We start from the raw sequence: 57671 nt of genomic DNA on the forward strand, positions 1-57671 counted from the left end.
AATTCCGGTGCCAGGCCGACCACCGAGCCGATGTTGATGATTGCGCCTTCGCCAGCGTTTGCCAGGCGCGGGGCGATGGCGCTGGCGAGTCGAACCAGCGCGGTGGTGTTGAGCGCAACGAGGTGCGCGACGCTGTCGGTGGTCTGTTCGATGAAACTGCCGGACTGGGCGGCGCCGGCGTTGTTGATCAGGATGCCGATGCTGTCGTCATCGCGCAGGCGGGCCTCGACCTTGTGCAGATCGCCGGTTTGGGTGAGGTCGGCCTGGAGCACATCGACGCTGACGTTGTGTTCATTGCGCAGTTCGCTTGCCAGCGCTTCCAGCCGCGCGTTGTCGCGGGCGACCAGCACCAGATCGTGGCCGCGTTGAGCGAAGCGCCTGGCATAGACCGCGCCAATGCCGGTGGAGGCGCCAGTAATGAGGACGGTTTTGCGAGTGGTCATGGTGTCGGTCTCTTGAAGGGTCGGGAGTGTGCAATCACTTCATTTGCGGTGCTGCTCAGCGAACGTCGGGCAGTCAGTTTCGTACCGCTTGTTTCTAGGATGATGACCGAAATCTAAACTGTCAACGAATTTGATTATGCTCGGCATCTATGTATGATGAGGGCTTGATTCGAGCGGCCACGAGGTATACGCAAATGAGAGTGACCAAGGCCCAGGCACAGGCAAACCGCGAGCACATCGTCGAGACGGCGTCCGTGTTGTTCCGCGAGCGCGGCTTTGACGGAATAGGCGTGGCGGACCTGATGGCTGCTGCGGGTTTTACCCATGGCGGCTTCTACAAACATTTCGGTTCTAAGGCCGACCTGATGGCTGAGGCTTCCGCGAACAGCCTGTCGCAGTCGCTGGCCAGCACCGGCGAGCTTGATGTAGCCGGATTTTTTGCGATGTATCTATCCAGGGAACACCGCGATGCACGGGGTCACGGTTGCACGATGGCGGCCTTGTGCGGGGATGCGGCGCGTCAGTCAGACGAGTTGAAGGCGACTTTCGCCAGCGGCGTCGAAAGCACCCTGGCTTCGCTTGAAAAAAAGCTTGAGACACAAGAGGAGGGGGGCCGGGCGAAGATGCTTGGCCTGCTCGCCCAGGCTATCGGCGCGATCATGCTCTCGCGCGCGTGCCCGGACGATGCTCCGCTGGCTGGCGAAATACTCGAGGTCTGCCGAGCACAGATCCTCGCGTCCCTGCCAGCATCGGAGCCATGAAAAACCAGCGGTAGCGCAGCACGTGCTACCGCTGTCCGGGTCAGAAAATGAACTTGAACAGGGCAATGACCACGATCAGGCCGATGAGGAAAATGATCCCGACGGTACCACCAAGAAATTTCAACATGAGGACGCTCTCTTCAGATGGGCTTAGTGTTCTAGACCCCTGGCGAGCGCGCGCGGTTCGTTAAATTTTCGAATGATCGGCCGCAGGCTTTCAGTGAACCGCCAGGGACCTCGGGACGGAAACGTATTCGAACTTCGACACGGTCTTGATCCAGTACCGCCGATACTCGGTCTTGTCCGGCGCCAGCGGTTTATGGCTTGACCAACGGTTTTCCGCCTTCAGGCTGGCGCGATAAGCCTCCCATTCTTTCTGCTCGGCCACTTCCCTGGCTTTGTTCCTGTCATCGAACCAACCCAGCACGTACGCATCGCTCTGGTCCGTGCCGCTCGCTATCAGCAGATATATGTCTGTCATCACCGGTTCCCGCCGCAATCCAGCCACCCAGTCACTGGGCTCTTGTGAGGGTTATCGGCCGTGGTTGCGGTTTTTGAAGCGGCTTGATAAACGGCCCTGGGTTCGACGCGCCACTGCTCAGGCACCCTCCGTCTGCGCAAGATAAGTCATCAGCCATTCGCGGAAGCGATTGACACTTTGCCGGTTCGGCGCGCGCCCCAAGGGTTCCAGCAGGCAAAACTGCGCATCGGTGCGCAAGAGGCTAGCGGTCGGGCGGACAAGGTTGCCGGTCTGCAAGTGGTCGCCGAGCAACCTCGACCAGGCCAGGGCCACACCTTGCCCGGCCAGCGCCGACTGGATCAGCATCGAGTAGCTGTTTATGTTGATCCGCCGACGAGGCTCTGGCGCCTGGTGGCCCAGGCGTCGGAACCATTCCTTCCAGCCGATCCAGTCCCGATGCTGATCCTCCAGCCATAACCAGGTGCAGGCGCCGAGCTGGTCGAGCCTGCCGGCCTCGGGGTGCTGCGCCAGGTACGCGGGGCTGCATACCGGGAAAATCTCTTCGCTGAACAGCGCGGTGACCTTCATGTTGTTGGGCGGCTTGCTGCAGTAATACAACGCCAGATCGCAATCGAGTCGGGAAAAGTCCTCGACCTGGTCGGTGGCGATGATACGCAGGTCGATTTCTTCGTGCTGGCGCTGAAACTCCGAAACAAGCGGGAGCAGCCACAGGGATGCCATCGCCGTACTGGTGACCACGGTGACTTGCTGCGCGCCTTGCCAATGCCGAACGCCAGCCGTGGCGCGGGCGATCTGCTGCAACGTATCGCGAATGCTTTCGTGGTACTGGCTGCCTGTAGAAGTGAGGTTGATTTCACGGGTCGTGCGGATGAACAGTGCCGTGCCCAGATAATCTTCGAGCAGGCGTATCTGGCGGCTGATGGCGCCCTGGGTGACGTTCAGTTCACGAGCGGCCACGGTGAAACTCAGGTGGCGAGCAGCGGCCTCGAACGCCACCAGGCTGTTGAGCGGCGGCAACGGTTGCAGTTTCATCGGGCTGGGTCACTGTCTTGTTTGGGGTCAGGCGCAGGGTGATTGTGCAGAAGCCTGCGCGCAGTGACTAGCGGATCAGGCGTGACCGCTAGAGATCGATGATCAGATTGGAGGTCGGCTTGCTGCAGCAGAGCAAGCGCAGGCCTTTGTCGATCTCCCGTTGGCGGATGCCGCCGTTGTGGTTCATGTCCACCGTGCCTTCCAGCAGGGCGGTCTTGCAGGTGCCACAGATGCCCTGGCTGCACGAGGAGGGCACGATCGCCCCGGCTTTTTTTGCCGCGCTCAGCACGGTCTGGTTGCCGGGCATGCTGAAGGTCTTGCCCGAACGCGACAGTGTGACGGTGAACATGTGTTGCTGGTCGAGTGAAGAAGCCTGCTCGATCAACGGTTCCTCATTCAGTACCGCGATATCGAAGCTTTCCTGATGATAGTGGCGAAAATCGAACGCCGCTTCCCTGAGCAGCGCCTTGACCGCTTCCATGTAGCCCTGGGGCCCACAGGTGAAAATTTCCCGCTGGTGGTAGTCCGGCACTTGCTGGCTCAACAGAGGCAGATCGAGCCGGCCGATCGGCTGCTGCCACTGGCTGGCAGCGCCGAGCCCTTCGCAAATGCCGATGACCCGCAGGCCGGGCATATCGGCCTGCATTAGCGTCAGTTCGTCATGGAAAATGATATCCGCCGGCGTACGGGCGCTGTGCAGGAACACGATGTCGAGATTGGCCGCCATGTCACAGGCGGCGCGGGTCATCGACATCAAGGGCGTCACGCCGGAACCGGCCGATAGGTACAGCAGTTTTGTCGCCGGATGACCCACCGGTGTGAAACTGCCCGCCGGGCCGGATGCCCTGAGGTTGTCTCCCGGTTCGAGATGGTCATGCAGCCAGTTCGAGACCACGCCACCCGGCACGCGCTTGACCGTAATCGAAAAGGTGAACGGGCGCGTGGGGGAGGACGACAGCGTGTAGCAGCGCGCGATGGTTTGCCCACCGATGACCGGCGACAGCGTGATGAATTGCCCCGGTTCGAAGCTCAACGCACTGAAGTCCGCGCATTGAAAGACGAATGTCTTCACATCATGGGTTTCCTGGCGCACGGCGCAACATGACAAGGTTTTCTGCTCGCCGCTGTGCCATTGCGAGCCATAAGCGGTCCAGGTCGTCGGGTCGGTAAAACGTTGGGGGCGCGTCAGCTTTTCGTAGGTCGTCATGTTCATCCCTCACACGCCATGGGCGGCCAGACGCGCCGCGTACCAGCGAGAAAACTGGTCGACATAGGTTTCGGTAAACGCCGAGAACGGTCCGGGCGAATAGGCCGGGTCCTGGGTGCCGCTGTGGGTGATGCCGACCAGGTTGGCGTCTTGAAGATTGGTTGCCGCCCAGACTTCGATCAGTCTGTCCACCTGGTAGTCCACGCCCTCGATGGCATCGGCGTGCACCAGCCATTTGGTCCGCACCAGGGTTTTATCGGGCGCCAGCGGGATGATGTAGGAGACCACCGCATGGTCGCTCATGATGTGGCTCCATGAGTTGTGGGTCCACAAGTGCATGTCGCCCAGATCGCGTCGGGTGAGGTCGCCAAACAAGCGCGTGCAGGCGACGCGGGTATCGAGGGTCTGGGATTCGCCGTTGCCGGCGATGGCCAGGCGCTGGGTGCGGAACTGAGTCACCGCGTCCTCGCCCAGGTGCTCGACGGCCTCACAGAGGTAGCCTTGGTTTTCCCAGTCTTGCCTGGTATCGGCGTTGCGCTGGTGGTATTCCTTGAGTGCCAGGAGCGAGTCCTCGCCCAGGCCGTCGGTGCAGAAGCCGAAGTCTTCCGGCAGGAACGACGCGGTCAATTCGGGGTGAGTGGCGGCGCAGTGATAACACTCGCGATTGTTCTCGATCACCAGTTTCCAATTGCCGTTTTCGATGATTTCCGACTCGTAGGCAATCTTCGAACGGACAAGGTCATATTGAGCGAAGCGCGGGGTCATGACCTGGTCGAGGTACAGGATGTCTTCTGGCGGCTCGTCACTCAGGCAGACGAATACGTGAGTGCCAACCACCCGGGTATGGACAGGGATCAGGCTCTTGCACCCCGGGTCGAAATCCTTGCCCATGTGCGCGGCATGTTTCAGGCTGCCGTCCAGGTCGTACGTCCATTGGTGGTAGGGACAGACCAGCATGCCCACCGTCGATTTGCCGGCCTGTTTCAAGCGCGCCCCACGGTGCCGGCAGACATTGCGGAACGCCTGCACATGCTCGTCATCATCGCGGACCAGGATGATCGAGGATTTGCCGATATCGATCGTCGAAACATCGCCGGGTTCGGCAACGTCGCTGGTGACCCCCACCAGAATCCAGTGTCTGGTGAAAAACACATCGACGTCGGTTTCAAAAACATCCTCGCGGCCGAACAGACCGCCGGGCATGCCATGACCCGGGGTGCGGTCGGCAAGCAATTCACGATGGGTTTTCAGGGTTGGGTTCATCGTCGATCTCACTCAAGGCCAATGATCGGTGGTTGGCGGACAAGCAGTGCTGCAGGGAAAACGGGTTTCGTCTGTTCAGGCCACCGCAGGCTCTGACAATGGCTCGGATAAAACCGGGCGCGACAGGTCATGCCCGAGCAGTGCGCGGTACAGTTCCGTATCGCCCAGTACACCGACGACGGTCTGGTCTTTATCGAGCACGATCAATGGGTGTCCTGTTTCGTAGCGGATACGCAGCGCCTCGCGCATGCCGGTATCCGCCGGCACCGAGGTGACCAGGCGGCGCAAGGGCGCGGTGGCCTCGTTGCGGTTCCAGCGTTGCAGCGGTTGGGCCGCAGCGCCGCGGCGCACGCTGGCCAATTCTTTCGATGCGTTCAGCGCAACCCAGAGGTTCTGCACCGTATCCAGGCAATATTCGCCTTGTGCGGATATGCACTGGTCCAACGGGGTCATCAGGCTTCCCGCACAGAGCACATTCAGTGGGTTGGTGTGGGCGACGAAGTTGCGCACGTAGTCATCGGCCGGCTTCAGCACGATCTCCTCGGGTTTGCTGTACTGGATGATCTTGCCGTCTTTCATGATGGCGATCCGTGTTCCCAGCTTGAGGGCTTCGTCCAGGTCATGGCTGACGAAGACGATGGTCTTGTGCAACTTGCGCTGCAGGTCGAGCAGTTCGTCCTGCAGGCCTTGGCGAATCAGCGGATCGAGGGCCGAGAAGGGTTCGTCCATCAGCAGGATATCGGCGTCCATCGCCAGGGCGCGGGCCAGGCCGACACGCTGCTGCATGCCGCCGGACAACTCGTCGGGCTTCTTGTTGCGCCATTGGGTCAAGCCCACCAATTCAAGCTTTTCATCGACCAGCTTGCGCCGCTCCTTCTCGGGGCGGCCTTGCATTTCGAGGCCGAAACCGATGTTCTCGCGCACGGTCAGCCAGGGCATCAGGGCGAATTTCTGGAACACCATGGCGATGCGTCGGGTGCGCATCATTTTCAGCTCGGCCGGGGTGCAGGCGGCGATGTCGATCTGTCGGCCCTCGTGCTCGACGAACAATTTGCCGCGACTCACCGTGTTCAAGCCGTTGATGCAGCGCAACAGGCTCGACTTGCCGGAGCCGGACAGGCCCATCAGCACGCAGATTTCACCTTTGTTGATGTCGAGATTGGCCTTCTCCACGCCGACGATCAGGCCGGTCCGCTGCAGAATCTCCGGGCGCGAAAAACCCTGGTCGAGCAGCTCCAGCGCCGGTTTCGGGCGGTTGGCGAAGATGACGTCGACGTCTTCAAAACGAATGATGCTCATGCGTCACCTCTTTTCACGGTTTCGCGCTGCTTGCAGATGCGGTCGAGGATGATCGCCAACAACACGATCGCCAGGCCTGCTTCGAAACCCATGGCGATATCGGCGGTGTTCAGCGCGTTGACCACGGGTTTGCCCAGGCCATCCGCGCCGACCAGCGCGGCGATGACCACCATCGACAGCGACAACATGATGCATTGGGTGATGCCGGCGGCAATGCTCGGCATCGCGTGGGGCAGTTCGATGCGTGCCAGCAACTGGCGGCGCGAGCAGCCGAAGGCTTTGCCGGCGTCCATCAGTTCTTGAGGCACATCGCGCACGCCCAGGTAGGTCAGGCGGATTGGCGCGGCAATGGCGAAGACCACCGTGGAAATCAATCCCGGAACCACGCCGAGGCCGAACAGCGTCAAGGTCGGGATCAGGTAGACGAAAGTGGGAACGGTCTGCATCAGGTCGAGCACCGGTCGCAGGGTTGCGTAGAACCAGGGACGATGCGCCGCGACGATGCCCAGCGGCACGCCGATGATGACGCACACCAGCGTGGCGAATGTCACCTGGGCCAGGGTTTCCATGGTTTCCTGCCAGTAGCCCAGGTTGAAGATCAACAGGAACGACAGGCCGACGAAAAGCGTCAGGCTCACCTTGCGTTGAATGTAATAAGCGAAGAGGGCCAGCAGCCCGATCAAGGCCGGCGGGTTGAACCAGAGCAGGGCGCTGGTAAAGACCGCAATGACCTCGGAAAGCGACAGCGAAATGGCGTCGAAGACATCGGCGCCATGTTGGGTCAGCCATTCGACGTATCGGGCGATGTGCTCACCCAGCGGGAGTTTTTCTTGTGCAGTCCACATAAGGCGGCTCGTTTTTGTTCTGGTTTGCCTGGAGCAGATACTCATCCGGGCGTGCGGTGCTGACAAACCATTTAAAGTCAGCGGCTCATGAGTTTTTGTCATCAATCCTGCTGGGATTCGGAAGCACAAGTCGAGTCGCGTTGAGCAACTGTACTCAGGTGTACATTCGGCGGGCATCCGAGTACATTCGCGTTACGTATGTTCAACAAGGTGGATGCAAGATGCCCCAGGTAGGGAAGGCGCGCGGCAAGGCCCAGGACGCCGGCTGGCGAGGGTCGCCCGAAGGCTGGCTGGAAGCGGCCTACGAGGCCTTGAAAGAGTCCGGTATCGATGCGGTCAGGGTCATGCCGCTGGCCAAGCGTTTGGGATTGTCACGCACCAGCTTCTATTGGTTCTTCGAGGATCGTGAGCAGTTGCTGGCCGCCTTGCTGTCGCGCTGGCGGGAGACCAACACCGGTGGCTTGATCCGGCAAAGCGAGAGCTACGCCGAGAGCATTTCCGAAGCGATCCTGAATGTTTTCGAATGCTGGCTCAACCCTCAATTGTTCGATTCGCAATTTGAATTCGCCGTGCGCAGCTGGGCGCTCCAGTCCGCTGAAGTGGCGCAGGAAGTCGCCATCGTCGACGAGCAGCGAATGGGTGCCCTGGCGAGCATGTTCAAGCGCTTTGGTTACGACAGCCAGGGCGCCGACGCACGGGCCCGGACGATTTACCTGACCCAGATTGGCTACATCACCATGAACACCAGCGAGCTGATCACCGTGCGTTTCCAGCGCATCCCGCATTACGTGAGCATTTTCACCGGTAAAGTACCCAAGCAGCGCGAGCTGGATCGTTTCTACGGTAAATTCGGTTATGCCGAAAAAGAGCCGGGGATCTTTGTGCCGTTGACGGAAACCTTTGAAGAGACGGCCGGGAAATGAACGCGCCGACGCTGGGCATCATTGGCGGAACGGGCTGGCTGGGCGGGGCGATTGCCAAGGCTGTGTTGGCGCAGGCGCTGTTGCCGGCGGGTCACCTGGTTATTTCCAATCGCTCGGGTGTCCATCCTTTGGCGCAACAAGGCGTTTGTCTGGTCACGGACAACCAGGCGCTGGTGGACCGCAGCGACGTGATCATCATTGCGGTGCGCCCTGAGCAGTTCGCCGGCCTGAGCCTCAACGCTTCTGGCAAGACAGTCATTTCATTGATGGCCGGGATCACCGCGCAGGCCATTGCCATTCGGACCTCGGCTTCGACGGTGCTGCGGGCGATGCCTAATGCGGCGGTGGAGATCGGGCAGTCGTTTACACCTTGGTATTGCGCGGGTGTGGTGGATGCGGCGACTAAAGGCCTGGTTCAGCGCTTGTTCGAATGCGTGGGCACGGCTGCCGAGGTCGAGGAGGAAGATTTCATTGATTACCTCTCCGCGCTTTCCGGCACCGGCCCGGCCTTTCCCGCCTTGCTCATGACAGCCCTGGCCAATCAGGCGATGGAGGCCGGCATCCCCGCCGAGATTGCACAGCTTGCGGCGAAGAATGTCGTGGTCAACAGCAGCCAGTTACTGGCCAGCCATGACGCCCGGCAGATGATCGACGCCCTGGTCGCCTACCGCGGCGTGACCGCCGCCGCCCTCCAGGCGATGACCGAGGGACATTTCGAGGAGCAGGTGGGGAAGGCATTGCAAGCCGGCGCCACGGTCGCCCGCCAGGGCCTGCAAGCCTGATTCACTGATCAGACCTGTGGGAGACCTGTGGGAGCGAGCTTGCTCGCGAAAGCGTCAGCCAGTCCAACATCCCTTTCACTGGACCACCGCCTTCGCGAGCAGGCTCGCTCCCACATTCTAATCTTCGAAAGGCACAGGGCATGTGCAACCCACAATCCCTTGTGGGAGCGAGCCTGCTCGCGAAAGCGTCAGTCAGTCCAACATCCCTGTCACTGAACCACCGCCTTCGCGAGCAGGCTCGCTCCCACATTCTAATCTTCGACAGGCATAGGGCATGTACAACCCAGAATCCCTTGTGGGAGCGAGCCTGCTCGCGAAAGCGTCAGCCAGTCCAACATCCCTGTCACTGAACCACCGCCTTCGCGAGCAGGCTCGCTCCCACATTCTAATCTTCGAAAGGCACAGGGCATGTACAACCCACAATCCCTTGTGGGAGCGAGCCTGCTCGCGAAAGCGTCAGCCAGTCCAACATCCCTTTCACTGGACCACCGCCTTCGCGAGCAGGCTCGCTCCCACATTCTAATCTTCGACAGGCATAGGGCATGTACAACCCAGAATCCCTTGTGGGAGCGAGCCTGCTCGCGAAAGCGTCAGCCAGTCCAACATCCCTTTCACTGAACCACCGCCTTCGCGAGCAGGCTCGCTCCCACATTCTAATCTTCGACAGGCATAGGGCATGTACAACCCACAATCCCTTGTGGGAGCGAGCCTGCTCGCGAAAGCGTCAGCCAGTCCAACATCCCTGTCACTGAACCACCGCCTTCGCGAGCAGGCTCGCTCCCACATTTGGATCTTTATCAATCACAAGATTACTGTGCAACACAGAACCCTGTGGGAGCGAGCCTGCTCGCGAAAGCGTCCGTCATCCAGCATCCTTGTCACTGAACCACCGCTATCGCCAGCAAGCTCGCTCCCACATTTGGATCTTTATCAATCACAAGATTGCCGTGCAACACAGAACCCTGTGGGAGCGAGCTTGCTCGCGATGGCGTCCGCCAGTCCAGCATCCTTGTCACTGAACCACCGCTATCGCGAGCAGGCTCGCTCCCACATTTGGATTTTCATTTATCGACGCAATTGCTGTGTCCTTCTCCGGTCGCGCTTCAGATGTCCTTGACCAACCGCAGCGCATCGTAGATGGCCGCATGGGTATTGCGCGCCGACACCGCATCGCCGATCCGGAACAGCTGGAAACGGCCTCCGGGGTTGGTCACGATATTCTGGGTTTTCCCGGCGATCAGGTTGTGCTGCTCGACCGCGCCGTTGTTGCTCGAATGCGGCCGCAACTCAAAGTACAAATCGTCCAGGGGCAGGGTGCCGTGGTTGACCACCACCTGATCGACTTCGCGCTGCTTGTGCACCTGGCCGTAGTCGCTGCCAAAGTGCGCAACCAGTTGACCGTCGCGTTTTTCCACGGAATCGACCCGATAGGTGACGGTGAAGGTAACGTTCAGGTCTTGCAAGCTGCGCATGTAAGGCACGAGGTTCATCGCCATCACTTCCGGTGCGAACGACCGGTCGGGCGTGACGATTTCCAGTTTCGCGCCGCTGCTGGCGATGATCTCGGCCGCCTGTAGCGCCGCGTGGTCGCCGGCGTCGTCGAATATCAGCACGTTCTGGCCGGGCTTGATATCGCCGGAAATGATGTCCCAGGTCGACACCACCAGCTCATTGCCTTGCTTGAGCACCTCGGTGTGGGGCAGACCGCCCGTGGCGACAATCACCACGTCCGGTTCTTCGGCCATCACCGTCTCGGCTTCGGCCCAGGTGTTGAACTGGAACTTCACGCCCAGCCGTTCACATTGCGCCATGCGCCAGTCGATGATGCTGATCATCTCGCGGCGGCGCTCGCTCTGCGCGGTCAAGCGGATCTGCCCACCTGGCTGGTCGGCCACTTCGAACACGGTGACTGCATGGCCGCGCTCGCCGGCCACCCGTGCCGCCTCCAGGCCCGCCGGGCCGGTGCCGATCACCACCACCTTGCGCTTGAGCGGCGCCTTGGGAATTTCGTGGGGCATGGTCGTTTCGCGCCCGGTGGCGGCGTTGTGGATGCAATACGCGGCGCCGCCCTGATAGATGCGGTCCAGGCAATAGTTGGCGCCAACGCAGGGGCGGATCTCTTCTTCACGTTTTTCGATGATCTTGCGGACGATATGCGGGTCGGTCATGTGCGCGCGGGTCATGCCGATCATGTCCACCTTGCCCGAGGCGATGGCGTGTCGCGCCGTGGCGACGTCCGGGATCTTCGCCGCATGAAAGGTCGGGAAACCGGTGGCGGAGCGGATCTCGCCAGCAAAATCCAGGTGCGGCGAGTTGCGCATGCCCTGGATCGGGATCACGTCGGTGAGGCCGGCATCGGTATCGATGTGCCCGCGCACGACGTTGAGGAAATCTACCAGCCCGCTGTCCTTGAGCATGTGGGAAATCTGCAGGCCATCGCTGGCGCCAAAGCCGCCGGGCAGGTCTTCGTCGCCGGTGTAGCGCACCCCCAGCAGGAAGTCCTCACCGCAGCGCTGGCGGATGCCGCGCAACACATCGAAGGTGAAGCGCATGCGGTTTTCCAGCGAACCACCGTAGGGGCCGTCGAGATCGTTGGTCAGTGGCGACCAGAATTGATCCATGAGGTGCCCGTAGGCCTGCAGTTCCAAACCGTCGAGACCGGCGGCTTTCATGCGTTCGGCGGCGTCCACGTAATCCTTGACGATCCGGTCGATGTCCCAGTCTTCCATCTTTTTCGGGAAGGCCCGGTGGGACGCTTCGCGGCGATGGGACGGCGAGACGACCGGTAGCCAGTCAGCCTTGTCCCAACGCGTGCGCCGCCCCAGGTGGGTCAGTTGAATCATCACCGCGGCGCCGTGTTCGTGGCATTCGTCGGTCAGGTCCTTCATCCATTTGACCACCTCGTCCTTGTACGCCAGCACGTTGTTGAACACCGGCGGGCTGTCCCGTGAAACCGCAGCGGAGCCCGCGGTCATGGTCAACGCAACGCCGGCCTTCGCCCGTTCGACGTGATAGGCGCGGTACAAATCCTTCGGCATGCCATCCACGGGATACGCGGGCTCGTGGGAGGTGGTCATGATTCGATTCTTGAGGGTCAGATGCTTGATCTTGTAGGGCTGCAGCAGAGGATCGCTGGACATGGTGTTGCTCCGGGAACAGAACATCAGGCTTGGTTTTGACATAACGGTATGTGCAATGTTCATGTGTGTCAACGATTGAGACACAGGTGTACATTTTTCTTGCGCGGGGGAATAACCAGGATTACCATCCAGTCGAAACAGGGGTGATCCGGCGTCTGCGCGCCGGTCATCGCGCATCGATCCAAGTGCAAGGGGGCTGTGCAAAGACCATGAAAGTGCTCGTTGCGATAAAGCGCGCCATCGACCCGAATGTGAAAGTCCGGGTGAAGGCTGACGGTTCAGACGTTGAGCTCAACGGCGTGAAAATGGCCTTGAATCCGTTCTGCGAGATCGCGGTGGAAGAGGCGATTCGCCTCAAGGAAAAAGGGCTGGCAACCGAAGTGGTGGTGGTCTCGGTGGGCACTTCGGCCGCCCAGGAGCAACTGCGCACGGCGTTGGCACTCGGTGCGGACCGCGCACTTCTGGTCGAGACCAGCGCGATTCTCGAGCCGCTCAACGTCGCCAAGTACCTGAGCAAAGTGATTGATCAGGAACAACCGCAACTGATCCTGTTCGGCAAGCAGGCGATCGACCAGGAAAACAATCAGGTCGGGCAAATGGTCGCGCAGTTGATCGGCAGCGGTCAGGCCACTTACGCCTCGGCAGTCAATCATGTCGACGGGCAATGGCTCGTCGAGCGTGAGGTCGATGGGGGCAGCCAGGTGGTCGCGCTCTCGACGCCGGCCGTGGTGACCTGCGATCTGCGCCTGAATCAACCGCGCTATGCCTCGTTGCCGAACATCATGAAAGCCAAGAAAAAGCCCTTGGAAACCATTGCCGCCGACAGCTTGGGCGCGAGCGTGAAGCAACACGCTCGATTGCTCGGTGTTGTCCCTCCACCGGTACGCAAAGCAGGCATCACGGTCGCTTCGGTGACCGAGTTGGTGGATAAACTGAAAACCGTTGCGGGGGTGATTTGATGCGCACATTGGTGATCGCCGAACACAGTGCCGGTCAGCTGACGGCAGGCACCAGGAGTGCCGTGATCGCCGCCGTGGCGTTGGGGGCTGAAACGGATCTGCTGGTGATGGGCGGGACGGACGCCCCGGCCGTGGCGCAACAGGCAGCGTCGACCCAGGGCCTGGACCGGGTGCTGCTCGCACAGGCGGCGGTGTTCGAAAATGCCCTGGCTGAAAACGTCCAGCCGCTGATCACTTCGCTGGCGGCCGAGGGGTATACACACGTCGTTGCCGATGCCAGCAGCATGGGCCGCAATCTGCTGCCACGGGTCGCGGCGAGCCTGGATGTGGGCATGCTTTCGGACGTTACCCACATCGTCTCGGCGGACACTTTCCAGCGGCCCATTTATGCCGGCAATGCCATCGCCACGCTGCAGTCACTGGATCCGATCAAGTTGCTCACCGTGCGCGCTTCGGCATTCGCCCCAGCGTTATCCCATGACAAACCCTGCGAAGTGGTTGCAGTGGACGGCGGACAAAGCGCCAGCAACGTGCGTCTGGTGAGCGAACAACTGACGGCCAGCGAACGGCCCGACCTGTCGAGCGCCCGCGTCGTCGTTTCCGGTGGCCGCGGGATGCAGAGCAAAGAGAACTTCGCCCTGATCGAGCGGGTGGCCGACAAGCTCGGCGGTGCCGTGGGGGCCTCCCGCGCTGCTGTTGATTCGGGGTTCGCGCCCAACGATCTGCAGATCGGGCAGACGGGCAAGATCGTCGCGCCGGAGCTTTATATAGCCGCAGGCATCAGTGGCGCCATTCAACATCTGGCGGGCATGAGCGGTTCAAAGGTCATCGTCGCGATCAACCAGGACGCCGAGGCACCGATTGCCCAAGTGGCGGATTATCTGTTGGTGGCGGATTTGTTCGAGGCGCTGCCGGCACTCGAAAGGGCATTGTGAATTCAAGACGTAAAACGACGAACCCGTGGCGAGGGAGCTTGCTCCCGCTCGGCTGCGCAGCAGCCGCAAAACCTGGGGCCGCTGCGCGACCCAGCGGGAGCAAGCTCCCTCGCCACGGGTTTATCGACAACCTTGAAAGAATCAGCCCGCCAACGGGCGGAGGAGGGTAAGCCACACTCAATAGCGGTGATTTCATAATTAGAACTTGCCCATGGCCGTGCGCGGTCGCGATGGGAAATGAATGCTTCTGCTGCCCTGCCAATAACTATTAATACAGTCTGCGGAGATGCACATGATGACGTTACCCCGTAAAACTTTTATCGGTTGGTTTGCCGGCCTTGCATTGGCCTGCGGCAGCCTGATCGCTCAAGCCGAGGAACCCGCGCCCATTCGTATCGGCTGGGTGAACTGGTCGGATACGGAAATCGCCGTGAAGCTGGCGAACACCGCGTTGCAGGATCATCTCAAGCAACCGGTCAAGTTGGTGCTGGCCGATATTGGCATCCAGTTCCAGGCGCTGGCTAACGGCAACATCGACCTGATCCCGATGGTCTGGCTGCCGAGCACCCACAAGTCCTTCTATGACAAGTACAAGGACAAGCTCGAAGACCTCGGCGTACTGTATGAAGGCCGGATCGGCATGGCGGTGCCCACCTCGATTCCTACCAGTGAGATTGCCAGTGTCGAAGACCTCAACAAACCTGAAGTGAGAGAAAAACTTGGCGGCAAGATCCTCACTTCGGAAGTGGGCAATGGTCAGTACAAGCTGACGGAAAAAGCTATCAAGGAATACAAGCTCGACGGCTACAAGATGGTTGCGTCTTCAGAGTCCGGCATGCTGAGTGAACTGGATCGCAACATCAAGCGGGACAAGTGGTCGTTGGTCAACGCCTGGAGCCCTCATTGGATGTTCGCCAAATGGCCGCTGCGTTACCTGGATGATCCGAAGCAGATATTCGGTGGCGCCGAGCAGATCCACGCGATTGCCCGCAAAGGTTTCAGCGCCGAACATCCGGACGTGGCGCGCTTCTTCGCCAACTTCAAGATCCCGAAAGCGGACCTTGAGAAGTTGATGGCGGATGCCCGCGAAAGCACTGCGGACAAGGTGGTTGCCGAGTACTACGCGGCGAACAAACCGCGCTTCGAAGCGATGTTCGGCAGCCAGACTGCTTCCGCTACGCCAGCCCCGTAATCACCGCTGTCCCTCGATGGTTTTATTGCCGTCCGGTGCCCTTCGTCAGGGCACCGGATTTATTGTTTTCAAGGATAAATAGTCTGTAAGCGCTGCTACGGCCTGACAACTTTAAAGACACTCCGTTTTCGTTATTGCGCTCTTAGGATTCTAATGAGCGGCATTGTTTGGTTTGACCAATGATTATTTGTCATGAGTGCAAAAAGAAATATGGTTTGTCTGTAACTGTCCGGTTCTCGACAATGACTTAAGCGCAAGTACCAAGAGGAGTTGCGTTCCACGGGTACTTGGCTTCCCGCCATTATTCAAAGTGTTCTGTTGAGGACCGATCGATGAATCAGATGACCGACGCCAGGCTGAATAGCAAACAAATAACGTTCGAAGAAATTCCGCTCATAGATATTGCCGCTCTGGTCGATGGTAGTGATCCCCGGAAAGTCGCACGCGAAATAGGTGTGGTTTGCGAAGAGGTCGGGTTTTTCTACGTTGGCAACCACGGTGTGCCCAGAGCCCTGACCGATGCCATGCATGTTCAAGCGAAAGGCTTTTTCGCCAGGCCTTTTGACGAAAAGAATAAACTCAATGTGGTTAATTCGGGCCCTACGCTCCGCGGCTATATCCCCATGTACGCGGAGAACGTCGATCCGGAAAATACCCGTGATTTCAAGGAGTGCTTTGACTACGGTGCGCACTATGACGAAGTGTCGCCTTTCTTCGGAGCCAACCTGATGCCGGCTGAGCCTGCCGCGTTTTCCGATGTTTGCGAGGCCTATCACGATGCAATGCTGGCGCTCGCACGCAAGCTTATCAGCGCCATTGCGTTGAGCCTCGATCTGCCAGCGGATTACTTTGAAAAGTTGCAACGCAAACCGATCACCATCCAGCGCTTGCTGCGCTACCCCTCGCAAAGTGGCGAAGTGTCACAAAAGGAAATAGGGATCGGAGCACACACGGACTATGGTGTCCTGACGATCCTGTTCCAGGACCGGGTCGGCGGCTTGCAAGTGCGCAATCGCGCGGGTGAATGGGTAAGCGCTCCTCCGCTGGAAGATACGTTCATCGTCAACATCGGGGACCTGGTCCAAACCCTGACGAATGATCGCTACACCTCGACCATGCACCGGGTCATCAATACCAGTGGTGTCGAACGGTACTCCTTCCCATTCTTCATTGACCTGGACTTCGACGCGACAGTAGCGACCGTTGCGACCTGTGTCAGCGCCGGCAACCCGGCCAAATATGCGCCTTACACCTGTGGCCAACATAAGTACCGTCGTTTTGTTGCCAGCTATACCCACCTGAAGCCTATCGAGGCCTGACATCGGAGGACCTGCCTCCTCGTCAGCAGGCGCTATATCTCGTAGCGACTTTCCTTCGAAGGAGGAAAGCCAAAGAGCGTGCTATAGCACTTGCTGAAGTGAGGGGTAGAGACAAACCCGCAGGCAATGGCGACATCCGTGACGCTCAGCCTGGAGTTCTGTAGCAGGCGCCGCGCCTCGGTCAGCCGTAGTTCCAGATAGTAGCGCTGGGGAGACATATTGATCTGCCTGCGAAACAGGCGCTGAATCTGGCGCTTGGACAGCTGAACGCATTGAGCGAGCAAGTCCAGGCTCAAAGGTTCTTCAAGGTTGCATTCCATCAATGCAATGACTTCCCGCAGGCACGCACTGACCTTGCGGTCCAGGACCTTGGCCGAGGTACGAAACCGAGACTCATGGTCCAACAGGTCAAACACCGCGTCCGCGAGTTTCGGGTCGAGGGCCGCGTACAGCCATTTCATCATGATCTGAAAGGCGCCGGCAGGGTTTGACGCGGTGAATCGGTCCCTGTCGAACACCACTGTATCCAGCGTCACCGTGGTTTTCGGTGAACACTCCGACAAGGCCATTCGTTGTTCGGCATGAATAGCGCATCGGTAACCATCCAGCAGTCCTGCCTTGCCCAGGTACCAGGCGCCGTTCCATAACCCGCCGAGCGCAATGGGCAGGTTCGCCAGTTTGGTCAGCAGCGTTACCAGCCCGTGGGGGAGTACCCTCGGCGTGCGCAGGCCGCCGCAGACAATCATCAAGTCCAGCGCCGCGATCCTGATATCGGTCAACGGTGTGTCGGGCCTGATGGGGATTGCCAGGTCGCTGATCACTTCAGAGTCGTTGCGACTGAAAGTATGGATTTTTATCGACCCTGGCTGAATCAGATTGGCGGTGACGAGCACGTCCAGGCATTGGGTAAAACAGGTCAGGGAGAAGTTATCGAGCAACAGGAAGCCCACGCTCGATGTTTTCTGGGGCTCGATCATCGCGTTCATGAGTTGTGCTTCGTATCCAGCAGGAAACTGTCATCGAAAGGGTAGTGGGTGAGTAACTCATAACCGGCCTCGGTCACCAGCAATTGGTTCTCCAGCTTGATGCCATCCTGTCCGCCCACCTCACCGACATACGCCTCGACGCACAGGGCCATGCCCGGCTGCAGTTCGCCCTCGTATCCGTAGGACTCCAGGTCCTCCGGATAACGAATGCTCGGGTACTCGTCACACAGCCCGACGCCGTGATAAAGCACGCCATACCGTTGAGCCCGGCACGGTTCGGGCAACCGGTGCGCCTTGGCGGTCAGCTCGGTGAAGCGTACGCCTGGCTTGATCAACTCGGTGTTATGGACGATATGGTCATGGGCGATCCGGTACAGCCGCTTCTGTTCGGGCGTGGGCTCCAGGCCCCCGCAGATCCAGCTGCGGGACATGTCCACGCACATGCCGTAGGTGCCGATCAGGTCCGTGTCGAATGACAGCAGGTCGCCGTCGTTCAACACGCGTGGGCCGGACTCCTGGAACCAGGGGTTGGTGCGAGGACCGGAACTGAGGATGCGCGTCTCGATCCATTCGCCACCGCGGCGGATATTGCCGGAATGCAGCGCGGCCCAGACATCGTTTTCGGTCGCGCCAGCGCGCATTGCCTGGTGCATTTCGGCCACTGACGCTTCGCATGAAGCCACCGCACAGCGCATTGCCTTGATTTCATCCGGGCCCTTGATCATGCGCGCGAATTCGGTCACTTCCTGGCCGCTGCAAATTTCGATCGCCAAGGCATCCAGGGCGCGCACGCCGGCGACTTCTATTCGATCGACCGCAAGCCGTCGGTTGACTCCGGCGTGTTGGCGCAGCAACTCGTCAATTTGCGCGGCGAAATGCCTGGCGTGTCGATCCGTGTGTTCGCCGGTCTCGAAAAAGAAAAAAGATGCCCCGCTGCGTAACTCCGTCACCAGCGGCAAGTGGGCCGACAAGTGATCACAGCCATGGAAGTCCCACAGAACCATATGCCCACTGACGGCGACGAAGCACGCCCGTGCGGGGTTATGAGTCGTCCACAGTTGCATGTTGGTGGTATCGGTCGCGTAGCGGATATTCAGCGGATCGAACAACAGGATGCCACCCAGGTCACGGACGACCAGTTGATCGACTATCCGTTGCAATCGGTACTTGCGCAGGGTGGGCAAATGGGGCGGCTCCAGACCCAGCCGCTCCCACTCCGCAAACGCCAGCGGCGTAGGGCCTATCTCGACGCGGTTGTTGTCATCGACGGAGCCGTCTTTTTTCAGTGCAACTGCACGCTGCCTCGCCGGGTCGATGCGCCGGGCATTGGCTGGAATCGAAAAAGGTGAAGGGGGCATGAGGGGGGCCAGTGTTCAGTCTGCTAGAGGTATTCAGCTGTGCCGGCCTCTTCGCGAGCAAGCTCGCTCCCACATTTCTCGGGCGTACACACGAACCTGTGGGAGCGAGCTTGCTCGCGATGAGGCCAGTACAGTCGCCAAAAAGTCGCGACCCTTATTAAAAGCATCCAGCTTACGAAGCATCGATCCAGATGGTTTTCAGCTCGGTGTACTGATCGTGTGCCCAGACGGATTTGTCGCGACCCCCAAAACCGGACTCCTTGTAGCCGCCGAACGGCGTGGAGGCGTCGCCTTCACCGAAACAGTTGACCGTGACCACGCCCGCCCGAATTTCCCGCGACAGCCGCAAAGCGTTACGCAGGCTACCGGTATAGGCAGATGCCGCCAGGCCGTAGACCGTGTCGTTGGCCAGCGCAATGGCTTCGTCGATCGTGCTGAAGCTGGTGACGCTCAGGACCGGGCCGAAGATCTCCTCGATGAACAGGCGACTTTCCCGTTCAACACCGTCGATGATCGTCGGCTGCACGTACACACCGGACTCGGTCTCGCCACCTTGCAGCACATTGAGTTTCTGCTCGGCCGCATACTCCAGATACGAACGCACCTTCTCGAAATGCGTTTTGCTGATCATGGCCCCGAGGCGATTTTGCGGATCCAGCGGGTCACCCATTTTCCAATCGCGCAGGTGCTTGCCGATCAGTTGCAGCAACTCTTCCTTGACCTCTTCATGGACGATCAGCCGCGACGACGCCGAGCAGTTCTCGCCCATGTTCCAGAAAGCGCCGGCGGTCACATACTGGGCAACCTGATCGAGGTCTTCGCAGTCATTCATCACCACGGCGGGGTTCTTGCCCCCCAGTTCCAACACCACGCGCTTGAGGTTCGACTCGGACGCGTACTTGAGGAACAACCGGCCTGTGTCGGTAGAACCGGTGAAGCTGACCATCGCCACATCCATGTGCCGGCCGATTGCCTCGCCAGCCTCGCGGCCACCGCCAGGGGTAATGTTGAATACGCCGGCCGGAACACCAGCCTCATGGGCCAGCTCGGCGACACGCAGCGCGGTCAGGGTGGTTTCCTTGGCGGGCTTGACCACGATGGAACAGCCGGCGGCCAGGGACGGACCAATCTTCCAGGCCAGCATCAACAAGGGGAAGTTCCAAGGCAGGACCAGGCCGACCACGCCGATTGCTTCGCGCACCACCATGGTTACGGCACCGTGGCCGGTCGGCGCGGTACTGTCGTACACCTTGTCGATCAACTCGGCATGCCAGCGCAAGGTATGGATGGTGTCTGGCACATCGACGTTCTGGCATTCGCTGACCGGCTTGCCACTGTCCAGGCTTTCCAGCACCGCGAGCTCATGGGCATTGTCTTCCAGCAACTGGGCGAAACGCAGGAGCACCTGCTTGCGTGCGCCGGGAGACAGCTTGTGCCAGCGGCCATCCTCGAACGCCTGCTTGGCGGCAGCCACGGCAACGTCGACGTCACGGGTATCGCAAGCCGCTACCTCTGCAAGCTGTTCACCCGTGGCAGGGTTCGTCGTGATGAAGGTCTTTCCACAGAGCGCATCGCGGAACTCGCCGTTGATGAAGGCCTGGGTAGGAAACTGCAACTTGGCGGCGATGGCCGCGTACTGTTCCTTGGTCAGTAAATCAGCCATCTCATGCACCTCCAGTGATTTGCGCGATGTTGCGCTTGAGCTCGGTGACGACACTTTGCAACGCCTGTTTCTCATCAACGTCCAGGCCATGCAGGGGGGCACGCAGGCCACCGGTGCTCAAGCCGTTCAGTTCACAGCCGTACTTGATGGACTGGACAAATTTTCCACCTTCCAGGAAATCCATCAGCGGCATCATTGCGGCCATGATTCGGCGACCTTTGTCGAAGTTCTTCTCGACCACGCAGGCCTCGTACAGCGCGACGTGTTCACGGGGAATGAAGTTGGAACCGGCACACACCCAACTGCGGGCGCCCCAGGCGAAAAATTCCAGGGCCTGATCGTCCCAGCCGCAGGACAGCGCGATGTGCGGATACTTGCAGGCCAGACGGTGCATCTGCGCCATGTCGCCGGAGCTTTCCTTGATGGCGACGATGTTTTTCACATCGCGGACTTCATCAAAGAACTCCGTGCCCATGCTCACGCTCATGCGGCCTGGATAGTTGTAAAGCATGATGGGGAGATTGGCGGCGCGGTCCACTGCCTTGACGTGCAGCGCGATTTCCTTTTGCGTTGGCAATGCATAGGGCGGTGAACCCACCAGCAGCGCATCGGCCTTGATCGCCTTCGCCGCTTCGGCGTAGGCGACCGAGTCTTCGGTGCGGATGGCGCCGGTCCCCACGATCAGCGGCAGGCGACCGCGCAGCACGTCCTTGGCCTGGGCAGCCAGGTCGAAACGCTCCTGGGCGGTGTGGGCATAATATTCGCCGGTCGAGCCGCCGATAATGATGCCGTGTACCTTGGCGTCGACCAGATACTCCAGGACTTCGGCGAAGGCTGTCTTATCGATACTGCCGTCTGAGGTCAGGGGCGTAACGGCCGGTGTGTAAATGCCTTCAAACTTCATTGATATCGCTCCAGTTAATGTCACTGTTCAACCAAGGGAGGCCGCTTGCCGAGAATCGAGCGAGCGGATCTGAACTTCTTCAAGTGTATCGGGGCGGTCAACTTTCTTTACCGGCACGGTATTGCCCCCAGCGCAAACTTATATTGACGCCCGCTGAAACCAGCGGGGCGGGTGGATTAGGGCAGGGGCCGGGTGATTTCAAGACGAAATCAATAAGTTCGGAGTGTTCGCCGGCCAGCCAGTCAGCCAATAGTTTGCCGGTCGCTGTCCCGCGGGTAACACCCAGGCCATTGCAGCAAAGTGCCCCATAGACATGGGGTGAAAGTTCACCGAAATAACCCATGTGGTTACGCGAAAGCGCCAGTGCGCCGCCCCAGGTATATTCGAAGTTCATTTCAGGCAACATGGGAAAGCGTTGCTCGAAAGAGGCCTGATGCCTGGCGACAAAACGTTTCAAGTATTTTGCATCGCTGCGGCCGTCGGGGTTGAAGCTGAAACTGTTACGGATCAAAAGGCGGTTGTCCGGAGTACGACGTACCGTGGTACCGAATGGGTCCGCAGGAATCACCCCCCAATAAGGCCGGCCGCCCAGGCGAGCTTGCTCTTGCTCGGTCATGGGACGGGTCAGGCTGGCATAGGTGAACACCGGTAGCATTCGCCCTTTCAGGAAGCCGAAACTCATGCCAAAGGCATTATTGGTCAGGATCAGTTTGTCGGCGGTGATTGAGCCCCCGGCGTGCTTGAGCACCGTCCTGGTGCCGTACTCGACATGAGTGATCGCGGTGTTTTCGTAGAGTGTCACGTTGCTGGGAAGGCTGTCGGCCAGACCTTTGACCAGCGCCGACGGCTGAAGCAAGGAAGTCCCTGGCGTAAATAAGGCCTTGCGGTAGAAATGCGTGCCGATATGTTCGGGTAGTTCGCCAGCCTCGATCATCTGGTAGGGTTGATCGAGCTTATCGAGTCCGCGACGGTAGGCTTCCAGGACAGCGATGCCCCGTGGTTCAACGGCCGCCTGATATTTGCCGCAATGCTTCATCTGGCAATTGATGTTGTGGCGTTCAACCAATTCTTTTAGATAGCTCAGGCCGCTCAAATTAAGTTTAAGGGTTGTTTTGGCAGTGGCGATATCACCGATGTAATCTTCTGCGGCGATGTCATGCGGCAAGTCGATAGCGAATCCGGCATTGCGACCGGAAGTGCCAAAGCCGATTTCCTGAGCGTCGATCAACACGATGTGATCGTCGGGGAAATGAGTCGCGAGCTGCCGGGCGGCGGCGAGCCCGGTAAAACCGGCACCGACAATCACCCAACGTGCGCTATCGTGACCTTGATGGGCGGGCTTGACCTGGCGCCCCCTGCTCAAGTGATACCACCCGCAAGATTGATCATCGGCAGGTAACGAAGAGACTTTCAACATTTCAAGATCCTGTTCATTCAACCAATCCGACGCCTGTCTTGCAAAAGGTTGCTTGGCAATTTCACGGCGACTGAGTATTTAACGGGCGTAACGGTCAAGACTTTGCAGTTTCAATTAACGACAGGGTAGGGCATCAAATTTATTCTGAGGATTGCTTGATATCCAGCAACATTAAATCAAGAAAAAAGACAACCCTCCGTTATCAGTAATCGAAACGGGAGCTTTCAATTGGATTTCATAAACTAGATGTTGCGTAGAACCGAGCGCCATTAAAAGGCGGGGGGCAGTCATCGACTCGCCCCGCCTCTTGTTCGTATCAATTGCTGGCTTGTGTCGCTGCCGCGCGAGCAGTTTGTAACCAGGCATCAAACTGCTGCCGATGGGCGGCTACCCACTCCTTGGCGTGGCGGCGAATATCCGCAGGCTTTTTCTCGCCCTGCTGCATCTTCAAGTTCTGGGCACTCTCGTCAGCGGTAGTAATCTGCATCACCGAAAGGAACTTCAAGGCTGCCGGATTTTTGTCGGCGAACTCTTTATTCAACACGGCCTCGACCTTATCCACTGCGAAGCCGAGATTCTTGCCCTTGTACATCGTGTCAACGTTATTGTTGCCATCAGGCAGGTCGGTTTTCGGTACTTCCAGCCAGACCACATCTCTGTCTTCGACCAGAACGGTGGCGATCCACTGTGGGACCCAGGTGAAGTAGAGAATCGGCTGTCCTTCCTTATAACGGGTAATGGTGTCAGCCATCAGCGCGAAATAGGAACCCTGGTTGACCGTGACCGTTTTTTCCAGGTCATAGGCCTTCATGTGATGGGCAATGATCAGCTCGCAGCCCCAGCCAGGATTACAGCCCGTCATGTCTGCCTTGCCGTCGCCGTTGGTGTCGAACAGCTTGGCGATTTCCGGTTTCTTCAAGTCGGTGATGTACTTGATGTTGTGCGCTTCAGCGGTCTTTTTGTCGATCAGATAACCTTGAAGTACACCGGGCATGATGTCGCCCGCCTTGACCATGGCTTTATCACCCCCGGCCTGCTGGAAGAATTTATCGTGCAACTTGTCCCACAAGTGCACGGTAAAGTCCGCATCACCGTTACCCAAGGCCATCATCATGACGCCGTATTCGGTCTCCTTGGGCTCCTGCACCTTGTAACCCAGCTCTCGCAACCCTTCCATGGCCACTTCGCCACGGAAGCGCTCTTCAGCGATGGACGGGAAGATGGGGGTGACCTTCACACCGTCGCCCGGTTGGTTCGCCGAGGCGTTTGCGCACAGGGACATGGCCGCAATGGCGAGGGCTGTAGCGCAATTGAGAATGCTGCGGGAGAGCTTGAATTCAGACATTGTCGCGTACCTTTTTTTGGGTTTTTTCTTCAAGTGCGGCAGATCGAAAGTGGGATTCAGGCGGTCTTGCTCCGCCCCGCCGGCTGTCTTGCGCCGAACAGGCGTAGCAGCAGACCTGCGGGACCGGTGTGATACCAGCGCAGGCTCGGGTCGGCGCCGGTGCGCGCGCCCATGGCTTGGGTCAGGCGGTCAAGGAAAATGGCGAGCAGTACCAGGCCCGTCCCGCCGACCGTGGCCAGGCCCATGTCCAGGCGACCGATGCCGCGCAGGACCATCTGTCCAAGGCCGCCCACCGAGATCATCGAGGCGATGACCACCATCGACAGCGAGAGCATCAGGGTCTGATTGAGTCCCGCCATGATGGTTGGCGTCGCCAGTGGCAGCTGGACACGGGTGAGCATCTGCCGCGGTGTGCAACCAAACGCGCGGGCCGCTTCTATCTTGTCCTCCGGTACCTGGCGGATGCCCAGGTTCGTCAGGCGCACCAGAGGAGGGAGGGCGAAGACAATCGTCACAAGGATGCCCGGCACGTTGCCGATGCCGAACAGCATGACGACCGGCACCAGGTAAACGAACGCCGGCAGTGTCTGCATGGCATCGAGGATGGGCCGCAGGACCTTTTCCAGGTTGTCGCTGCGGGCACAGAGAATACCCAGTGGAATACCTAGCAGCGCGCAAAAGAACACCGAGGTCAGTACCAGCGCCAGGGTCGTCATCGACTCGGACCAGACGCCGATCAAACCCAGCAGTGTGAGTGTCACAAAGCACAGCAACGCCATGCGTTTGCCAGCGAGTTGCCATCCGAGCAATGAAGACAGGATGATGCCGATGCTCGGTGGAATGCTCTGCAGAATGAACTCAACGCCGTTAAGTACTTGGTCAATCGGCCAGCGGATGGCGCGAAATACATCGCGAAAGTTGTGCACCAGAAAATTCAGGGTGCTTTCCACCCAATCGCCGAGTGGAATGGTGGCGACTTGGAACGGGTCGAGAAAACTGAACTCGGACATCAGGGCTTACCTCTTCACGGTTGTATCAATGGCGGCTCAGCGTTTGCAGCAACTCGCTCTTTGACAGGGTCCCGGTGAGCGCGCCCGAGCGGTCCAGTACAGGGACCGGATACGGCAGGTTGGCCGCAATTTCCAATACTTCGTGCAGGGGCGTATCGGTAAATACCGGCTGGTGTTGGTGCTGGGTGTGATGTGTGCTGCCACCCGCGCCACTGGTATCGATGTCGACGACCCCGAGCAGTTGCCCTCGTTCATCGACCAGGTAACCAAACGGAAGACCGGCCTTGAACTGCGGTGCTTGACCATTCACTTTACGAACCCATTCCGGATCAAGCCTGGCCACGTCGCCTGCCTTGAGTATCCGTGAGCTGTCGAATCCTTTGAAAAAGGTGCGTACATAGTCATTGGCGGGTTGGCTGATCAGCTCTTGAGGCGTGCCGATCTGTACCACCTGGCCGCCCTCCATGATCGCGATGCGGTGGCCGATGCGAACGGCTTCCTCGATGTCGTGGGAGATAAAAATGATGGTCCGCTTCTGTTCGGCTTGCAGGCGAATGAGCTCCCCCTGCATCTCGCTGCGGATAAGCGGGTCCAGGGCGGAAAAGGCCTCGTCCATCAGCAGGATGGTCGGGTCGTTGGCCAGCGCACGGGCCAGGCCTACGCGTTGCTGCATGCCGCCGGAAAGTTGATGCGGATAACTGTGCTCCTGTCCCGCAAGACCGACCTGGCTGAGGGCTTCCCTGGCGCGGCTATGCCGTTCTTTTTCACCGATGCCGGAAATTTCCAGGCCGAAGGCGGTGTTCTCCAGGACACTCATGTGAGGCATCAGGGCGAAGGATTGGAACACCATGCCCATCTCTTTACGGCGAACATCAAGCAGGGCTTTATCAGCCAGCCCGGTGATTTCCCGACCGTTCAGATAAATGCTGCCGGAGGTGGGCTCGATAAGGCGGTTGAACAGACGCACCATCGTCGACTTGCCAGAACCCGAGAGCCCCATGATCACAAAGATTTCGCCACGCTTGACGGCGAAGCTGGCGTCGAAAACACCAATAACCTGGCCTGTTTTCTCAAACACATCTTTTTTGCAGGCGCCAGCGGCAAGCATCTTCATCGCCGCGTCGGGTTGTGCGCCGAATATCTTGAAAACGTTCTTAACAGAAATGATTTCGTCTGAACTAGTCATCGCGTCCCTCCTTTGCGTGTAACGCTACAAGCGCACGAAATCGAATTGAGTTCGAGCGTTGGTAATTTAGGCGGGCAGGAATAAATGATTGAATGGCGCATGACATTGACCTTGTTTTTATTGTTTGCCCTTGGGCTCGGGCTTTTTTTCAATCTATGGGTATCCTTGTGTTAAATCCAACAACATTTACCGGGCTTTATCGATAACCTAACGTTATCGAGGCCTGTCGAAACGACCGCCTTGGCGTAATCACGACGCTTTGTATGGCCCGGGCCAGGCTATTGAGTTACGCTCCGGCGCTTTCGCGGATGCTAGGAGTGCGAGGGCTTGCCATGCTCAGCAGACACGTTGACCCCGATACATTACTGCTTAGAATGCCTTCCCTCAGGGCTGTCAGAGCGTTTGTCGCCGCCGCCAAATATGAAAGCTTCACTCGGGCGGCGGAGGCACTTTGTGTATCGCAAGCAGCGATCAGTCGGCAGATCCGAGAGCTTGAGGACTCCTTGGGCGCTCAATTGTTCATGCGTGCCGGGCGGACTGTAGAGCTGACCGCCGAGGGGAAGATTTTTTTTGAGGCGGCGCAACTGTCCTTCGTTAATATCGCACAGGCGGCTGAAAGGATTCGTACCACGCCGACGCAGAAGCACATTCTGACTGTTTGTTGCTCACCGGCATTCTCCGCATTATGGCTGTCGGAACATCTTCCAGAGTTTCGTGCAACGAACCCGGATATCGAGTTCAATCTGATCACTACCCAGAACTTTGTGAATATGGAGCCTGGCGTAGAGCCGGACATCATTATCTCGAAGATCCGCAAAGTCGGGGACGGGTACAAGAGTTATCAGTTGTGCCACGACATTATCTATCCTGTTTGCTCTCCCGTGTTTCTGGAGGCGCACCCCGAACTGACTTCGCTTGAAGGCGTGCGCGATTCTTCGCTGCTCAATCTGAGTCCCTATGGCCGGTCGGGGGTGGCTGAGCATGTTGACTGGGGGGTATGGCTGGCGTTTCTGAACGTTGATATTGATGAGCGTCCTGGTGACTGCCCGCCTATTTTTCATGCCAATGATTACAACCTGATCATGAATATGGTCTTGACCCATCAGGGCGTAGCACTGGGCTGGAACCAGCTGGTCGGGGCCATGGTCGAGAGAGGGCAGCTCGTTCGTCCCGTCGAGCAGCAGGTGACGCTTCGAAACAGTCTTCATTATGTTGCCTGTAATGAAAGGACTGAATATGAAGATGCCTGTCGGAGAGTGCGAGACTGGATCCTCTCGAAGTTTTCCAGATTGGCTGTATAACTTTCTCCCGACGTAGGCTCCTCTTGGCCGGTAGCGAAATCCAAACAAGGTAGTGTCTGGATTCGCCCGGTCATAACGCCAAGTTATCAGTTGAACAACGAAAATGTAGTTTTGCCGAGCGGATTGGCTATCGTACCCTTCGGGCTAAACATGGCTGATACATGTGTATCCAGCGGCTGCGCTGAACAATCGTTCGCGCAGGATCCGTTGGCCATGACACTGCTTTCTGGGCGTACTTGCCATTAACCGTCAGGTTGATGTGTAGAGGATAATAATGAATATCAGAACATCCGTGATCGACCTGATTCAAAAGCGCAAGGCGCGCCACGCGATTCCTCGCGAACTGTACATTGAACCTGAGGTTTTTCGGCAGGATCTTGAGCAGATCTGGCACAAGGACTGGATTTTTGCCGGGCATACCTTTGAGCTTGAAAAACCCGGGCAATACCTGACGTTGCAGATCGGCGACTATCCCGTCTTGGTCGTCAGGGACAAAAGTGGTCAGGTCCGGGCTTTTCACAACGCCTGTCGTCACCGTGGCTCCAAAGTTTGCGAGCACGCCCAGGGCAAAGTTGCAAAACTGGTCTGTCCTTATCATAAGTGGACTTTCGAACTGGACGGCAGTCTTTTGTTTGCCGGTAACATGGGCGCCGACTTCGACAGGTCGCAATACAATTTGAAGCCTGTCCATTGTGAAGTTGTTCACACCTACATTTATGTCTGTGTCGCTGACAAGGCGCCGGAATTCGAGAGTTTCAGAAATGCTGTAAGTCCATTTATAGCCCCGCATTTCCTGGATAACTGCAAGGTCGCTTTCGAGTCCAACCTCATTGAAAAGGGTAACTGGAAACTTGTCTTTGAAAATAATCGCGAGTGCTTCCACTGCGACGGTACCCATCCGGAATTGATGAACTCCTTCGTCGAGAACCTTTCGGTGGCCGGGGTGGGCGGCGAAGATGATCCCGAACTGAGCGCACACTGGAATCGCTGCGAGACCGCGGGTATGCCGAGCAAGCTGGTCATGGATCCCAATGGCCGGTTTCGTATGACACGCATCCCACTTTCGGCAGGCGCCGTGAGTTACACAATGGACGGTAAACCTGCTGTGGCGGGACGCCTGGATAAAAGCGGCGAGCCGGATATTGGCGCCTTGCTGTATTTCAACTACCCATCTACCTGGAACCACTTCCTTGGTGATCATGCGTTGAGCTTCCGCGTCCTCCCGATCGGACCGGACGAAACGCTTGTCACGACCAAATGGCTGGTGCCCAATACCGCCGTTGAAGGTGTTGACTACGAGATTGATCGGTTGACCAAGGTCTGGCTTGCCACCAACGATCAGGACCGTCGTTTGGTGGAAGGTACGCAGGCCGGCATTACCTCACCGAGCTACGAGCCGGGACCCTTTTCGGACATCGCGGAAAACGGTGTATGCCAGTTTGACGATTGGTACTGCGAAACCATGCTTCAGCGGCTCCAGGCCCATATTCCGCTCAAGTCGGTGGGCTGATTCCCCGTCATGAGTGCGTTCGATCAGAGAAGAACAAGAAGAGGCTCGAGTTAATGTCCGCATTCGCTTTTTCCGGCCTCAACCTGGCCGTGACCACGCCTTTCGATGCCCAAGGCAAGATCGACTATCCACGCTTCGAAACGTTGCTTGAGCGCTATCTCGTGGCCGGCGTGGAGGGCTTTGTCCTGAGTTCGGGGACCGGCATGCATGTCTACCTTAGCCAGGAAGAGTCCAGGCAACTGGCTGCCTTCGGCACCAGCGTCATCAAGGGTCGTGCTCGCGTCATTGTGCAAACCTCTGCCTTGCTGGTGGACGAAGTAGTGCAGCGCACCCGCCACGCCGCCGGGTGTGGCGCCGATGGCGTCATGGTACTGCCGCCGTTCTTCGAAGGCCCAACCGACGAACAGTGCATCGTTGACTTCTACTCCACAGTGTCCGAAGCCGGGTTGCCGATCATTGGCTACAACGTGCCTCAGGCGGTGGGTGTGGAAGTCACTCCGTCGCTGTTTCGCCAGTTGAGTGAGATTCCGAACTTCGTGTCGGTCAAGGACAGCAGTGGTGACCTTGCCGCCCAAGCCGCGCTGATCCGCACGGGCCTGCCGACGATGAATGGCGCCGATGCATTGGTGCCCTACGCGCTCTTCGCCGGGGCCGCAGGCCTGATCTGGGGTGGCGCGAACATGGCCCCGCGCGCTTGCGTCGCCGTGGTAGAGGCCGCCATGAGGCACGACTGGATCAGTGCCCGGGAGATCTGGCGGTCAATAGAGCCGGTGATGTCGTTGATCTGGCAGGGTGACTATGTGCAGTCGGTCTACGCCGCTGCCAAGATCACCGGCTACGGAGCGGGAAACCCGCGTCGGCCGTTGGCGCGTTTGGCTGCTGGTAAACTCGACGCGCTCAAGGTTGCCCTTGAACCGTTGATCGCGCTTGAATCTGACCTCGCCTGAGGATGGGGCGCGGGCTTACGAGCATGCCGGGCGAATGATGTCGTCTCCCTCGAAATGGAATGATCCATGAGCAACCAGTCGGACAGCGCGGCACCTGCTTACGATGTGCCCAGGCCTCAGCTCGGTATCATCCTGTGCCTTCTCTCGATGCTGGTGTTCGCCAGCCAGGACGGGATTACCAAGGTACTGGTCAAGGATCTCCCGATTGCGCAGCTGGTGATGGTGCGCTATTGGGCCTTCCTGGTTTTCGCTGTCGGCTATGGCGTTTTCCAGGGAAACCTGCGCACCGCTTGTCGAAGCCGCCACCCCTGCCTGCAGATCATTCGCGCCCTGATCGGCGTGGGTGAAATCGCCTTGTTCGGACTGGGGCTGCGCTACCTTGGGCTGGCGGAAATGCACGCGCTGTATGCAGTCTTCCCGCTGATGACGCTGGCCTTGGCTGGAGCGTTCCTGGGCGAGTTCATCGGGGTTCGTCGATGGATAGCCGCCGCCATCGGTTTTACGGGGACACTGGTTATCCTTCGCCCCGGCACCGGTGTCTTCGAGCTGGCGGCGCTGGTCCCGCTGTTGTCTGCCCTGGGTTTTGCGATTTTCAGCGTGTTGACCCGGCGCATCAGCCAGCATGATTCATTCGCTACGAACCTGCTTTACATGGGATTCTTCGGCGCAGTAGCCATCACCTTGTGGGGGCTTCCAGGTTGGGTTTCGCCGAGCCCGATGCAATGGGCCCTGATCGCGGTGCTTTCCACTACCGGGGTTGTGGCCCAGCTGTTATTGCTTCAGGCGCTGAAGTACGCAACGGCAGCCACGCTCCAACCGTTCAACTACACCTTGCTGGTGTTCGCCACGCTGATTGGCCTGCTGGTATTCGGTGAGCTGCCCGACACCTGGACCGTGGTGGGAGCATGTCTGGTGATTGCGGGTGGGATGTATGCGATCAAGGCGAAAGGGTAGCCACCGGGCAGGTACCCAGCGGCTGTGACACCGCCTTCGCGAGCAAGCTCGCTCCCACATTTTTGATCTTCAGCGGACACAAAACCCAGGTACCCGCAGAACCCCTTGTGGGAGCGAGCCTGCTCGCGAAGAGGCCAGCACAGTCAACACATCTATCGCCTGTCAGACCGCCATCGCGAGCAAGCTCGCTCCCACATTTTTGATCTTCAGCGGACACAAAACCCAGGTAACCGCAGACCCCCTGTGGGAGCGAGCCTGCTCGCGAAGAGGCCGGCACAGTCAACACATCTATCGCCTGTCAGACCGCCATCGCGAGCAAGCTCGCTCCCACATTTTTGATCTTCAGCGGACTCAAAACCCAGGTAACCGCAGACCCGTTGTGGGAGCGAGCCTGCTCGCGAAGAGGCCGGCACAGTCAACACATCTATCGATCGTCAGACCGCCATCGCGAGCAGGCTCGCTCCCACATTTTTGATCTTCACGGGCACAAAGTTCAGGTACCCGCAGAACCCCTTGTGGGAGCGAGCCTGCTCGCGAAGAGGCCAGCAAAGTCAACACATCTATCGACTGTCAGACCGCCATCGCGAGCAGGCTCGCTCCCACATTTTTGATCTTCAGCGGACACAAAACCCAGGTAACCGCAGAACCCCTTGTGGGAGCGAGCTTGCTCGCGAAGAGGCCAGCACAGTCAACACATCTATCGCCTGTCAGACCGCCATCGCGAGCAGGCTCGCTCCCACATTTTTGATCTTCAGCGGGCACAAAACCCAGGTAACCGCAGACCCCCTGTGGGAGCGAGCCTGCTCGCGAAGAGGCCGGCACAGCCAACACATCTATCGCCTGTCAGACCGCCTTCGCGAGCAGGCTCGCTCCCACATTGTTGATCTTCAGCGGACACAAAACCCAGGTAACCGCAGGCCCCTTGTGGGAGCGAGCCTGCTCGCGAAGAGGCCAGCACAGTCAGCACATCTATCGACTGTCAGACCGCCTTCGCGAGCAGGCTCGCTCCCACATTTTTGTTCTTCAGCGGACACAAAACCCAGGTAACCGCAGAACCCCTGTGGGAGCGAGCTTGCTCGCGAAGAGGCCAGCACAGTCAGCACATCTATCGACTGTCAGACCGCCTTCGCGAGCAGGCTCGCTCCCACATTTTGATCTTCAGCGGGCACAAAACCCAAGTAATCGCAGCCCCCTTTGTGGGAGCGAGCCTGCTCGCGAAGAGGCCAGCACAGTCAACACATCTATCGCCTGTCAGACCGCCTTCGCGAGCAGGCTCGCTCCCACATTTTGATCTTCAGCGGGCACAAAACCCAAGTAATCGCAGCCCCCTTTGTGGGAGCGAGCCTGCTCGCGAAGAGGCCAGCACAGTCAACACATCTATCGCCTGTCAGACCGCCTTCGCGAGCAGGCTCGCTCCCACATTGTTGATCTTCAGCGGACACAAAACCCAGGTAACCGCAGGCCCCTTGTGGGAGCGAGCCTGCTCGCGAAGAGGCCAGCACAATCAACACATCCATCGACTGTCAGACCGCTTTCGCGAGCAGGCTCGCTCCCACATTTTGATCTTCAGTGGACGTTAGCCCGATTAGAACCTGAAGCGTCCCACCAATCCCTTGAGCTGCCCGGAAATATCGGTCAGCCGTCCCGAACCGGTCTGCGCCGTATGGGCGAATTCCTCGACCAGTTGCGCATCGGAATGGATCTGCGCGATGTGGCGGTTGATGTCTTCCGCAACTTGGTGCTGTTGCTCCGCGGCGGTGGCGATCTGCGTGTTCTGGTCGCGGATCGAGTCCACCGAGGTGCGGATCTTGTCGAAGCTGTCGCGAGCCTGCTGGATGCGCTCGACGCTGGTGTGCGACACCTGCAGGCTGTTCTGCATCTGTTGCGTCACTTCCTGGGTGCGCCGCGCGAGGTTGCCGAGCAGACTGTCGATCTCGCCGGTGGAATCGGCGGTGCGCCGCGCCAGGGCGCGCACCTCGTCGGCCACCACGGCAAAGCCGCGGCCCTGATCGCCCGCGCGCGCCGCTTCGATGGCCGCATTGAGCGCCAGCAGGTTGGTCTGTTCAGCGATCGAACGGATGGTGTCGAGGATGGTGTTGATGTTCTTGCTGTCCTGCTCCAGCGCCTGCATGGTCTGGGTCGACTGCTGCAATTCCTCACTCAGCTTTAGCACGCTGCCGGTGGCTTCGCCGATGTGGTGCTGGCCGTCATGTACATCGCGATAGCCGGTGTCCGCGCTGACGGCGGCCTGGCTGCAGGAGCGGGCCACCTCGTTGGCGGTGGCGACCATTTCGTTGAACGCGGTGCTCACCAGCTCCACGGCCTGGCGCTGGCGCCCGGCGGCATCGTTCATGTTCTGGGCCACGTTGCTGGTATCGGCCGCGGCAGTTTGCAGGTCGGAAGAAGCGCTGCCGATGCGTTGCATCAGTTGCGCGATCATGGCCAGGAACTGGTTGAACCAACCCGCCAGGGTGGCCGTTTCGTCCTTGCCCTGCACCGACAGTTTGCGGGTGAGGTCGCCTTCACCTTCGGCGATTTCCTGCAGGCCATTGGCAACACCACGAATCGGCCGCACGATCACGCTGGCGAAGCTGGCGCCGACAATGGCGAAGACCACGGCCAGCGCGGCGGCGATGGCGGCGATCAACCAGGTCAGGCTCGAAGCCTCGGCCATCACTTCGTCGCGCTTGATCAGGCCGATGAAGCGCCAGCCCAGGCTTTTGGAGGTGACGATGTTGGCCATGTAGGGCACGCCATCGATCTCGATCTGGGTGGCGCCATCGCTGCTCTTGGCCAGCGCGGCGTAATTGGGGCCGAGGTCGGCCAGCGGCTTGAAGTTGTGCTTGGCCTCGGCGGGGTCGACCAGCACGTTGCCGCTGGCCTCCACCAGCATCAGGTAGCCGCTGTCGCCCAGCTTGATGTTCTTGACCAGTTCGGTCAGCTGTTTGAGCGACACATCGAGGCCGACCACGCCGACCAGCTTGCCGCTGGCATCGGCGACGGTGTGCACGATGCCGATCAACGACACGTCGTCCGGCGCCCAGTAATAGGCATCGGTTTTCACGGTGGTGCCAGGCGCTGCAATAGCCGCCTTGTACCAGGGGCGTACGCGCGGGTCGTAGTTGGAAATCTTCGGATCATCCGGCCAGCTGGCATAGCCACCATCCGCCAGGCCCAGGGACAGGTAGGCGGTGGTTGGATGGCTCTTGGCGAACTGGTCGAAAATCGCCAGCAGCTGTTTGTTGTTCTCGGTCAGCGGGATCTGCGCGGCGTCAGCACCCGAGTAGTTCTTCAGGTCCTTGGCCGCGACGATACGCGGATCCTTGGCGAAGAACTCGACGTTCTGCATGATGCCGTCGAAGAACTGCTTCATGCCGTTGTCGATCTGGCGGATCTCGCGGCCGCTGCTGTCCAGGAAGTTGGCTTGTGCCGCATCGCGCAGGTTCAATACAACGAGCACCGCCACCAGGATAACCGGGAGGCAGGCAATGGTCGCGAACGCCCATGTCAGCTTCTGTTTGATATTCATGACTTCTCCCGCAGGTATTTATCGGTGTTGGAAACGGCGGAAACAGTAGCGGTGAGCGTTGCGAACTCTTGGGGGAAAAGCGCCCATGCCTACTCTGAGGCTATCGACCAATGTCGTATTCCCTTGAGGTCGCCACTGGTCGGACGTCGCTAACGCTGACAGTGATGTCGCGCAGGCGATGGTTGCCTTTGCGGTTAATCGGGAAGATGGCTTGGCTCGGGCAATCCGCCCGGGTCCGGTCCAGATCGCCTTCCTGTCTCACGAGGCCCCATGCCCAGCGCATTCGAAAGCGTACTCAAGAACAAGAACATGGCCTATCGCCCCCAAGGGGCTGCGCCTGAGGGACAAGCGCCGGTGCGCGTCGCGTTTGTGCTGATGGACAACTTTTCCATGATGTCCTTTACCGGCGCGGTGGACGCGCTGGTCACCGCCAACCTGATGAGCGACATGCCGCTTTATGAAGTGCTGACGGTGGGCGCTTCGGGCGGGCAGGTGACGAGTGACCTGGGCATCGTGATTTCCACCGATATCGAGCTGGCGCAATTGCCCGATAACCTCGACGTGCTGATTGTCGCCGGAGGCTTTCGTGTGAAGTTGCAAGGCACGCCGTTATTGCGGCGCAAGCTGCGCGCCCATGCGACGTCCGGGGCGATAGTGGGGGGGTTGTGGAACGGCGTTTTTTTTGTGGCAGAGGCGAACCTGCTCGATGGTTTCGAATGCGCGGTCCATCCGGAAAGTCGGGCGACGATGGCCGAAATGTTCCCCCATGTGAAAGTCACCAGCCGCGCCTATGTCGTGGACCGCGAGCGAGTCAGCTGCGCGGGCGCCAATAGCTCGCTGCGCATGATGCTCCAGCTGATCCGCCGCACCGGCGGCGAGGCGCTGGTGGGGGCAATCGAAGAGATCCTTCGCTGCGATGAATCAGGGGATGACGCCACGGACCTGCCGCCGATCTTCGTCGAGACCGATCCGACGCTGCCGGAAAGCCTCAAGCTGGCGCTGGAACTGATGTGGCAAAACGTCGAGGAGCCGTTGACGATCGATGAGCTGGCGGCCTGCGTCAAGGTCTCCAAGCGCCAGCTGGAACGGCGGTTCTGCCGGTTCCTCGGTGCGACCCCGACGCGTTATTACCTGGAACTGCGCCTGACACGCGCACGCCAGCTCATCCAGCAGACCAACCGCTCGGTGACCGAAATCGCCGTGGCCACCGGCTTCGTCAGCTCCCCGCATTTCCAGCGACGTTTCCGCGATTTTTTTGGTGTGCCGCCGGGTAGCTATCGTTCGACGTTTGGGCGCAAGTAAGGTTTAGCCGCCCGCGTTTGCGGGCCTTGCGAACAGCTTGGGCGTGAAATCGAGCAGCAGCGCCACCACGATCGCCCCCGCAGAAACCAGGAACAGCACCGCATGCTGTCCGCCACTGGCATTGAACAGCGCCGAATAGCCGAACCCGGCGAGCGCCTGAAAGGTTGCGAATGAAACGGTGGCGCGGCTCCAGGCGACTTGCTGGCGATGATGGTCCGGCACCAGTTCGTGCACCCGGGCCAGGGCCAACGGCACGATGCCCGGCGGGAACGAGCCGATCAGCACCGCCAGTACCGCCAGCGCCAGGAAGCTCTGGGTAATCGCCAGCAGGCCAAGGGCAACGGCCTGGACGGCCAGCACCAGTCGTATGCTTTTGCGCGCGCCCAGATGGTCGGCGAAAAGGCCGTAGGTTACCGGGCCGATAATCGCGCCGAGGCCGTACATCACCCAGACCAGCGCACCGACATGGGCGCCCGCCTTGAGACCACGCGCTACGTAGTCCACCAGGAACACCATTGCCGGGACCAACCCTGCCGCCATGAAGGCGTATTGGGCGAACAGCTGATACACCGCGCGGGGCGTGGGTTCGGCCGGTGTGGCGTGTTTCGCGAAGCTTGTCGCCTGGGCAGAATCTTCCGGCCAACCGAACCAGCTCAGCCCGGTCAGCACCAATGACAACACGCCGAGCCCCAGCCAGGTCGCCTGCAGACCGTGGCTCAACAGCGGCGGCACAATCGTTCCGGAGCCGGCGATACCCAGCCCGATGCCAAGGAAAATCGCACCACTGGCCAAGCCTCTGCGCGCGGCGGGCACATGCGGCAGTACGGTCGCCGCCACCAGCACCATGATCGCGCCGCCGGCGATGCCCGACAGCAGCCGCCAAGCGAAATACCAGATCACCGACACCGGGAAGGCGCAGGCAAAAAATGCCGCCGTCACGGCCAGCATCATCAGGCGCAGCGCCTGCTTGTTGCCCAGGCGCCGAGCCATGGGCCGGCCGAGCAGGGCGCCGATCAGGTAGCCCACCAGGTTCGCCGCTCCCAGGTAAACCACGTCGTTGGCGCTGAACCAATGCGCTTCGATCAGCGACGGAATCAACGGCGTGTAGGCGAAGCGTGCGAGGCCGATGCTGACGAGGCTGGCGCAGAGGCCGGCGAATATCGGCAACCAGATGCCCGTCGGGGATGAGTCCAGCGCCGTGGATTGGGTGTGCATGGGAACGATCCTCTGGAAAGGTTTATGGCGTCCAGCATATCGGCTATCGTTGGAGCGTTTATGCAGCGATTTCGCGACATGGTGATGCAGTTTTGCAGCGGGAGAGGGCGAATGAATTGGGATGACGCGCGGGTGTTTCTCGCGGTATGTCGGGAGTCGACACTGCGTGGAGCGGCCCGGATACTGGGCGTGGATCAGGCGACCGTGGGGCGACGGATCGTCGCGTTGGAAAAATCCTTGAGCGCCGCGTTGTTCCTGCGCACCTCCGACGGTTATGCGCTGACGGCGGTGGGCGAAGCGGCGCTCAAGGCCGTGGAGAAAATGGAGCAGTCGGCCCTGGAGCTTGAGCGTCGCATCCAGGGCCTGGACGATCGGTTGATCGGCAACGTACGCGTCGCCACCACCGATTCGTTGGCGATCGATTTCCTCATCCCGGCCATCGCTCGCCTGCATGCGCGGCATCCCGACGTCCGCGTGCAACTGGATGCCTCCACGCAGATCATCAGCCTGGTCAAGCGTGAAGCGGACATTGCCGTGCGCAATACCCGGCCCGACAATCCTGATCTCATCGCCCGGCGGATTGCGCGCTGGCCGGTGGGGCTGTTCGCCTCGCAGGATTACGTCGACGCTCATGGGGAGCCTGCGCCGGGCAGTGCTTTCGAAGGGCATGACCTGGTGGTCTATCAACCGTACTGGCAGGGCCAAAAGGATTTCACCCTGGTGGCCGAACCGGTCGGCCGAGGACGGATTGTCGCCAGCCTGAGCTCAAGCCTGCTGGTACGCAGGTCGATCGGGGCGGGGATCGGGGTGGGAGAAATTCCGGTGTACATGGGCGAGCGCGACGGGCTGGTGCGGCTCTGGCCGCAGCGCACGCGACCGCTGCCGTATGAGGTGTGGCTGGTGACTCACGCGGATCTGCGCCACACGGCGCGGGTGCGGGCGGTGATCGATGAGATTGTCGCGGCGTTTTCCCAGGAGAACAATTAAGTAAATGTGGGAGCGAGCCTGCTCGCGAAAACGTCAGGTCAGCCAACTGTCATGTTGGCTGACCCACCGCCTTCGCGAGCAGGCTCGCTCCCACCAGTTACACCAGTTACACCCATTACATAGGGCGTCGGCCTCATGGCATTTGCGGCAGTTCCTGCGGCCGCAGGTCAAACACCAGCACCTCGGCATCCTGGCCGTTGCCCAGCGTCAATGCCTGTTCGTTGCGTACCCGCACACCGTCGCCTTCCTGCAACGCCACGCCGTTGAGCTCGACGCTGCCCCGGGCCACATGCACATAGGCATAACGATCAGCGGCCAAGGTCAGCGTGGCACTTTCCTGGCCATCGAACAGCCCGGCATACACCCGTGCGTCCTGGCGTACGTGCAACGACCCCTCGGCGCCGTCCGGGGAGATGATCAGTTGCAGGCGACCGCGTTTCTGTTCGGTGCTGAAGTGCTCCTGCTGGTAGCGCGGCGTAGCGCCCACGACATTGGGCACGATCCAGATCTGCAGGAAGTGCACCGGCTCGTCCGCGCTGTGATTGAACTCGCTGTGGGCCACGCCGCTGCCGGCGCTCATCAACTGCACATCACCCGGACGAATCACCGAGCCCGTGCCCAGGGTGTCCTTGTGTTCCAGCGCGCCTTCGAGCACGTAGGAGAAAATCTCCATGTCCCGGTGTGGGTGCTGGCCGAAACCTTTGGCGGCGGCGACCCGATCGTCGTTGATCACCAGCAGGTCGGAAAAACCCTGTTGGTTGAGGTCGCGGTAGTTGGCAAAGGAAAAGGTGTGGAACGACGTCAGCCAGCCGTGACGAGCGATGCCGCGATCAGAAGCTTTGCGAAGGGTCAGCATGATGATTCTCCTGGTTCAGTGGGCGGTGGCCTTGGCCGTTCGCCGGGTACAGAAGAAGGTTAATGGTTATCGGCGCATTCAATAAGCGGCTGAATGTGGAAATACTGTCCGTTCTGAGTGGACAATCTCGCCGGGAGCGCTGCGCTTCGTCATAATGCCAGCCGATCAAACCATGAACCCTTGTGGGAGCGAGCCTGCTCGCGAATACGTCGGTACAGGTTTTATCGATGGCGGCTGACAAACTGCCTTCGCGAGCAGGCTCGCTCCCACACCAGATTGTCTAAACATGTTTGCCGTGCATGAGCCTTCCAATGCGTTCCTTAGTTTTGGCGTCCGCCCCATGAAAACCGTTGCAATGGTGCTGTTCCCCGATTTCCTGCTGCTCGACATGGCCGGGCCGCTCGAAGTGTTTTCCATCGCCAATCGTTTTCTCGCGCCGGACCAGCACTATCAGTTGCTGACCCTGGGCACCGAGCGCGGGGCGTTGCGAGCCTCCAACGGGGTGACTGTCCAGGCCGACATCCATATCGACCAGGCTTGGGCGGCCTACGACGTACTGCTGGTACCGGGCGGGCCTGGTGCCTATAACGACAGGCATCCGGGCTTGCACACCTGGTTGCGGGCGTCGGCGCAGCGGGCCACGCGCTACGGGTCGATCTGCACGGGAGCCTTCATCCTGGGAGAGGCGGGCTTGCTCGACGGCTATCGGGTCACCACCCATTGGCATTACACCGAACGCCTGATCCAGCGGTTCCCCAAGGCTTTGGTCGAGACCGACAAGATCATCTTGCATGACCGACGGTTGATCACCTCCGGCGGGGTCACGGCCGGTATCGACATGGCCCTGTCCATCGTCGCCCAGGACCATGGCCGCAAAGTCGCGCTGGATGTGGCCAAGGTCTTGCTGGTGGTCATGCAGCGCCAGGGTGGGCAAGCGCAGTTCAGCCCGCTGGTAGCGACGGTGGCGGCACAGGAATCGGCGGTTACCCGGGTGCAGCATTACGTGATGGAACATCTGGAAGAGCCGTTTTCCATCGAGCGCATGGCCGATTTGGCCGCCATGAGCTCAAGGCATTTCGCCCGGGTTTTCCAGCGCGAAGTCAAAATGACGCCGATGGAATTCCTGCAAGGTGCGCGCATCGATCGGGCGCGGCAGTTGCTGGAGTCCACCGACTTGCCCCTCAAGACCGTGGCGTTTCGCAGTGGCTTTGGCAGCGTCCGGCATATGCGCCAGTTGTTCAGCGAAAAACTCGGCCTGACACCGGTCCAGTACCGGCAGCAGTTCAGTTGAGCCTTCGGTGTCCGTCCAGGGCACCGTGATGTCCGTGATGCGCCCTGTGCCAGCATTGTTCTCTGCCCTATGGCTGCCAAGATAACGGCGAACCCTCTGCAAAGGATGCGCAGGAGCCAGGGCAGTGTGTGCGGCGATCCGCAGCGCCACGCCCGGACCGGTTTTCTGTCGCTGGATCGCTCATGAACAGCTTCACCAAACCTTGCGCCGCAACAGCGGTGAGCACCGAAACAACGGTGCGCTTCGGTCCGTTTGTCTTTCACCGCCAGCAGCGGCTGGTTACCCGCGATGGCGAGCCCCTGGCCCTTGGCGGTCGCGCCCTGGACATCCTGCACTTGCTGGTTGCCCATGCGGGCTCCTTCATCAGCAAGCAAACCCTGATCGCCCAGGTCTGGCCCGACAGCGTGGTGGAAGACATCAACCTGCGGGTGCACATTGCCGCCTTACGGCGGGCGTTCGGTGCCGGGCAGGATGGCAATCGCTACATTCTCAATCATCCGCGCCAGGGCTACTGCTTCGCCGTGCCCCTGACCCCGCAGCCGAGTGCTGAATCATCCGGCGCCAGGCGCTCCGAGCGGCACAATCTGCCCGCGCGCCTGAGCCCGGTGATCGGTCGCGACAAGCTGCTGGGACGGCTGTTGGTCGAGGTTCCTCGCCAGCCCCTGACCACCGTCGTCGGCCCGGGCGGTATCGGCAAGACCACGGTGGTGTCGCGGGCGGCGGAACTGTTGCTTGAGCATTTCGCCGACGGCGCCTGGTTTATTGACCTGGCGGCGATCAGCGACCCGGCCGAGGTCTGCCCGCGGATCATGCAAACCCTTGGCCTGACGGGCGGCTCGCTGGAACAGTGCCTGCAATCGTGCCGGATGTTGCTGGTGCTCGACGGCGCCGAACACCAGCTCGATGCCTGCCGGGAGCTGGCCTTGACGCTGCGCTCAGCGGCCCCTGGCGTATCGCTGTTGTTGAGCAGTCGCGAAGCCTTGGAGCTTGCAGATGAACATGTCGTGCAATTGGCCGGTCTGGCCGTGGCGACGGCCAGCGAGCCCGGCCACTTGATATTGGCGAGTCCGGCGGTGCGCTTGCTGGTCGATCGGGTCGGTGCCCGACAGCAGGGCTTCAAGCCGGGTGAACGCGACCTCGCGCCTCTCGCACAAATCTGCCAGCGCCTGGACGGATTGCCGTTGGCGCTGGAGCTGGCGGCGGCCCAGGTTGATGTGCTGGGCGTGGCGGGGGTCCTGGAACAGTTGGACTACGGTCTGTCACTGTTGAGCCACGGCCGCCGTACAGCCGTGGCGCGCCACCGCAGCCTTGATGCGGCGCTGGATTGGAGTTTCGAGCGCTTGGGCAACGACGAACGGACGGTGTTCCAGCGGCTGGCGGTGTTCGAGCAGCCGTTCACGTTGAAGGCTGCGCTGGCTGTGGTCAGTTGCACCGACGTCGGGGTGGGGCGATTGCCCTGGCTGCTGTCACGGCTGGTCAAGCAGTCGCTGGTGATGGTTGAACAAGGTGCCGAAGGCAATCGCTACCACCTGCTCAATACCACGCGTGCCTATGCCTTGGAAAAGTTGCGCCGCGCTGGCCAGTGGCAGTCGCTCCATCGGCGCTACGTGTTGCAGGAGGCCTGGCTGGCGCGGCGTTCAAGACCCGAGCTGGCGAGTCAGCGTCTGGAGCAGCGCGCCGGCTTCCTTTAGGTCGGGTGTGTCGAACCCTTCGCTGAAGCGCCGATAGACCGAAGCGAGCACATCCTGCGCGGCCGCATCCTGGCCGCGCCGTTGCCACAGCCGGGCCAGCGACATGGCACTGCGTAATTGCCAGGCCAGCGCGCCTTGGCTCCGGGCTACCGCCAGCGCGGCGTGCAAGTACTCTTCGGCACGGCTTTCTGCGCCCGCTTTTCCCTCGGCCAGCAACGCTTCGGCAGCGATGCGCAGGATTTCCGCCGAGCACCAGCCTGCCGCGCCGCTATGGGCGCGCTCGATCTGCTGCGGGCTGACGGCATCGCCGCGCAGAGTGACGACGGTATCCTGGATCAGGCCGCAAGCGCTCAAGTGCGACTGCGGACTGGCGCCGTCGAAGGCGCGCTCGTAATGGCCAGCCCAATCATGGAAGAGCATGACCGAATGGCGTTTGGCCTGCTGCTTCAACATGTCCAGCCGTTCCCGGGCGGTCGGCTGATCGCCGGTGTAATGGGCGATCACGCAACCGGCGATCGCCAGGGTGTAGCAGATCGAAAGGCCGTGGTTGATCTGCAGGGCAATCTGTAGCGCGAGGTTGGCCGTGCGCCGGGCTTTTTCGGCGAACCCTTGCAGCCAGAGGATGCGCGACAGGATCGTCAGCGCGGCCACGCTCTGCTCGTATTGCACGCCGAAACCGTGGCTGAAGCGGCTCAGGTGACCATTCTGGGCCAGGCGCTGGATGACCTGCTCGGCGTCGCGTCGCGCGCCGTCCTGGTCGCCGGTGAAATGCAGCGCCAGCACCCGCAGGCGCTGGGTACTCAAGGACAGGACCGGGTCGCCCGGCAGGCCCAGGCGATCGAAATCCAGGCTTTGCTCCAGCGCCTTCTGATAGCGGCCGGCGCTGAGATTGACCGTCATGAGGCCCGACAATGCGCGCAATTCGCCCGCCCGGTCCTGGCACTGCCGGGCCAGGTGGCGGGCCGTGACGAAGGCTTCGACAGTGGCCGGCGTACCGCCCTCGGTGTGGTAGTTGAAACTGCCGTGGGCCAGTTCCAGGGCGAGGGTCAATCTCGGGCACGGCGAGGGGCTGGCCCGTAGCAGCGCCCGCGCCTTGCTGACATACAGCCCGTGCTCCTTGAGCAGCGACAGCTCTTGCCAGAGCGGCAGGGTGCGCGCGGCCAGGCGGATCGCCACGGCGTGCGAACCCTGCGGGCCCAGCCCGCGGTCGAGCGCCGCGCGGATGTCGTCCCGATAGGCCGCGTAGCGTGCGATCCACACGCGCGTAGAAGTGTTTTCCCAATCCTTTTCAGCCTGTTCCATGAGCGTCAGGCAGCGCTCGGCGTGGCGCTCCCGGGTGGCGGCCAGTTCCCCGGCCTCCAGCAGTTTTTCCAGGGCGTAGCTGCGCGTGGTGTCCAGCAACCGATAACGGACCTCATCGTCGCCGATCTCGACGTTGAGCAACGATTTCGCCACCAACTGGCTGATCGAGACCAGTACCTGTTCCGGCGCGACGTGCTGGCCGACGATGACTGCCGCGGCCGACGCCAGGTTGAAACTGCCCATGAACACCGCCAGGCGCCGCAGGCAGGTCTGTTCGCACGGCGTGAGCAGCGCGAAGCTCCAGTCCACCGTGGCGCGCAGGGTCTGCTGGCGCGGTGCGCTGGCGTGCCTGTCATGGTCGAGCAGGGCGACGCTGTCCTGCAGTTGCCGGCATAGCGCCTCCAGCCCAAAGCGCCCGACCTGGGCGGCGGCCAGTTCGATCGCCAGGGGTATTCCGTCGAGCCGCTGGCAGATATCGACGATCAGCGGAACCTCGTGGTCCGTCAGCTCAAAATCGTCCTGGCTGGCCATCGCCCGTTCGGCGAACAGTTGCAGCGCCGGGAATTCCAGGGCCGGATAACCTTCGATGACCATGCCTCTTGGCGGAAACGCCAGCGAATCGAGGCGCTGCACGTGTTCGCCTTCGGCGCGCAGGCCTTCGCGGCTGGTGGCCAGGATGTGCAGGTGAGGCGCGCCGCGCAGCAGGGTTTCGCAGAGCAGCGCGACGGCATCGATCAGGTGTTCACAGGTGTCGATGACCAGCAGCAGATGGCGGTCCTTGAGTTGCCGGACGATCGCGTCAAGCGGTTCGCCGTCATGCAGCGTCAGCTCCAGCAGCGCACAGAGGTTGGGGGCGATCATGGCCGCGTCGTTGAGCGAGGCCAGGTCCAGCAGGCAGGTGCCGTCGCGGTACTGGCCAAGCAGCCGTTCGGCAACCCGCAAGGCGACGGTGGTCTTGCCGATGCCGCCGCTGCCGACCAGGCTGATGAAGCGTTTGCGCGGGAGCTGCGCCACCAGGCTCTCCACCAGGCCCTGGCGGCCGATCATGCGGGTACGGCGCGGCGGCAGGTTGCGCGCCAGGGAGGGGTGGGGGATGCGCGCCAGTTCCTCGGGCGCTTCGAATGTCACCGGTGCGACAAAACTGTAGCCGCGCTGCGCCACCGTGACGATATAACGCTGACCGGCCTGGCCGTCGCCCAGGGCCTTGCGCAACGCCGCCACGTGAACCCGCAGGTTGGTGTCCTCCACCACGCTTTTTGGCCAGACCCGGGCGATCAGTTGCTGCTTGCTCACCACTTGGCCGGCGTGTTCGAGCAGCACCAGCAAAATTTCCACCGCCCGCCGGCCCAGGCGCAACGGCTGCCCGCCCTCCAGCACCAGGCGCTGGCGCGGATGGACCCGGTAGGGGCCGAAATGCACCGTCTGTTCGACGGGCAGGCTGAGGTATTGGCTCATGGTCTGCTCAAGGTTCTGTTCCCGCTGTACCCGAGCATATTCCTCAGGTTTTGCGTCAAGCGCAACGGTGGGACGTGTTGTTCCAACCAAGCCCCCGTGGCGAGGGAGCTTGCTCCCGCTGGGCCGCGAAGCGGCCCCAAAAGCACCACCCCAACCAATCTGGCACACCGAAGTGACAATTCCGGGGCTGCTGCGCAGCCCAGCGGGAGCAAGCTCCCTCGCCACAAAAGTGCTCTCCTGTAGCTTGTTAACACCTCAGTCCCAAAAAAATTAACAACGTTTAACTCACGCACATGCCTCTCCTGGCCGGACCATTGAATGATCCACCGACCTCAAGGAATCACGTCATGAGCACCTTCATCACCCGCGACGGCACCGAGATCTACTACAAGGATTGGGGCAGTGGCCAACCGGTGGTCTTCAGCCACGGCTGGCCGTTGAATTCGGACAGTTGGGAGGCGCAGATGATGTTCCTGGCGTCCAACGGCTATCGGGTGATTGCTCACGACCGTCGTGGTCACGGGCGTTCCAGCCAGCCCTGGGACGGCAATGACATGGACACCTACGCCGATGACCTGGCCGAGCTGATCGAGCGCCTGGACCTCAAGGACGCGGTGTTGCTCGGTTTCTCCACCGGCGGTGGCGAAGTGGCGCGCTACATCGGTCGGCACGGCGCCGCCCGCGTCGCCAAGCTCGGCCTGATCTCGGCGGTCACGCCGCTGATGCTCAGGACCGCGGCCAACCCCGGCGGCCTGCCCATCGAGGTGTTCGACGGCTTCCGCCAGGCCTCCCTGGCCGACCGTTCTCAGCTATACAAGGATGTGGCCAGCGCGTTTTTCGGCGCTAACCGTCCGGGTGCCAAGGTGTCCCAGGGCATGATCGACTGGTTCTGGATGCAGGGCATGCTCGCCGGCCACAAGAACGCCTATGACTGCATCGAGGCCTTCTCCGAGACCGATCTTTCCGAAGACCTGCGCAACATCGACGTGCCGACCCTGGTGGTGCATGGCGATGACGACCAGGTCGTGCCGATCGAAACCGCCGGCATCGCGGCCGCCAAGCTGCTCAAGAACTCGCAGCTGCTGGTCTATCCGGGCGCGCCCCATGGCCTGACCGACACCCACAAGGACCGGCTGAACGCCGACCTGCTGGCGTTCATCCAGGGTTGATCAAGCCATGAACCTGTGGGAGCAAGCCAGCTCCCACAGTTTAAACAGGACCTCACACCGATGAACCGCAACGATCTACGCCGCCTCGACATGAACCTGCTGGTGATCTTCGAGGCGCTGATGTTCGAGAAGAACCTGACCCGTGTCGCCGAAAAGCTGTTTATGGGCCAACCGGCGGTGAGCGCGGCGCTCGGGCGGCTGCGGGATCTGTTCGATGATCCGCTGCTGATCCGTCACGGCCGGGGCATGGAACCGACGCCTCGGGCCCTGGCGATCCTGCAAGAATTGCAGCCGGCCATGGACACCATTTCCGGCGCGGTCAGCCGGGCCAAGGCGTTCGATCCGTCCACCAGTTGCGACGTGTTCCGCATCGGTCTGTCCGACGATGCCGAATTCGGCCTGTTTCCACCGCTGCTCAGTCAATTGCGCGAAGAAGCGCCGGGCATCATCGTGGTGGTGCGCCGGGCCAATTTTCTGCTGATGTCGTCGTTGCTCGCCAGCGGCGAAATCAGCGTCGGCGTCAGCTACACCACCGACCTGCCGGCCAATGCCAAGCGCAAGAAACTGCGGGACATTCCCTGCAAGGTCCTGCGTGGCGACAAGCGCCCGGGGCCGCTGACCCTGGACGACTACTGCTCGCGACCCCACGCCATGGTGTCGTTCTCGGGCGACCTGAGCGGCAACATCGACCTGGACCTGGCGCGCATCGGTCGGGCCCGCAAAGTGGTCTTGGCCGTGCCGCAGTTCAGCGGGCTACGCGCCTTGCTGGCGGGCACCGAGCTGATCGCCACGGTGCCGGACTACGCCGCCTGCGCGCTGGTAGAGGGTTGCGCCTTGCGCGCCGAAGACCCGCCGTTCGAGATCAATGCCGCCGAGTTGTCGATGGTCTGGAGCGGCGTGCATGACAACGACCCCGCCGAGCGCTGGCTGCGCTCGCGCATCGCCACCCACATGTCCCAACCGTTGCCGGCAGCCGCCTCGACGGACCCGGCCGGAGCTCACCGATGAACACCACTGACGAACGCCGCATGCAGGACCTCGGCCTGCTGTTCCTGCGCCTGAGCGGCGCGCTGTTTTTGCTGTGGGTCCATGGCTTGCCGAAGCTGCTGAACTACAGCGCCGAGCTGACCCGCATCGAAGACCCGTTCCACCTCGGCGCGGCGCCCACGCTGATCCTGGCGATTTTCGCCGAGGTGCTTTGCCCGCTGCTGATCATGGCTGGCGTGCTGGTGCGCCTGGCGTGCTTGCCCATCCTCTTCCTGCTGGCCGTTGCGCTGCTCGTGGTGCACCCGCAATGGAGCCTGGAAGAAGGCCAGTTCGGTTGGTTGCTGCTGATCATATTTACCAGCGTGTTCATTGCCGGCCCGGGAGGCCTGGCGATCAAAGCGCGTTTTGCTGGAGTGCTGCGTCATGCCTGAATCCCAAACCCTTGAATCAACCGCGATCCCGGCGATCCCCGGCTTCGATGAAATCGTCACCCTGGTAGTCAAGCACCGGGTCAAGGCCGGGCAGGACGGCGCCTATGAAGCCTGGTTGCGGCGCATCGTCAGCGTGGCCGGCCAATGGCCGGGGCATCTGGGCGTGGACGTAGTCCGGGGCAAGCAGGGCGGGTTGTCGCTGTTCACCTGCGTGCTGCGGTTCTGCTCCACCGAGGCCATGCAGCGCTGGCTGGACTCGCCCGAGCGCCGCGAACTGGTGGAAGAGGCCGCGCCGCTGCTGGCGGACGGCGACCAGACAGAAGTCGCCCCGCACAAGGAATTCTGGTTCGCCCCGCTGGCCGATGTCGCCACGCCGCCACCGCGCTGGAAGCAATCGGTGGTGACCTTGCTGGTCATCCTGCCGCACACCTTGCTGGTGCCGTTGCTCTGGGGCCCGCTGCTGCAACTCAACGCGTTTCTGTCGAATTACGTGGTCGCCACGTTCCTGATCACCGTGACCATCGTGCTCTCGGTGGTGTACGTGTGCATGCCGCTGGCGACGCGTCTGTTCGCGCCGTGGCTGGAAGCGTCCAAGGCCCACCAACACCTGGAGCCCGGCGATGGCCAATAAAGACGACCCGACCGATCCGCTGCGCCGCCAGTTGCTGGCCGCCGGATCCCTGCTCAGCGCGGCGGCGGCTTTCTGGCCACGCCTGTCTCTTTCATCTTCCCATCCAGAAGGACATCCAATGAACGCCGATCTGATTCTGTTCAATGGCCAGTTCCATACCGTCGACCGTGAAAAACCTCGCGCCAGCGCGGTTGCCATCAGCCAGGGCCGTTTCGTCGCCGTGGGCACCGATGCCGAGGCCATGGCCTTGCGTGGCAGCGGCACCCAGGTCATCGACCTCAAGGGCCGCACCGTCATTCCCGGCCTCAACGACTCGCACCTGCACCTGATCCGCGGTGGCCTGAACTACAACCTGGAGCTGCGTTGGGAAGGCGTGCCGTCCCTGGCCGACGCCTTGCGCATGCTCAAGGACCAGGCCGATCGCACCCCGACCCCGCAATGGGTACGGGTGGTGGGGGGCTGGAACGAATTCCAGTTCGCCGAAAAACGCCTGCCGACCCTGGAAGAACTGAACCAGGCCGCGCCCGACACCCCGGTGTTCGTGTTGCACCTGTATGACCGCGCCTTGCTCAACCGCGCCGCGCTGCGGGTGGCCGGCTACACCCGCGACACGCCGAACCCGCCGGGCGGCGAGATCGTTCGCGATGCCAACGGGAATCCGACCGGCATGCTGGTGGCGCGGCCCAACGCGATGATCCTTTACTCGACGCTGGCGAAAGGGCCGAAGCTGCCGCTGGAATACCAAGTCAACTCCACCCGCCAGTTCATGCGCGAGCTCAATCGCCTGGGCCTGACCAGCGCGATCGACGCCGGCGGCGGCTATCAGAACTACCCGGACGACTACGAAGTCATCGAGCAGTTGGCTCGCGAGCAGCAGCTGACGGTGCGCATCGCCTACAACCTGTTCACCCAGAAGCCCAAGGAAGAACTCACCGACTTCAAGAACTGGACCGGCAGCGTCAAGCTGCACCAGGGCGACGATTTCCTGCGGCACAACGGTGCCGGTGAAATGCTGGTGTTCTCGGCGGCGGACTTCGAAGACTTCCTCGAACCGCGTCCGGACCTGCCGCCGGGCATGGAGCAGGACCTGGAGCCGGTGGTGCGTCATCTGGTCGAGCAGCGCTGGCCGTTCCGCCTGCACGCCACCTATGACGAATCCATCAGCCGCATGCTCGACGTGTTCGAGAAGGTCAACCGCGACATTCCGTTCAACGGCCTGCCGTGGTTCTTCGACCACGCCGAGACCATCACGCCGAAAAACATCGAGCGGGTCCGCGCGCTGGGCGGTGGCATCGCGATCCAGGACCGCATGGCCTTCCAGGGTGAATATTTCGTCGACCGCTACGGCGCCAAGGCCGCCGAAGCCACGCCGCCGATCAAGCGCATGCTGGCCGAAGGTGTACCGGTGGGCGCCGGCACCGACGCCACCCGGGTCTCCAGCTACAACCCGTGGACCTCGCTGTACTGGATGGTCAGCGGCCGCACCGTCGGCGGTCTCTCGCTGCACGAAGAAGGCCTGCCGCGGCTGACCGCGTTGGAGCTGTTCACCCATGGCAGCGCCTGGTTCTCCTCGGAGCAGGGCAAGAAGGGCCAGATCAAGGTTGGCCAACTGGCGGACCTGGCAGCCCTGAGCGCGGATTTCTTCAGCGTCGAGGAAGAAGCCATCAAGTGGATCGAATCGGTGCTGACCGTGGTGGACGGCAAGGTCGTCTACGCCGCCGGCGACTTCGAAAAACTCGGCCCGGCCAGCGTCCCGGTACTGCCGGACTGGTCGCCGGTGGTCAAGGTTCCCGGCCACTGGCGCCCGGCTTCGCCATTGCAGGCGCAAGTCCACCAGTGCAGCGGGCCGTGCAAGGTGCATTCCCACAGCCATGAACGGGCGCGTCTGTCGAACGTGCCGGTCAGCGACTTCCAGGGTTTCTGGGGCGCGTTTGGCTGTTCGTGTTTTGCCTTTTAACTGACAAGCATATTTCCCTGTGGGAGCGGGCTTGCTCGCGAAAGCGGTGTGTCAGCTTGCAAGGTTGTCGGATGTGACGACGCCTTCGCGAGCAAGCTCGCTCCCACATTGGTTTCAATATATCCATCCCAAAGGAGTCATCCCATGAGCAACGTTCCCGCCTACAACCGCCTGAACAAAGACGACGCGGTGGTCCTGCTGGTCGATCACCAGACTGGCCTGATTTCCCTGGTCCAGGATTTCTCGCCCAACGAGTTCAAGAACAACGTGCTGGCCCTGGCTGACCTGGCCAAGTTTTTTGGCCTGCCGACCATCCTGACCACCAGTTTCGAACAGGGCCCCAATGGCCCGATCGTGCCGGAGCTCAAGGAAATGTTCCCGGACGCGCCGTATATTCCGCGCCCTGGCCAGATCAATGCCTGGGACAACGAAGACTTCGTCAAGGCGATCAAGGCCACCGGCCGCAAGCAATTGATCATCGCCGGCGTAGTGACCGATGTCTGCGTGGCGTTCCCGACCCTGTCGGCCCTGGCTGAAGGTTTCGACGTGTTTGTCGTGACCGACGCCTCGGGTACGTTCAACGAAACCGTGCAACAAGCCGCCTGGGTGCGCATGACCGCCGCCGGCGCGCAGATGATGAACTGGTTCTCGGTGGCCTGTGAGCTGCACCGCGACTGGCGCAACGACATCGAAGGCCTGGGCAACCTGCTGTCCCAGCGCATCCCCAACTACCGCAACCTGATGAACAGCTACTCGGCGCTGACCGCCAAATAAGCGCGCCTTGCTGGACGACGCCCGCCTTGTGCGGGCGTTTTTGTGCCTGACCAATCTATCAAGCTGAACTACCGCCTTCGCGAGCAGGCTCGCTCCCACAGGGTTTGAAGCGCCCCGAACCACTGTGGGAGCGAGCCTGCTCGCGAAGACATCAGCCCGGTCAACGGCTATGCAAGTTACGTCACCAAGACCACAATGCCCGCTGGAACCCGATGACTGTCCACCCACGGAATGACAATGAACCCCTTCGAAGAAATGCGCATCTTTGCCCAGGTCATGGAGTCGGGCAGTTTCACCGCCGCGGCGGACAAGCTCGGGCTGTCCAAGCAGTTCGTCAGTCGCAAGTTGATGGAGCTGGAGCAGCGGCTGGGGGTTCGGTTGCTCAATCGCTCGACGCGCCGCCTGGACGTCACTCCGTTGGGCCAGCGCTATCATGAGGCGGCGTTGCGCCTGCTCAGCGAAGTCGAGCAGGTGGAGCAGGGCATCAGTGGCCAGACCAGCGAGCCGCGCGGAACCATTCGCCTCAGCGCTCCGTTGTCCTTCGCCGTGGCGCACCTGGGCAGCCTGCTGCCGCTGTTCTTGCAGCGCTACCCGGATGTCACCGTGGAGGTCGACCTGAGTGATCGTTCGGTGGACCTGCTGGGGGAGGGGTACGACCTCGCACTGAGGATCGGCGTGCTGGAAGATTCGACCCTGATCGCCCGGCGCATCGCGAGTATCGAGCGAGTGTATTGCGCCAGCGCCGCCTACCTGGCGCAGCGAGGCACGCCGACGCGACCGGAAGACCTGCGCAGCCACGACTGTTTGCCGTACGGGCACAGCCGTCAGGTGCAGTGGCGATTCGCCGGAAAGGGCAAGCCGTTGGCGCTGGAAGTGGTGGGACGCATGCGTGCCAATAACGGCGACTTGCTCAGGGATGCGGCGATTGCCGGCATGGGGATTACTTATCTGCCGACCTTCATCCTCGGTGAGGCGTTGAGGGATGGGCGGCTGATCCAGGTGTTGGAGGGATTCGAGACCGAGCCGTTGACGCTGTCGGCGGTCTATCCGCAACACCGACAAAGCTCGCGACCGGTGCAGGCGTTGGTGGAATTCTTGCGTGAACACATGCAGTAGGTAGCGCAAAACGCATTCAGCCGTCCCAGGGACGGCTGAATTTCGAGACGCCTAGATCAGGCAGCCAGGTTGGCGGTGAACTCTTTCTTGTACTGGGCCTTCACGGCTTCCATCTGGTTGCCCAGTTCTTCGAGCTTGGCCTTGCCGAGGATTTCTTCGGCTTTAGGGAACATTTCTTCCTCTTCTTCTTCGATGTGATGCTCGAGCAGCTCCTTGACCACTTTCACGCGACCGGCGAACTCAGGTTGGGAAGGGTCGGTGTTTTTCAGGTCGGGCAGCACCAGGGAATCGACGGTACGGTGCTCTTCCTTGGCTTCGTAGTACATCTCGGCTTCATCCTTGCCACCTTCCTGCTTGAAGGCCGGATAAAGGATTTCTTCTTCCAGGCGGGTATGGATGGACACTTCCATTTCCAGCTTGGCCAACAGTTCGGTGCGTTTCTTGATAGCGCGGTCGGTTGATTCGCTCAACTGGGACAGGATGCCCTTCACGCGTTCATGGTCGGCTTTCAACAGGTCGATGGCGTTCATGTGTTGCTCCTCGGTCATTCACGGATGCGGGCCGGCTTCGAGCGCCGACGCCACGTAACAAGGACAGGTGCATCCACCGTGCCAGCCGAGCCGCTTGATAAAACCCTTTGGAATCAATGATTTAAATTGTCGAGAATTTTCGCCATCGTGCAGGCTGCATGAGGCACGCTGAAAACGCCTTGCACTTTGCGCTGCCGCGGGTGTTGGTGGCTGATCGAGCCCAGGTCATCGATCTTCGCGTGTGTGCCACAGGCGTAGCAGGTAAAGGGTGGAGCCGATTATTTCATAGCGCATTTCGTAGGGGCCGACCTGGATTCTGCGGACGTTCCGAGGGTCGAACTCTTCCAGGCGCTCACCCATGCGCGGGTTGGCCAGCAGAGCGGTAGGCGCCGCCGTGAGCTGTTGCACTGTTCGCGCGGCGGCGGGTTGATTCACCAGCGCCAGAAATTCGTAAAGTCGGGCGATGTCGGAAAGCGCCTTGCTGGTCCACTTCAACTCCATCAGCGCGGTACCGGTAACGGAGCGTCAGTGCTGAGGCTATCGGCCCAAGCCTGGACAGCCTGATGGTCAACCACACGGCCAGCGTCAACATCGGCCAACGCCTCATGAGTCAGGCGGCTGCGTTCCTCCTCCTGTTCGATCCAGGCAGATAGCGCTTGTTTGACGATCCAGTTCCTGGAGCGCTCAAGGCGCTCGGCCATCAGATCGATTTTTTCGGCCAGGTCCACCGGGACATGAGCGGTGACCGACCGGGTTTTCGTGGTGGTTGTCATGACGGAATTCTCCTTGGCGGTTGGCGGTGCAAGCCAGTCTTCTAGGCCGATGATTATAGATGACCGGTTGCGATTTAAGCCGCCAAAAAACTAATCAAACCTAATAACAATCTCGGAAAACCACCAGACCGTGGCGAGGGAGCTTGCTCCCGCTCGGCTGCGCAGCAGTCGTAAAAATCTGCCTGACCTGACGCGGTAAAGCGATGGGGCTGCTGCGCAACCCAGCGGGAGCAAGCTCCCTCGCCACGGTTTTAAATCCAGCGCAAAAAAAATGCCCGCATCTCACGATACGGGCATTTTTGTCAGCGATGACGCTCAGGCGATCAGCCGGTCAGGCCCGCCTGCTGGACCAGCGTCAGCAACGGCTGCGGGTACACGCCGAGGAAGAACGCCAACACCGCGATGGCCAGCAGCATCACGCCGCCTGCCTTCTGTTCCCAGTGCAACTCGGCATCGTGACGACGCAGGTTCGGTTCCATCAGGTACAGGGTGACCATCACGCGCAGGTAGTAGAACACGCCGATGGCACTGCCCAGCACCAGGGAGCCGACCAGCCACCATTGGTGGGCCTCGACGCCGGTGGCAATGATGTAGAACTTGCCGATGAAGCCGGCGGTCAGCGGGATGCCGGCCAGGGACAGCATCATCACGGTCAGCACGGCGGTCAGGTACGGACGACGCCAGAACAGGCCGCGGTATTCGTACAGGGCGTCGGCGTCGCGGCCGTTGTACGGCGAGGACATCAGGGTGATCACACCAAAGGCGCCAAGGCTGGTGATCACGTAAGTCACCAGGTACACGCCGATGGCCTCCACGGCCAGGCCTTTGCTGGCGATCAGGGCGATCAGCAGGTAGCCGAAGTGGGCGATGGACGAGTAACCGAGCAGACGCTTGAGGTTGCTCTGGGTCAGCGCCAGCAGGTTGCCAAACAGGATCGACGCGATGGCGATGATCGTCAGCACGTTGCTCAGGACACCGCTGCTGGCCACTGGCGAGATCTGGAACAGCCGCACCATCACCGCGAACACCGCCACTTTCGAAGCGGTAGCCAGGAACGCCGCCACCGGCGCCGGGGCGCCTTCGTAGACGTCCGGGGTCCAGAGGTGGAAGGGCACCAGCGACAACTTGAACGCCAGGCCGATCAGCATCATGCCCAGGCCCAGTTGCGCGATCGGGCTAGGCAGGCCGGTGGCCGCCAGGGCCTGGCCGATGCCGACGAAGCTCAGGGTGCCGGCTTCGGCGTAGAGCAGGGCCATGCCGAACAACAGGAACGCGGAACCGGCCGCCGACAGCACCATGTACTTGATGCCGGCTTCCAGGGAGCGCTTGTTGAAGAAGGCATAGGCCACCAGGCCGTAGACCGGTACCGACAGCAGCTCCAGGCCAATGAACAGGCTGGCCAGGTGCTGCGCGCTGACCAGGACCAGGCCACCGGCGGCGGCCATCAGGATCAGCAGGTACAGTTCTTCGCGGTTGCCCGGGTAACCCGAACCGCCGTCGCCCAGGTAGGCGTGGGCGAGGGTGACGCAGGCGAGGGTGGCGACCAGAATCAGCGCCATGTACAGGCAGGCGAAGCTGTCGATCTGGATCAGTGGCGTGACCGCCAATGGCGCGACTTTCAGGGCCGGCAGGATCGACAGCAAGGCCAGGTTCAGCCCCGCCACCGACAGCAGGAAGGTCTGCGAGTGATTGCGCCGCCAGGCGATCGCCAGCATCACCACGATGATCGTGGCGCTGGTGATCAACAGCGGCGCAAGCGCGATAAAGTGTTGAATCGTGAATTCCATAGCGCTCTTACCGGGCCGAAGCGAGTTGAGAGAAGGCGGTGCCGAGCCACTGCTGCACGCCATGCATCGTGGCGGCAGAGGTGTCGAGGAACGGTTGCGGGTAGACGCCGAGGTAAACCAGCAGCACCGCAAGGCCGAGCACCATGATCAGTTCGCGACCGTCCATGCCACGCAGCACTTCGTCCGACTTGGCCGGACCGAAGTAGGCGCGGTGGATCATGATCAGCGAGTAGACCGAACCGAACACCAGGCCGGACGTGGCGATCGCGGTGATCCACGGTGCGCTGACGAACGAGCCGATCAGGATCAGGAACTCGCCGACGAAGTTGCCGGTACCTGGCAGGCCCAGGGAAGCGGCCGCGAAGAACAGGCTGATGGCCGGCAGGTAGGCGATGCGCGACCAGATGCCGCCCATTTCACGCATGTCCCGGGTGTGCAGGCGCTCGTACAACTGACCGCTGAGGATAAACAGCGCCGCGGCCGACAGGCCGTGGGCGAGCATCTGGATCACCGCGCCTTGCAGGGCCAGCTGGCTGCCGGAGTAGATCCCGATCAGCACGAAGCCCATGTGCGAGACGCTGGAGAAGGCGATCAGGCGCTTGATATCGCTCTGGGCAAATGCCAGGAACGCACCGTAGAAAATCCCGATCAGGCCCAGGGTCATGGCAATCGGCGCGAACTCCGCCGAGGCATTCGGGAACAGCGGCAGGGCGAAACGCAGCAGGCCGTAGGCCGCCGTTTTCAACAGGATACCGGCCAGGTCCACGGAACCGGCGGTCGGTGCCTGGGCGTGGGCGTCCGGCAGCCAGGAGTGGAACGGCACCACCGGCAGCTTCACCGCGAAGGCGATGAAGAAGCCCAGCATCAGCACGTATTCGGTGGTGCGCGACATCTGCACTTTCAACAGGTCGGCGTAATTGAAGGTAATCACGCCAGTATTGTTGAAGTTCACCAGCACCAGGCCAAGGATCGCCACCAGCATGATCAGGCCGGAAGCCTGGGTGAAGATGAAGAACTTGGTCGCCGCGTAGATCCGGGTTTTCTTGCCGTCCGAAGAACTGTGACCCCAGAGCGCGATGAGGAAGTACATCGGCACCAGCATCATTTCCCAGAAGAAGAAGAACATGAACAGGTCCAGCGCCAGGAACACGCCGACGACACCGCCCAGGATCCACATCAGGTTCAGGTGGAAGAAACCGACGTGACGCTGGATCTCTTTCCAGGAGCAGAGTACCGAGAGAATACCCAGCAGGCCGGTCAGCAGGATCATCAGCAGCGACAGGCCGTCGAGGGCCAGGTGCACGCTGATGCCGAAGCGCTCGATCCAGGTGTGCTTGAACTCAAGCGCCCAGGTCGGATCGGCGCCAGGGGCCGGTGCAAATGAATAGTCGCCGGTCGCCCACAGCCAGAGGCCGAGCGCGAGTTCCAGGGACATGGTCAGCAGCGCAATCCAGCGCGGGAGGGTAGAGCTGGAACGCTCCGCCATCCAGCACAGCAGGCCGCCGATGAAGGGGATCAGGATTAGCCAGGGCAGAATCATGACGGGCTCGTTTCCTTTCGCAAGTTCGCAAGGTTCATATCAGACCGCTACCAGCACGATGGCGCCGATAACCAGCACGGCGCCAGCCGCCATGGAAGCCGCATACCAACGCAGTTGACCGGTCTCGGTACGGCTCAGGGCGGTGTGGCCGCCCTTGGCCATGCGCGGGATCAGGCCAATGGTCTGGTCGAGCGGGTCTTTGCGCAGAATGTGGCTGATCGCAAGGTATGGCTTGACGAACAGTTTGTCGTAGATCCAGTCGAAGCCCCAGGCGGCGAACCACCAGGCCGAGAGGAAACGCCCGATGCCGCTGTTGGCGATGGCCGTGACGAAGCGGCGCTTGCCAAGGAACAGCAGGGCGGCCAGCAGGATCCCCGCCAGGGCGATGGCACCCGAGGCGATTTCCAGGCTGTGCTTGGCTTCGCCGCCGGCATGGCCGACGCTTTGCGGCAGCACATCGGCCAGCGGTGGGGTGATCATTGCGCCGACAAAGGTCGACAGCACGATCAGCACCGACAGCGGCAGCCAATGGGCGATGCCGTGGCCGGCGTGGGCTTCGGTCTTGGCTTCACCGTGGAACGCGATGAAGATCAGGCGGAAGGTGTACAGCGAAGTCATGAACGCACCCACCAGGCCGGCATAGAGCAGACCCTGGTTACCGCTGGCGAACGCTTCCCAGAGGATTTCGTCCTTGGAGTAGAAACCGGCGGTGACCAGTGGCAGGGCTGCCAGGGCTGCGCCGCCGACGATGAAGCTGGCGTAGGCCAACGGCAGTTTTTTCCACAGGCCGCCCATCTTGAAGATGTTCTGCTCGTGGTGGCAGGCAACGATCACCGCACCGGAGGCAAGGAACAGCAGGGCCTTGAAGAACGCGTGGGTCATCAGGTGGAAGATCGCGCCTTCCCAGGCGCCGACACCCAGGGCCAGGAACATGTAGCCGATCTGGCTCATGGTCGAGTAGGCGAGGATACGCTTGATGTCGGTCTGCACCAGCGCGGCAAAACCGGCCAGCACCAGGGTCACGCCGCCAACGATGCCGACCAGGTGCAGGATGTCCGGCGCCAGGGCGAACAAGCCATGGGTACGGGCGATCAGGTAGACGCCCGCGGTAACCATGGTCGCGGCGTGGATCAGTGCCGAAACCGGGGTCGGGCCGGCCATCGCGTCCGCCAGCCAGGTTTGCAGC

Annotated in this window: 49 protein-coding genes and 1 pseudogene (2 of these 50 running past the window's edge); 22 read left to right on the plus strand and 28 right to left on the minus strand. The window is 60.9% G+C overall.

Annotated elements, in window-relative coordinates:
* Positions 1 to 443 carry the 5' portion of an SDR family NAD(P)-dependent oxidoreductase gene (locus tag M1E16_RS09445; protein ID WP_434652866.1) on the minus strand. The gene continues 340 nt to the left of window position 1, outside the view, so only the first 443 of its 783 coding nucleotides appear in the window; its start codon is at positions 441 to 443; the stop codon falls past the left edge of the window.
* A gap of 194 nt (positions 444 to 637) precedes the next feature.
* On the opposite strand from M1E16_RS09445, the gene M1E16_RS09450 reads away from it, so the two are divergent.
* Complete coding sequence (locus M1E16_RS09450; RefSeq protein WP_434569065.1) at positions 638 to 1204, plus strand: TetR/AcrR family transcriptional regulator; 567 nt, start codon at positions 638 to 640, stop codon at positions 1202 to 1204.
* Between the two features lie 40 nt (positions 1205 to 1244).
* On the opposite strand, the gene M1E16_RS09455 is transcribed toward M1E16_RS09450, so the two are convergent.
* The 7 genes from M1E16_RS09455 to choW form a co-directional block, all read right to left on the minus strand.
* Positions 1245 to 1331: a small membrane protein YohP gene (locus M1E16_RS09455; protein WP_442087941.1), complete on the minus strand. Its 87-nt coding sequence runs from the start codon at positions 1329 to 1331 to the stop codon at positions 1245 to 1247.
* A 90-nt stretch (positions 1332 to 1421) separates the two neighbouring features.
* Positions 1422 to 1685: a hypothetical protein gene (locus tag M1E16_RS09460; RefSeq protein ID WP_305495615.1), complete on the minus strand. Its 264-nt coding sequence runs from the start codon at positions 1683 to 1685 to the stop codon at positions 1422 to 1424.
* A 117-nt stretch (positions 1686 to 1802) separates the two neighbouring features.
* Complete coding sequence (locus M1E16_RS09465; protein ID WP_458129728.1) at positions 1803 to 2717, minus strand: LysR substrate-binding domain-containing protein; 915 nt, start codon at positions 2715 to 2717, stop codon at positions 1803 to 1805.
* A gap of 88 nt (positions 2718 to 2805) precedes the next feature.
* Entirely contained in the window at positions 2806 to 3924 is a 1119-nt protein-coding gene (locus M1E16_RS09470; RefSeq protein ID WP_458129729.1) for an FAD-binding oxidoreductase, read from the minus strand.
* Between the two features lie 9 nt (positions 3925 to 3933).
* Entirely contained in the window at positions 3934 to 5187 is a 1254-nt protein-coding gene (locus M1E16_RS09475; protein ID WP_458129730.1) for an aromatic ring-hydroxylating oxygenase subunit alpha, read from the minus strand.
* Between the two features lie 75 nt (positions 5188 to 5262).
* Positions 5263 to 6486: a choline ABC transporter ATP-binding protein gene (gene choV / locus M1E16_RS09480; RefSeq protein ID WP_458129731.1), complete on the minus strand. Its 1224-nt coding sequence runs from the start codon at positions 6484 to 6486 to the stop codon at positions 5263 to 5265.
* Entirely contained in the window at positions 6483 to 7331 is an 849-nt protein-coding gene (choW, locus tag M1E16_RS09485; RefSeq protein ID WP_458129732.1) for a choline ABC transporter permease subunit, read from the minus strand. The genes choV and choW overlap by 4 nt, the downstream gene beginning before the upstream one ends.
* Before the next feature lie 221 nt (positions 7332 to 7552).
* Between choW and M1E16_RS09490 the strand changes: the two genes are divergently transcribed.
* Together M1E16_RS09490 and M1E16_RS09495 are read left to right on the plus strand one after the other, a co-directional pair.
* Entirely contained in the window at positions 7553 to 8254 is a 702-nt protein-coding gene (locus tag M1E16_RS09490) for a TetR/AcrR family transcriptional regulator (protein ID WP_305495603.1), read from the plus strand.
* Positions 8251 to 9036 carry a pyrroline-5-carboxylate reductase family protein gene (locus tag M1E16_RS09495; protein WP_458129733.1) on the plus strand — a complete coding sequence of 262 codons (786 nt, stop codon included), beginning with the start codon at positions 8251 to 8253 and terminating at the stop codon, positions 9034 to 9036. The genes M1E16_RS09490 and M1E16_RS09495 overlap by 4 nt, the downstream gene beginning before the upstream one ends.
* A gap of 1103 nt (positions 9037 to 10139) precedes the next feature.
* Here M1E16_RS09495 and M1E16_RS09500 read toward each other — a convergent pair.
* On the minus strand, positions 10140 to 12176 hold the full coding sequence (locus M1E16_RS09500; RefSeq protein WP_458129734.1) for an oxidoreductase: 2037 nt from the start codon (positions 12174 to 12176) through the stop codon (positions 10140 to 10142).
* A gap of 209 nt (positions 12177 to 12385) precedes the next feature.
* Here M1E16_RS09500 and M1E16_RS09505 point away from each other — a divergent pair, with 209 nt between their 5' ends.
* The 4 genes from M1E16_RS09505 to M1E16_RS09520 all read left to right on the plus strand — a co-directional run bounded on the left by M1E16_RS09505 (position 12386) and on the right by M1E16_RS09520 (position 16581).
* Complete coding sequence (locus M1E16_RS09505) at positions 12386 to 13135, plus strand: electron transfer flavoprotein subunit beta/FixA family protein (RefSeq protein ID WP_434624757.1); 750 nt, start codon at positions 12386 to 12388, stop codon at positions 13133 to 13135.
* Entirely contained in the window at positions 13135 to 14070 is a 936-nt protein-coding gene (locus M1E16_RS09510; protein WP_458129735.1) for an electron transfer flavoprotein subunit alpha/FixB family protein, read from the plus strand. Before M1E16_RS09505 ends, M1E16_RS09510 begins: the two co-directional genes overlap by 1 nt.
* A 292-nt stretch (positions 14071 to 14362) precedes the next feature.
* Complete coding sequence (locus tag M1E16_RS09515; RefSeq protein ID WP_434569055.1) at positions 14363 to 15262, plus strand: glycine betaine ABC transporter substrate-binding protein; 900 nt, start codon at positions 14363 to 14365, stop codon at positions 15260 to 15262.
* Positions 15263 to 15594: 332 nt separating this feature from the next.
* Entirely contained in the window at positions 15595 to 16581 is a 987-nt protein-coding gene (locus tag M1E16_RS09520) for an isopenicillin N synthase family dioxygenase (RefSeq protein WP_434652844.1), read from the plus strand.
* A gap of 32 nt (positions 16582 to 16613) precedes the next feature.
* Here M1E16_RS09520 and M1E16_RS09525 read toward each other — a convergent pair whose 3' ends face one another.
* The 8 genes from M1E16_RS09525 to M1E16_RS09560 all read right to left on the minus strand — a co-directional run bounded on the left by M1E16_RS09525 (position 16614) and on the right by M1E16_RS09560 (position 26450).
* On the minus strand, positions 16614 to 17567 hold the full coding sequence (locus tag M1E16_RS09525) for a GlxA family transcriptional regulator (RefSeq protein WP_458129736.1): 954 nt from the start codon (positions 17565 to 17567) through the stop codon (positions 16614 to 16616).
* Positions 17564 to 18925: a dimethylsulfonioproprionate lyase DddP gene (gene dddP / locus M1E16_RS09530; protein ID WP_458129737.1), complete on the minus strand. Its 1362-nt coding sequence runs from the start codon at positions 18923 to 18925 to the stop codon at positions 17564 to 17566. The genes M1E16_RS09525 and dddP overlap by 4 nt, the downstream gene beginning before the upstream one ends.
* 172 nt (positions 18926 to 19097) lie before the next feature.
* Complete coding sequence (locus tag M1E16_RS09535; RefSeq protein ID WP_458129738.1) at positions 19098 to 20588, minus strand: aldehyde dehydrogenase; 1491 nt, start codon at positions 20586 to 20588, stop codon at positions 19098 to 19100.
* A gap of 1 nt (position 20589) precedes the next feature.
* A complete protein-coding gene (locus tag M1E16_RS09540) occupies positions 20590 to 21492 on the minus strand; it encodes a dihydrodipicolinate synthase family protein (RefSeq protein ID WP_458129739.1) in 903 nt (300 codons plus the stop codon).
* A 97-nt stretch (positions 21493 to 21589) separates the two neighbouring features.
* A complete protein-coding gene (locus tag M1E16_RS09545; protein ID WP_458129740.1) occupies positions 21590 to 22909 on the minus strand; it encodes an NAD(P)/FAD-dependent oxidoreductase in 1320 nt (439 codons plus the stop codon).
* Positions 22910 to 23225: 316 nt separating this feature from the next.
* Positions 23226 to 24254: a glycine betaine/L-proline ABC transporter substrate-binding protein ProX gene (gene proX / locus M1E16_RS09550; protein WP_434674528.1), complete on the minus strand. Its 1029-nt coding sequence runs from the start codon at positions 24252 to 24254 to the stop codon at positions 23226 to 23228.
* A 56-nt stretch (positions 24255 to 24310) separates the two neighbouring features.
* A complete protein-coding gene (gene proW, locus M1E16_RS09555) occupies positions 24311 to 25264 on the minus strand; it encodes a glycine betaine/L-proline ABC transporter permease ProW (protein ID WP_458129741.1) in 954 nt (317 codons plus the stop codon).
* A 25-nt stretch (positions 25265 to 25289) separates the two neighbouring features.
* Positions 25290 to 26450 (minus strand): quaternary amine ABC transporter ATP-binding protein, encoded by a 1161-nt coding sequence (locus M1E16_RS09560; RefSeq protein ID WP_458129742.1) that lies wholly within the window; start codon positions 26448 to 26450, stop codon positions 25290 to 25292.
* A gap of 332 nt (positions 26451 to 26782) precedes the next feature.
* On the opposite strand from M1E16_RS09560, the gene M1E16_RS09565 reads away from it, so the two are divergent.
* The 4 genes from M1E16_RS09565 to M1E16_RS09580 all read left to right on the plus strand — a co-directional run bounded on the left by M1E16_RS09565 (position 26783) and on the right by M1E16_RS09580 (position 31162).
* Complete coding sequence (locus tag M1E16_RS09565; protein WP_434605048.1) at positions 26783 to 27751, plus strand: LysR family transcriptional regulator; 969 nt, start codon at positions 26783 to 26785, stop codon at positions 27749 to 27751.
* 274 nt (positions 27752 to 28025) lie between these two features.
* Positions 28026 to 29261, plus strand: coding sequence for an aromatic ring-hydroxylating oxygenase subunit alpha (locus M1E16_RS09570; protein ID WP_458129743.1), 1236 nt, complete (start codon positions 28026 to 28028; stop codon positions 29259 to 29261).
* 53 nt (positions 29262 to 29314) lie between these two features.
* Positions 29315 to 30208 carry a dihydrodipicolinate synthase family protein gene (locus tag M1E16_RS09575; protein ID WP_458129744.1) on the plus strand — a complete coding sequence of 298 codons (894 nt, stop codon included), beginning with the start codon at positions 29315 to 29317 and terminating at the stop codon, positions 30206 to 30208.
* A 66-nt stretch (positions 30209 to 30274) separates the two neighbouring features.
* Positions 30275 to 31162, plus strand: coding sequence for a DMT family transporter (locus tag M1E16_RS09580; RefSeq protein WP_458129745.1), 888 nt, complete (start codon positions 30275 to 30277; stop codon positions 31160 to 31162).
* Positions 31163 to 32747: 1585 nt separating this feature from the next.
* Here the strand turns inward: M1E16_RS09580 and M1E16_RS09585 are convergent.
* Both M1E16_RS09585 and M1E16_RS09590 read right to left on the minus strand, forming a co-directional pair.
* Positions 32748 to 33602, minus strand: a complete 855-nt coding sequence (locus M1E16_RS09585; protein WP_434605050.1) for a methyl-accepting chemotaxis protein — start codon at positions 33600 to 33602, stop codon at positions 32748 to 32750.
* 54 nt (positions 33603 to 33656) lie between these two features.
* A pseudogene (locus M1E16_RS09590) lies at positions 33657 to 34691 on the minus strand (cache domain-containing protein); the annotation flags it as partial.
* 270 nt (positions 34692 to 34961) lie between these two features.
* On the opposite strand from M1E16_RS09590, the gene M1E16_RS09595 reads away from it, so the two are divergent.
* Complete coding sequence (locus M1E16_RS09595; protein ID WP_434624735.1) at positions 34962 to 35993, plus strand: GlxA family transcriptional regulator; 1032 nt, start codon at positions 34962 to 34964, stop codon at positions 35991 to 35993.
* A 3-nt stretch (positions 35994 to 35996) separates the two neighbouring features.
* Here M1E16_RS09595 and M1E16_RS09600 read toward each other — a convergent pair whose 3' ends face one another.
* Positions 35997 to 37208, minus strand: coding sequence for a YbfB/YjiJ family MFS transporter (locus M1E16_RS09600; RefSeq protein WP_458129746.1), 1212 nt, complete (start codon positions 37206 to 37208; stop codon positions 35997 to 35999).
* Positions 37209 to 37319: 111 nt separating this feature from the next.
* Here M1E16_RS09600 and M1E16_RS09605 point away from each other — a divergent pair, with 111 nt between their 5' ends.
* On the plus strand, positions 37320 to 38195 hold the full coding sequence (locus tag M1E16_RS09605) for a LysR family transcriptional regulator (RefSeq protein ID WP_458129747.1): 876 nt from the start codon (positions 37320 to 37322) through the stop codon (positions 38193 to 38195).
* 133 nt (positions 38196 to 38328) lie between these two features.
* On the opposite strand, the gene M1E16_RS09610 is transcribed toward M1E16_RS09605, so the two are convergent.
* Positions 38329 to 39051, minus strand: coding sequence for a pirin family protein (locus M1E16_RS09610; protein ID WP_434695100.1), 723 nt, complete (start codon positions 39049 to 39051; stop codon positions 38329 to 38331).
* A gap of 340 nt (positions 39052 to 39391) precedes the next feature.
* Between M1E16_RS09610 and M1E16_RS09615 the strand changes: the two genes are divergently transcribed.
* Both M1E16_RS09615 and M1E16_RS09620 read left to right on the plus strand, forming a co-directional pair.
* Positions 39392 to 40342 carry a GlxA family transcriptional regulator gene (locus tag M1E16_RS09615; RefSeq protein ID WP_458129748.1) on the plus strand — a complete coding sequence of 317 codons (951 nt, stop codon included), beginning with the start codon at positions 39392 to 39394 and terminating at the stop codon, positions 40340 to 40342.
* A 182-nt stretch (positions 40343 to 40524) separates the two neighbouring features.
* On the plus strand, positions 40525 to 42033 hold the full coding sequence (locus M1E16_RS09620; RefSeq protein ID WP_458129749.1) for an ATP-binding protein: 1509 nt from the start codon (positions 40525 to 40527) through the stop codon (positions 42031 to 42033).
* On the opposite strand, the gene M1E16_RS09625 is transcribed toward M1E16_RS09620, so the two are convergent.
* The gene (locus M1E16_RS09625; RefSeq protein ID WP_458129750.1) at positions 41980 to 44790 is read right to left on the minus strand and encodes an ATP-binding protein; all 2811 of its coding nucleotides are present in this window, start codon (positions 44788 to 44790) and stop codon (positions 41980 to 41982) included. The genes M1E16_RS09620 and M1E16_RS09625 overlap by 54 nt on opposite strands.
* A 347-nt stretch (positions 44791 to 45137) precedes the next feature.
* On the opposite strand from M1E16_RS09625, the gene M1E16_RS09630 reads away from it, so the two are divergent.
* From M1E16_RS09630 to M1E16_RS09660, 7 genes are all read left to right on the plus strand, one after another.
* Positions 45138 to 45959, plus strand: coding sequence for an alpha/beta fold hydrolase (locus tag M1E16_RS09630; RefSeq protein WP_458129751.1), 822 nt, complete (start codon positions 45138 to 45140; stop codon positions 45957 to 45959).
* 60 nt (positions 45960 to 46019) lie between these two features.
* Positions 46020 to 46967: a LysR family transcriptional regulator gene (locus M1E16_RS09635; RefSeq protein ID WP_305495573.1), complete on the plus strand. Its 948-nt coding sequence runs from the start codon at positions 46020 to 46022 to the stop codon at positions 46965 to 46967.
* The gene (locus tag M1E16_RS09640; RefSeq protein WP_458129752.1) at positions 46964 to 47377 is read left to right on the plus strand and encodes a DoxX family protein; all 414 of its coding nucleotides are present in this window, start codon (positions 46964 to 46966) and stop codon (positions 47375 to 47377) included. The genes M1E16_RS09635 and M1E16_RS09640 overlap by 4 nt, the downstream gene beginning before the upstream one ends.
* Positions 47370 to 48008 carry an antibiotic biosynthesis monooxygenase gene (locus tag M1E16_RS09645; RefSeq protein ID WP_458129753.1) on the plus strand — a complete coding sequence of 213 codons (639 nt, stop codon included), beginning with the start codon at positions 47370 to 47372 and terminating at the stop codon, positions 48006 to 48008. The genes M1E16_RS09640 and M1E16_RS09645 overlap by 8 nt, the downstream gene beginning before the upstream one ends.
* A gap of 118 nt (positions 48009 to 48126) precedes the next feature.
* A complete protein-coding gene (locus M1E16_RS09650; protein ID WP_434605052.1) occupies positions 48127 to 49965 on the plus strand; it encodes an amidohydrolase in 1839 nt (612 codons plus the stop codon).
* Positions 49966 to 50109: 144 nt separating this feature from the next.
* A complete protein-coding gene (gene ycaC / locus M1E16_RS09655; protein ID WP_030141308.1) occupies positions 50110 to 50739 on the plus strand; it encodes an isochorismate family cysteine hydrolase YcaC in 630 nt (209 codons plus the stop codon).
* Between the two features lie 237 nt (positions 50740 to 50976).
* Positions 50977 to 51855, plus strand: coding sequence for a LysR family transcriptional regulator (locus M1E16_RS09660; RefSeq protein ID WP_434652809.1), 879 nt, complete (start codon positions 50977 to 50979; stop codon positions 51853 to 51855).
* A gap of 56 nt (positions 51856 to 51911) precedes the next feature.
* Here M1E16_RS09660 and M1E16_RS09665 read toward each other — a convergent pair whose 3' ends face one another.
* The 6 genes from M1E16_RS09665 to nuoL form a co-directional block, all read right to left on the minus strand.
* Positions 51912 to 52385 carry a hemerythrin domain-containing protein gene (locus tag M1E16_RS09665; RefSeq protein WP_305495568.1) on the minus strand — a complete coding sequence of 158 codons (474 nt, stop codon included), beginning with the start codon at positions 52383 to 52385 and terminating at the stop codon, positions 51912 to 51914.
* A gap of 225 nt (positions 52386 to 52610) precedes the next feature.
* Entirely contained in the window at positions 52611 to 52886 is a 276-nt protein-coding gene (locus M1E16_RS09670) for a type II toxin-antitoxin system RelE/ParE family toxin (RefSeq protein ID WP_434603698.1), read from the minus strand.
* Entirely contained in the window at positions 52886 to 53158 is a 273-nt protein-coding gene (locus M1E16_RS09675; protein WP_458129754.1) for a CopG family ribbon-helix-helix protein, read from the minus strand. The genes M1E16_RS09670 and M1E16_RS09675 overlap by 1 nt, the downstream gene beginning before the upstream one ends.
* 323 nt (positions 53159 to 53481) lie before the next feature.
* Positions 53482 to 54945: an NADH-quinone oxidoreductase subunit NuoN gene (gene nuoN, locus M1E16_RS09680; RefSeq protein WP_003203388.1), complete on the minus strand. Its 1464-nt coding sequence runs from the start codon at positions 54943 to 54945 to the stop codon at positions 53482 to 53484.
* A gap of 7 nt (positions 54946 to 54952) precedes the next feature.
* Positions 54953 to 56485 carry an NADH-quinone oxidoreductase subunit M gene (nuoM, locus tag M1E16_RS09685; RefSeq protein ID WP_434569028.1) on the minus strand — a complete coding sequence of 511 codons (1533 nt, stop codon included), beginning with the start codon at positions 56483 to 56485 and terminating at the stop codon, positions 54953 to 54955.
* A gap of 39 nt (positions 56486 to 56524) precedes the next feature.
* On the minus strand, positions 56525 to 57671 hold the 3' portion of the coding sequence (nuoL, locus tag M1E16_RS09690; protein ID WP_458129755.1) for an NADH-quinone oxidoreductase subunit L. Its footprint extends 707 nt past the window's final position; 1147 of the gene's 1854 nt are visible here — the last part of the coding sequence; its start codon lies beyond the right edge, outside the window; its stop codon occupies positions 56525 to 56527.

This window comes from Pseudomonas sp. Z2-11, assembly GCF_054161305.1.

Bases quoted from the DNA above. Each gene is read 5' to 3' on its own strand.
- proW (WP_458129741.1), bottom strand. From the start codon at position 25,264: ATGTCCGAGTTCAGTTTTCTCGACCCGTTCCAAGTCGCCACCATTCCA.
- M1E16_RS09650 (WP_434605052.1), top strand. From the start codon at position 48,127: ATGAACGCCGATCTGATTCTGTTCAATGGCCAGTTCCATACCGTCGAC.
- M1E16_RS09470 (WP_458129729.1), bottom strand. From the start codon at position 3,924: ATGACGACCTACGAAAAGCTGACGCGCCCCCAACGTTTTACCGACCCG.
- M1E16_RS09490 (WP_305495603.1), top strand. From the start codon at position 7,553: ATGCCCCAGGTAGGGAAGGCGCGCGGCAAGGCCCAGGACGCCGGCTGG.
- M1E16_RS09605 (WP_458129747.1), top strand. From the start codon at position 37,320: ATGAATTGGGATGACGCGCGGGTGTTTCTCGCGGTATGTCGGGAGTCG.
- nuoN (WP_003203388.1), bottom strand. From the start codon at position 54,945: ATGGAATTCACGATTCAACACTTTATCGCGCTTGCGCCGCTGTTGATC.
- M1E16_RS09500 (WP_458129734.1), bottom strand. From the start codon at position 12,176: ATGTCCAGCGATCCTCTGCTGCAGCCCTACAAGATCAAGCATCTGACC.
- M1E16_RS09635 (WP_305495573.1), top strand. From the start codon at position 46,020: ATGAACCGCAACGATCTACGCCGCCTCGACATGAACCTGCTGGTGATC.
- M1E16_RS09670 (WP_434603698.1), bottom strand. From the start codon at position 52,886: ATGGAGTTGAAGTGGACCAGCAAGGCGCTTTCCGACATCGCCCGACTT.
- M1E16_RS09625 (WP_458129750.1), bottom strand. From the start codon at position 44,790: ATGAGCCAATACCTCAGCCTGCCCGTCGAACAGACGGTGCATTTCGGC.
- M1E16_RS09560 (WP_458129742.1), bottom strand. From the start codon at position 26,450: ATGACTAGTTCAGACGAAATCATTTCTGTTAAGAACGTTTTCAAGATA.
- M1E16_RS09455 (WP_442087941.1), bottom strand. From the start codon at position 1,331: ATGTTGAAATTTCTTGGTGGTACCGTCGGGATCATTTTCCTCATCGGC.
- M1E16_RS09510 (WP_458129735.1), top strand. From the start codon at position 13,135: ATGCGCACATTGGTGATCGCCGAACACAGTGCCGGTCAGCTGACGGCA.
- M1E16_RS09585 (WP_434605050.1), bottom strand. From the start codon at position 33,602: ATGATCGCGCAACTGATGCAACGCATCGGCAGCGCTTCTTCCGACCTG.
- M1E16_RS09520 (WP_434652844.1), top strand. From the start codon at position 15,595: ATGAATCAGATGACCGACGCCAGGCTGAATAGCAAACAAATAACGTTC.
- M1E16_RS09525 (WP_458129736.1), bottom strand. From the start codon at position 17,567: ATGAACGCGATGATCGAGCCCCAGAAAACATCGAGCGTGGGCTTCCTG.
- M1E16_RS09595 (WP_434624735.1), top strand. From the start codon at position 34,962: ATGCCCAGCGCATTCGAAAGCGTACTCAAGAACAAGAACATGGCCTAT.
- proX (WP_434674528.1), bottom strand. From the start codon at position 24,254: ATGTCTGAATTCAAGCTCTCCCGCAGCATTCTCAATTGCGCTACAGCC.
- M1E16_RS09465 (WP_458129728.1), bottom strand. From the start codon at position 2,717: ATGAAACTGCAACCGTTGCCGCCGCTCAACAGCCTGGTGGCGTTCGAG.
- nuoM (WP_434569028.1), bottom strand. From the start codon at position 56,485: ATGATTCTGCCCTGGCTAATCCTGATCCCCTTCATCGGCGGCCTGCTG.
- M1E16_RS09640 (WP_458129752.1), top strand. From the start codon at position 46,964: ATGAACACCACTGACGAACGCCGCATGCAGGACCTCGGCCTGCTGTTC.
- M1E16_RS09450 (WP_434569065.1), top strand. From the start codon at position 638: ATGAGAGTGACCAAGGCCCAGGCACAGGCAAACCGCGAGCACATCGTC.
- choV (WP_458129731.1), bottom strand. From the start codon at position 6,486: ATGAGCATCATTCGTTTTGAAGACGTCGACGTCATCTTCGCCAACCGC.
- M1E16_RS09660 (WP_434652809.1), top strand. From the start codon at position 50,977: ATGAACCCCTTCGAAGAAATGCGCATCTTTGCCCAGGTCATGGAGTCG.
- M1E16_RS09645 (WP_458129753.1), top strand. From the start codon at position 47,370: ATGCCTGAATCCCAAACCCTTGAATCAACCGCGATCCCGGCGATCCCC.
- ycaC (WP_030141308.1), top strand. From the start codon at position 50,110: ATGAGCAACGTTCCCGCCTACAACCGCCTGAACAAAGACGACGCGGTG.
- M1E16_RS09600 (WP_458129746.1), bottom strand. From the start codon at position 37,208: ATGCACACCCAATCCACGGCGCTGGACTCATCCCCGACGGGCATCTGG.
- M1E16_RS09570 (WP_458129743.1), top strand. From the start codon at position 28,026: ATGAATATCAGAACATCCGTGATCGACCTGATTCAAAAGCGCAAGGCG.
- M1E16_RS09615 (WP_458129748.1), top strand. From the start codon at position 39,392: ATGAAAACCGTTGCAATGGTGCTGTTCCCCGATTTCCTGCTGCTCGAC.
- M1E16_RS09505 (WP_434624757.1), top strand. From the start codon at position 12,386: ATGAAAGTGCTCGTTGCGATAAAGCGCGCCATCGACCCGAATGTGAAA.
- M1E16_RS09620 (WP_458129749.1), top strand. From the start codon at position 40,525: ATGAACAGCTTCACCAAACCTTGCGCCGCAACAGCGGTGAGCACCGAA.
- M1E16_RS09580 (WP_458129745.1), top strand. From the start codon at position 30,275: ATGAGCAACCAGTCGGACAGCGCGGCACCTGCTTACGATGTGCCCAGG.
- M1E16_RS09630 (WP_458129751.1), top strand. From the start codon at position 45,138: ATGAGCACCTTCATCACCCGCGACGGCACCGAGATCTACTACAAGGAT.
- M1E16_RS09610 (WP_434695100.1), bottom strand. From the start codon at position 39,051: ATGCTGACCCTTCGCAAAGCTTCTGATCGCGGCATCGCTCGTCACGGC.
- M1E16_RS09515 (WP_434569055.1), top strand. From the start codon at position 14,363: ATGATGACGTTACCCCGTAAAACTTTTATCGGTTGGTTTGCCGGCCTT.
- M1E16_RS09460 (WP_305495615.1), bottom strand. From the start codon at position 1,685: ATGACAGACATATATCTGCTGATAGCGAGCGGCACGGACCAGAGCGAT.
- M1E16_RS09495 (WP_458129733.1), top strand. From the start codon at position 8,251: ATGAACGCGCCGACGCTGGGCATCATTGGCGGAACGGGCTGGCTGGGC.
- M1E16_RS09565 (WP_434605048.1), top strand. From the start codon at position 26,783: ATGCTCAGCAGACACGTTGACCCCGATACATTACTGCTTAGAATGCCT.
- M1E16_RS09665 (WP_305495568.1), bottom strand. From the start codon at position 52,385: ATGAACGCCATCGACCTGTTGAAAGCCGACCATGAACGCGTGAAGGGC.
- choW (WP_458129732.1), bottom strand. From the start codon at position 7,331: ATGTGGACTGCACAAGAAAAACTCCCGCTGGGTGAGCACATCGCCCGA.
- M1E16_RS09475 (WP_458129730.1), bottom strand. From the start codon at position 5,187: ATGAACCCAACCCTGAAAACCCATCGTGAATTGCTTGCCGACCGCACC.
- M1E16_RS09540 (WP_458129739.1), bottom strand. From the start codon at position 21,492: ATGAAGTTTGAAGGCATTTACACACCGGCCGTTACGCCCCTGACCTCA.
- M1E16_RS09535 (WP_458129738.1), bottom strand. From the start codon at position 20,588: ATGGCTGATTTACTGACCAAGGAACAGTACGCGGCCATCGCCGCCAAG.
- M1E16_RS09575 (WP_458129744.1), top strand. From the start codon at position 29,315: ATGTCCGCATTCGCTTTTTCCGGCCTCAACCTGGCCGTGACCACGCCT.
- M1E16_RS09545 (WP_458129740.1), bottom strand. From the start codon at position 22,909: ATGTTGAAAGTCTCTTCGTTACCTGCCGATGATCAATCTTGCGGGTGG.
- M1E16_RS09675 (WP_458129754.1), bottom strand. From the start codon at position 53,158: ATGACAACCACCACGAAAACCCGGTCGGTCACCGCTCATGTCCCGGTG.
- dddP (WP_458129737.1), bottom strand. From the start codon at position 18,925: ATGCCCCCTTCACCTTTTTCGATTCCAGCCAATGCCCGGCGCATCGAC.